47 protein-coding genes and 1 pseudogene are annotated in these 57,671 nt (G+C 60.4%); 21 read left to right on the top strand and 27 right to left on the bottom strand.

Annotated features, from left to right (window positions below; all coding sequences use genetic code 11):
• Positions 1-228: 228 nt before the first annotated feature.
• The 3 genes from alkB to QRN48_RS06760 all read right to left on the bottom strand — a co-directional run bounded on the left by alkB (position 229) and on the right by QRN48_RS06760 (position 1,509).
• Complete coding sequence (gene alkB / locus QRN48_RS06770; RefSeq protein ID WP_191943454.1) at positions 229-912, bottom strand: DNA oxidative demethylase AlkB; 684 nt, start codon at positions 910-912, stop codon at positions 229-231.
• A 23-nt stretch (positions 913-935) separates the two neighbouring features.
• Positions 936-1,115 carry a hypothetical protein gene (locus QRN48_RS06765; RefSeq protein ID WP_037010616.1) on the bottom strand — a complete coding sequence of 60 codons (180 nt, stop codon included), beginning with the start codon at positions 1,113-1,115 and terminating at the stop codon, positions 936-938.
• An 88-nt stretch (positions 1,116-1,203) separates the two neighbouring features.
• On the bottom strand, positions 1,204-1,509 hold the full coding sequence (locus QRN48_RS06760) for a DUF1883 domain-containing protein (protein ID WP_037010615.1): 306 nt from the start codon (positions 1,507-1,509) through the stop codon (positions 1,204-1,206).
• A 181-nt stretch (positions 1,510-1,690) separates the two neighbouring features.
• Between QRN48_RS06760 and QRN48_RS06755 the strand changes: the two genes are divergently transcribed.
• Positions 1,691-2,047 (top strand): hypothetical protein, encoded by a 357-nt coding sequence (locus tag QRN48_RS06755; protein ID WP_037010614.1) that lies wholly within the window; start codon positions 1,691-1,693, stop codon positions 2,045-2,047.
• 11 nt (positions 2,048-2,058) lie between these two features.
• Here the strand turns inward: QRN48_RS06755 and QRN48_RS06750 are convergent, their stop codons facing one another.
• Together QRN48_RS06750 and QRN48_RS06745 are read right to left on the bottom strand one after the other, a co-directional pair.
• Positions 2,059-2,340 (bottom strand): hypothetical protein, encoded by a 282-nt coding sequence (locus QRN48_RS06750; RefSeq protein ID WP_037013008.1) that lies wholly within the window; start codon positions 2,338-2,340, stop codon positions 2,059-2,061.
• Between the two features lie 175 nt (positions 2,341-2,515).
• The gene (locus QRN48_RS06745; RefSeq protein WP_285349607.1) at positions 2,516-2,701 is read right to left on the bottom strand and encodes a hypothetical protein; all 186 of its coding nucleotides are present in this window, start codon (positions 2,699-2,701) and stop codon (positions 2,516-2,518) included.
• A 379-nt stretch (positions 2,702-3,080) separates the two neighbouring features.
• On the opposite strand from QRN48_RS06745, the gene galU reads away from it, so the two are divergent.
• From galU to QRN48_RS06715, 6 genes and pseudogenes are all read left to right on the top strand, one after another.
• The gene (gene galU, locus QRN48_RS06740) at positions 3,081-3,923 is read left to right on the top strand and encodes a UTP--glucose-1-phosphate uridylyltransferase GalU (RefSeq protein WP_037010610.1); all 843 of its coding nucleotides are present in this window, start codon (positions 3,081-3,083) and stop codon (positions 3,921-3,923) included.
• Between the two features lie 135 nt (positions 3,924-4,058).
• Positions 4,059-5,414 (top strand): glutathione-disulfide reductase, encoded by a 1,356-nt coding sequence (gene gorA, locus QRN48_RS06735; protein ID WP_037010608.1) that lies wholly within the window; start codon positions 4,059-4,061, stop codon positions 5,412-5,414.
• Positions 5,415-5,564: 150 nt separating this feature from the next.
• Positions 5,565-7,223: pseudogene (locus tag QRN48_RS06730) on the top strand (hybrid sensor histidine kinase/response regulator); the annotation flags it as partial.
• 191 nt (positions 7,224-7,414) lie between these two features.
• Positions 7,415-7,978: an alkyl hydroperoxide reductase subunit C gene (gene ahpC, locus QRN48_RS06725; protein ID WP_037010606.1), complete on the top strand. Its 564-nt coding sequence runs from the start codon at positions 7,415-7,417 to the stop codon at positions 7,976-7,978.
• Between the two features lie 135 nt (positions 7,979-8,113).
• Entirely contained in the window at positions 8,114-9,676 is a 1,563-nt protein-coding gene (gene ahpF / locus QRN48_RS06720) for an alkyl hydroperoxide reductase subunit F (RefSeq protein ID WP_285349603.1), read from the top strand.
• A gap of 201 nt (positions 9,677-9,877) precedes the next feature.
• Entirely contained in the window at positions 9,878-10,183 is a 306-nt protein-coding gene (locus QRN48_RS06715; RefSeq protein ID WP_037010602.1) for a DUF1883 domain-containing protein, read from the top strand.
• Between the two features lie 70 nt (positions 10,184-10,253).
• Here the strand turns inward: QRN48_RS06715 and QRN48_RS06710 are convergent, their stop codons facing one another.
• On the bottom strand, positions 10,254-11,993 hold the full coding sequence (locus QRN48_RS06710) for a dipeptidase (RefSeq protein ID WP_285349600.1): 1,740 nt from the start codon (positions 11,991-11,993) through the stop codon (positions 10,254-10,256).
• Positions 11,994-12,372: 379 nt separating this feature from the next.
• Here QRN48_RS06710 and QRN48_RS06705 point away from each other — a divergent pair, with 379 nt between their 5' ends.
• On the top strand, positions 12,373-12,987 hold the full coding sequence (locus QRN48_RS06705) for a hypothetical protein (protein ID WP_191943448.1): 615 nt from the start codon (positions 12,373-12,375) through the stop codon (positions 12,985-12,987).
• 762 nt (positions 12,988-13,749) lie between these two features.
• Here QRN48_RS06705 and QRN48_RS06700 read toward each other — a convergent pair.
• The 8 genes from QRN48_RS06700 to QRN48_RS06665 form a co-directional block, all read right to left on the bottom strand.
• On the bottom strand, positions 13,750-14,685 hold the full coding sequence (locus tag QRN48_RS06700; RefSeq protein WP_285349599.1) for a carbohydrate kinase family protein: 936 nt from the start codon (positions 14,683-14,685) through the stop codon (positions 13,750-13,752).
• A gap of 33 nt (positions 14,686-14,718) precedes the next feature.
• Positions 14,719-16,200, bottom strand: coding sequence for a xylulokinase (xylB, locus tag QRN48_RS06695; RefSeq protein ID WP_285349597.1), 1,482 nt, complete (start codon positions 16,198-16,200; stop codon positions 14,719-14,721).
• Positions 16,201-16,221: 21 nt separating this feature from the next.
• Complete coding sequence (locus QRN48_RS06690) at positions 16,222-17,739, bottom strand: mannitol dehydrogenase family protein (protein ID WP_285349596.1); 1,518 nt, start codon at positions 17,737-17,739, stop codon at positions 16,222-16,224.
• Positions 17,740-17,773: 34 nt separating this feature from the next.
• Positions 17,774-18,877 (bottom strand): ABC transporter ATP-binding protein, encoded by a 1,104-nt coding sequence (locus QRN48_RS06685; protein WP_191943444.1) that lies wholly within the window; start codon positions 18,875-18,877, stop codon positions 17,774-17,776.
• 198 nt (positions 18,878-19,075) lie between these two features.
• Complete coding sequence (locus QRN48_RS06680) at positions 19,076-19,909, bottom strand: carbohydrate ABC transporter permease (protein WP_191943443.1); 834 nt, start codon at positions 19,907-19,909, stop codon at positions 19,076-19,078.
• Between the two features lie 10 nt (positions 19,910-19,919).
• Positions 19,920-20,852 (bottom strand): carbohydrate ABC transporter permease, encoded by a 933-nt coding sequence (locus tag QRN48_RS06675; RefSeq protein WP_037010586.1) that lies wholly within the window; start codon positions 20,850-20,852, stop codon positions 19,920-19,922.
• A 75-nt stretch (positions 20,853-20,927) separates the two neighbouring features.
• Positions 20,928-22,250: an ABC transporter substrate-binding protein gene (locus QRN48_RS06670; RefSeq protein WP_285349595.1), complete on the bottom strand. Its 1,323-nt coding sequence runs from the start codon at positions 22,248-22,250 to the stop codon at positions 20,928-20,930.
• Positions 22,251-22,492: 242 nt separating this feature from the next.
• Positions 22,493-23,398 (bottom strand): AraC family transcriptional regulator, encoded by a 906-nt coding sequence (locus QRN48_RS06665; RefSeq protein ID WP_285349593.1) that lies wholly within the window; start codon positions 23,396-23,398, stop codon positions 22,493-22,495.
• Positions 23,399-23,759: 361 nt separating this feature from the next.
• On the opposite strand from QRN48_RS06665, the gene QRN48_RS06660 reads away from it, so the two are divergent.
• From QRN48_RS06660 to cobF, 3 genes are all read left to right on the top strand, one after another.
• Positions 23,760-23,942 carry a type II toxin-antitoxin system HicA family toxin gene (locus QRN48_RS06660; protein WP_191943657.1) on the top strand — a complete coding sequence of 61 codons (183 nt, stop codon included), beginning with the start codon at positions 23,760-23,762 and terminating at the stop codon, positions 23,940-23,942.
• Positions 23,943-23,977: 35 nt separating this feature from the next.
• Positions 23,978-24,379, top strand: a complete 402-nt coding sequence (locus tag QRN48_RS06655; RefSeq protein ID WP_191943441.1) for a type II toxin-antitoxin system HicB family antitoxin — start codon at positions 23,978-23,980, stop codon at positions 24,377-24,379.
• A 64-nt stretch (positions 24,380-24,443) separates the two neighbouring features.
• The gene (cobF, locus tag QRN48_RS06650) at positions 24,444-25,205 is read left to right on the top strand and encodes a precorrin-6A synthase (deacetylating) (RefSeq protein ID WP_191943440.1); all 762 of its coding nucleotides are present in this window, start codon (positions 24,444-24,446) and stop codon (positions 25,203-25,205) included.
• A 17-nt stretch (positions 25,206-25,222) separates the two neighbouring features.
• On the opposite strand, the gene QRN48_RS06645 is transcribed toward cobF, so the two are convergent.
• Positions 25,223-26,509, bottom strand: coding sequence for a glycosyltransferase (locus QRN48_RS06645; RefSeq protein ID WP_285349591.1), 1,287 nt, complete (start codon positions 26,507-26,509; stop codon positions 25,223-25,225).
• Positions 26,510-26,516: 7 nt separating this feature from the next.
• Positions 26,517-26,879: a response regulator gene (locus QRN48_RS06640; RefSeq protein ID WP_285349590.1), complete on the bottom strand. Its 363-nt coding sequence runs from the start codon at positions 26,877-26,879 to the stop codon at positions 26,517-26,519.
• 269 nt (positions 26,880-27,148) lie between these two features.
• Here QRN48_RS06640 and QRN48_RS06635 point away from each other — a divergent pair, with 269 nt between their 5' ends.
• From QRN48_RS06635 to QRN48_RS06615, 5 genes are all read left to right on the top strand, one after another.
• Positions 27,149-30,661, top strand: a complete 3,513-nt coding sequence (locus QRN48_RS06635; RefSeq protein ID WP_285349588.1) for a response regulator — start codon at positions 27,149-27,151, stop codon at positions 30,659-30,661.
• A 47-nt stretch (positions 30,662-30,708) separates the two neighbouring features.
• Entirely contained in the window at positions 30,709-31,530 is an 822-nt protein-coding gene (locus tag QRN48_RS06630; protein ID WP_191943438.1) for a CheR family methyltransferase, read from the top strand.
• Complete coding sequence (locus QRN48_RS06625; protein WP_191943437.1) at positions 31,527-32,144, top strand: chemotaxis protein CheB; 618 nt, start codon at positions 31,527-31,529, stop codon at positions 32,142-32,144. The genes QRN48_RS06630 and QRN48_RS06625 overlap by 4 nt, the downstream gene beginning before the upstream one ends.
• Positions 32,138-33,319, top strand: a complete 1,182-nt coding sequence (locus QRN48_RS06620; protein WP_191943436.1) for a hybrid sensor histidine kinase/response regulator — start codon at positions 32,138-32,140, stop codon at positions 33,317-33,319. The genes QRN48_RS06625 and QRN48_RS06620 overlap by 7 nt, the downstream gene beginning before the upstream one ends.
• A gap of 1,050 nt (positions 33,320-34,369) precedes the next feature.
• The gene (locus tag QRN48_RS06615; protein ID WP_191943435.1) at positions 34,370-34,747 is read left to right on the top strand and encodes a response regulator; all 378 of its coding nucleotides are present in this window, start codon (positions 34,370-34,372) and stop codon (positions 34,745-34,747) included.
• 69 nt (positions 34,748-34,816) lie between these two features.
• Here QRN48_RS06615 and QRN48_RS06610 read toward each other — a convergent pair whose 3' ends face one another.
• On the bottom strand, positions 34,817-36,844 hold the full coding sequence (locus QRN48_RS06610) for a response regulator (RefSeq protein ID WP_285349584.1): 2,028 nt from the start codon (positions 36,842-36,844) through the stop codon (positions 34,817-34,819).
• Positions 36,841-38,325, bottom strand: a complete 1,485-nt coding sequence (locus QRN48_RS06605; RefSeq protein ID WP_244653590.1) for an ATPase domain-containing protein — start codon at positions 38,323-38,325, stop codon at positions 36,841-36,843. Before QRN48_RS06605 ends, QRN48_RS06610 begins: the two co-directional genes overlap by 4 nt.
• 288 nt (positions 38,326-38,613) lie before the next feature.
• Between QRN48_RS06605 and QRN48_RS06600 the strand changes: the two genes are divergently transcribed.
• Both QRN48_RS06600 and nudC read left to right on the top strand, forming a co-directional pair.
• Positions 38,614-39,426, top strand: a complete 813-nt coding sequence (locus tag QRN48_RS06600) for a crotonase/enoyl-CoA hydratase family protein (RefSeq protein ID WP_285349582.1) — start codon at positions 38,614-38,616, stop codon at positions 39,424-39,426.
• Between the two features lie 87 nt (positions 39,427-39,513).
• Positions 39,514-40,362 carry an NAD(+) diphosphatase gene (gene nudC / locus QRN48_RS06595; protein ID WP_285349580.1) on the top strand — a complete coding sequence of 283 codons (849 nt, stop codon included), beginning with the start codon at positions 39,514-39,516 and terminating at the stop codon, positions 40,360-40,362.
• Here nudC and QRN48_RS06590 read toward each other — a convergent pair.
• From QRN48_RS06590 to QRN48_RS06565, 6 genes are all read right to left on the bottom strand, one after another.
• Positions 40,324-41,097 carry a TSUP family transporter gene (locus tag QRN48_RS06590; RefSeq protein ID WP_285349578.1) on the bottom strand — a complete coding sequence of 258 codons (774 nt, stop codon included), beginning with the start codon at positions 41,095-41,097 and terminating at the stop codon, positions 40,324-40,326. The two genes, nudC and QRN48_RS06590, sit on opposite strands and share 39 nt — an antisense overlap.
• 531 nt (positions 41,098-41,628) lie before the next feature.
• Positions 41,629-42,768 (bottom strand): Gfo/Idh/MocA family protein, encoded by a 1,140-nt coding sequence (locus QRN48_RS06585; protein ID WP_285349576.1) that lies wholly within the window; start codon positions 42,766-42,768, stop codon positions 41,629-41,631.
• A 218-nt stretch (positions 42,769-42,986) separates the two neighbouring features.
• Positions 42,987-43,754: an SDR family oxidoreductase gene (locus QRN48_RS06580; protein ID WP_285349575.1), complete on the bottom strand. Its 768-nt coding sequence runs from the start codon at positions 43,752-43,754 to the stop codon at positions 42,987-42,989.
• A gap of 25 nt (positions 43,755-43,779) precedes the next feature.
• Positions 43,780-44,847, bottom strand: coding sequence for a phosphotransferase family protein (locus tag QRN48_RS06575; protein ID WP_191943426.1), 1,068 nt, complete (start codon positions 44,845-44,847; stop codon positions 43,780-43,782).
• Between the two features lie 204 nt (positions 44,848-45,051).
• Entirely contained in the window at positions 45,052-45,366 is a 315-nt protein-coding gene (locus QRN48_RS06570) for an SCP2 sterol-binding domain-containing protein (protein ID WP_037010553.1), read from the bottom strand.
• Positions 45,367-45,421: 55 nt separating this feature from the next.
• Positions 45,422-46,132: a histidine phosphatase family protein gene (locus QRN48_RS06565; protein ID WP_285349572.1), complete on the bottom strand. Its 711-nt coding sequence runs from the start codon at positions 46,130-46,132 to the stop codon at positions 45,422-45,424.
• Positions 46,133-46,363: 231 nt separating this feature from the next.
• On the opposite strand from QRN48_RS06565, the gene sohB reads away from it, so the two are divergent.
• The gene (gene sohB / locus QRN48_RS06560; RefSeq protein WP_191943424.1) at positions 46,364-47,386 is read left to right on the top strand and encodes a protease SohB; all 1,023 of its coding nucleotides are present in this window, start codon (positions 46,364-46,366) and stop codon (positions 47,384-47,386) included.
• A 585-nt stretch (positions 47,387-47,971) separates the two neighbouring features.
• On the opposite strand, the gene QRN48_RS06555 is transcribed toward sohB, so the two are convergent.
• From QRN48_RS06555 to metH, 3 genes are all read right to left on the bottom strand, one after another.
• Complete coding sequence (locus QRN48_RS06555; protein ID WP_037010549.1) at positions 47,972-48,466, bottom strand: DUF934 domain-containing protein; 495 nt, start codon at positions 48,464-48,466, stop codon at positions 47,972-47,974.
• A complete protein-coding gene (locus QRN48_RS06550) occupies positions 48,450-50,108 on the bottom strand; it encodes a nitrite/sulfite reductase (RefSeq protein WP_191943422.1) in 1,659 nt (552 codons plus the stop codon). Before QRN48_RS06550 ends, QRN48_RS06555 begins: the two co-directional genes overlap by 17 nt.
• A gap of 1,205 nt (positions 50,109-51,313) precedes the next feature.
• Positions 51,314-55,024 (bottom strand): methionine synthase, encoded by a 3,711-nt coding sequence (gene metH, locus QRN48_RS06545; RefSeq protein WP_285349570.1) that lies wholly within the window; start codon positions 55,022-55,024, stop codon positions 51,314-51,316.
• A 517-nt stretch (positions 55,025-55,541) separates the two neighbouring features.
• Here metH and QRN48_RS06540 point away from each other — a divergent pair.
• Together QRN48_RS06540 and nfuA are read left to right on the top strand one after the other, a co-directional pair.
• Positions 55,542-56,561: an acyltransferase family protein gene (locus tag QRN48_RS06540; RefSeq protein ID WP_191943420.1), complete on the top strand. Its 1,020-nt coding sequence runs from the start codon at positions 55,542-55,544 to the stop codon at positions 56,559-56,561.
• A 103-nt stretch (positions 56,562-56,664) separates the two neighbouring features.
• Complete coding sequence (gene nfuA, locus QRN48_RS06535) at positions 56,665-57,258, top strand: Fe-S biogenesis protein NfuA (RefSeq protein ID WP_037010533.1); 594 nt, start codon at positions 56,665-56,667, stop codon at positions 57,256-57,258.
• The last annotated feature ends 413 nt before the right edge of the window (positions 57,259-57,671 follow it).

The following is a 57,671-nucleotide window of genomic DNA, read 5'->3' as shown; positions in this document are numbered from 1 at the left end:
GGATGCCGCGAGAGCCGCCCCCCGCCATGGATGGCGGATGGCGGCGGGCCCACGGAGCAAGACCGGAGTGAAGGAACCCGACGAAGGAGGGCCAAACCGAGAGCAGGCACTTTTGGTTACTTTTGGTGCTGTTCAAAAGTAACTCGCCGAAGGCGAAACAGTCTGCCCCCAGGCAGACGCTTCTGGTCTTGATCTTGATCCTGACCCCGACCCCGCTGGAGACCCCAATCACCGCGCCTTGCGAAAAGTAAAATTGATCCGCTGTTCGCCCAGCAAAGAATGCTCCCCCTGCCGGACCGGCATCACCCCGTGAAAGCGCAAGCGGTCAACCCCGCCCCACACCACCACGTCGCCATGCAGCAACGGCACGCGCTGACTGGAATCGCTGCGCTGGTGCCCCCCGAACAGAAACATCGCCGGCAGCCCCAGTGAAACCGACACCACCGGCCACTCATAACCGTGCTCGTCCTTGTCCTGATGCAGGCTCATCTTCGCGCCAGGGATATACCGGTTGATCAGGCACGCATCCGGAATGAACCCCACAAACCCTGCTTCACGGGCGGCGGCCAGCGCAAGCTCCATAAACACCTCGGGCATCGCCGGCCAGGCCTCGCCAGTCTGAGGATTGATCCGCGTGTACTGATAGCCGCTGCGATCCGTGGTCCAGCCGAACTCACCGCAGCTGCTGAGTGCCACCGACATCGTATGCCCGCCCGGTGTCACCATGTGGCGAAAGGGCGCCTGAATCAGCACCGACTCAAGCGCCGGCAACAGCCGGTCAACCAACGGCAGGGCGAAGCCGCGAAGCACAAACGACGCCGGGCCAATCTGCTCAACAGCCGGTGGCTGCGGCGGCTCATCGGCGAACAGATCAAACGTCGCCGGGCTCGTGCCTTTGCGCTGTATCGCCATGGGCTCCTCCGCGTCGTGATGCACTAGAGCGCTTTGCTGACCTTTACGTCGCTGATGACATCGTCATCGCTGCCGTGCATCTTCTGCAAGGCCGCCAGCGCTTCCTCGGCCGAAGGCGACTGCAACAGGGCGAATTCAAAGCGACGTTCGCCATTGAGCTTGTAGCTGATTGCGTATTTGATGACGGGGGCAGGGGTGGTCACAATTGGCTCCTTGATAACGCTGGCCGGATGCTCGCGAAAAATACAAAGCTTTCACGCCAGCCGGTGTTCAATGATGGGGAGTGGCGGGTCAGCTCAGGCGCGAAGACGAACGGCGGACGATCTTGATGGAATGGGTGAAGGCGGTTTTGCGCCCACCGTGGCTGTCCAGCTTGCGTCCGGCCGTGTCGATGGTGATGTTCCAGAAGCCGGTGCTGGGCACCGCGATCTTCGCCGGGAAGCGGTCGAAGGCGCCGCCGTGGTAAGTGTGGCGGCCGCCGTTTTTGAAGCTGCGGAAGTTGGCATCACTCATCAGGCGGATGTTGCAGAGCTGGGAGCACTCGATGACGACCATGTCGTCTTCGTTGAGGTGCTCGCGCTGGTGGACGAATTTCATGGGTGTCTCCGGAGACAGGCATTCGCGAAAACCCGAAACGATAGCACGGCGAGCCTGAGCATTGATCATCCGCGCGGGTTTTTATTGTGCTGCGGTCAGCGTGGCAGTCACGCTAAAAATCGGGCGCGCGGGATTTAATCAGGGTCAGGCTTGTCGTAAGCACCTTTACTGGAGGGATTGTATGAAATTGGCGGTTGTTATTCTGGCGCTGGCGATGACCGGTTGCGCCACAGTCACAGACATCGAACACACCCCGGCGACGATGAGCGTGATGTCCGGCAAGTCGCCAAAGGATTACGCCGCGTGCTTCGTCGGACGCATCTCCGACAGCCGCAAGCCGCCACAGATCGAGCCGCACCATGAGGGGCTGCGCATCATCGTTCCGCAAAAACTGCTGAGCACCGACCCGGCCGCCATCGTCGACATCGAAACCCGCTCCAGCGGCAGCTCGATCAAACTGTTCGAGCGCATGTCGAACAACCCGCTGCGGCCGAAGGATGTACAGCATGCCGTGACGGCGTGCATCTCTGGTGAGTGACGGGTGTCGCGTTACTTGCAGACGACCAGCACGGTGCGGTTCTTGTAGTTGCCTACGTCTACGCCCAGGGTCTTGTCGTCTTCCTTGGGTTGCGGGGTACCGTTGGTGCTGACGATGTTGTAGCCGGTGCCCGCGCATGAGGCGTCGGCTTTTTCATAGCAGGCGGCCCACGACATCGCTTCGCCTGAACAGTCGATGCTCAGCGCTTCTTTGCCGTTTTTCAGATACGTGTTCTGCGCAGTCGCGCACCCGGTCAGGGCCAGTACAGCAATGACGGACAGGATTTTGATCATGGTGGAGAACTTCGCGATGAGGGGCGGTGTGGAAATTGCTCTGTTGAGACTGGGGCGCAGTGCCATCGTTCCGGCATCACCCGACATTTTTTTCACAAATCGCGCCCGGAAGCTGCGTCCGGCCTGCGCACCCGCCGACGGCCCCCTTCCATTGCAGAGGCGGCCGCATCAGCAGTCAGTCTTTCTTGTCAGCCTTGCGGCGCGGGGCCGGGGTGTCTTCAAACACCGCCGCAACCTCTACAGCGCTGCCCTCGCTGGGAAACGGGCCTGCAACCGCTTCGTTATCATGACCGACCAGCCACCACTGGCCGTCCTGCAGTTTTTTTATCAGGTAACCGTTAACGTTTTTGACTTCAGCCATTGACTTATCTCGATCAGTAATTTCAGGCGGCCATGATAAAGCCAAATGCCGTCGGTGAATCGCACAATTTCACACGTGCCGCAGCGAATCGGACTACGCTTGCCGAGTCATTGGACGGCCGTTGCAAGGCGCTGGATGCCCTTGTACGCAGGACAGGATGGAATTCACATAATCAGTGGGTGAAGCGTGGCACGTTCGCGGCGAATAATGCTTTTCACGTGAAGATTGACCTTCTGCACGCTCCAGCAGCGCTATGTGCGGAACTATCTGCGTCAGTGTTCCTCTACCTAGGCAGCGAACGGCCAGTAGCGGGCATTGTAAGGTTATCGCCGCCTCATTAGACTGCGCCGCAACACCCCCAGCCTCATCAAGGATTTATATGATCAAGAAATGCTTGTTCCCTGCAGCCGGTTACGGCACTCGCTTTTTGCCAGCGACCAAGGCCATGCCAAAAGAGATGCTGGCGGTTGTCAACAAGCCACTGATCCAGTACGGCGTGGAAGAAGCACTTGCTGCGGGTCTGAATCAGATTTCCATCGTCACCGGCCGCGGCAAGCGCGCGCTGGAAGATCACTTTGATATCAGCTACGAGCTGGAGCACCAGATCAAAGGCACCGACAAGGAAAAATACCTGGTTGGTATCCGTCGCCTGATCGACGAGTGCAGCTTTTCCTACACTCGCCAGACCGAGATGAAAGGCCTGGGCCACGCGATCCTGAGCGGTCGTCCGCTGATCGGCAACGAAGCATTCGCCGTGGTGTTGGCGGATGACTTGTGCGTAAACCTGGACGGTGACGGCGTCCTCGCGCAGATGGTCAAACTGCACCAGCAGTACAAGTGCTCCATCGTTGCGATCCAGGAAGTCGATCCGAACGAAACCAACAAGTATGGCGTGATCGCTGGCGAAGAGATCAAGCCGGGCCTGTTCCGCGTCACCGACATGGTTGAAAAGCCAAAGCCGGAAGACGCCCCGTCGAATCTGGCGATCATCGGTCGCTACATCCTGACGCCGGACATTTTCGATAAAATCGAAAACACCGAGCCAGGCAAAGGCGGCGAGATCCAGATCACCGACGCCCTGATGAAGCAAGCCGCCGAAGGCAACGTGCTGGCCTACAAATTCCAGGGCAAACGTTTCGATTGCGGTGGCGCTGAAGGCTACGTGGAAGCGACCAATTTCTGCTTCGAGCACTTCTACAAGACCGGCAAATCGACGCAGTAATCATCTGTACCGGCAGCCGCCTTTCAGCTGTACTGCCACACAAAGCCACCTTCGGGTGGCTTTTTCGTTTATGCCTTGCAGCCCTTGCCGAGCGCGCTCAAGCGGTTATGCTTACGCTTCGCTCAGGAGAACCACATGCGCTACGATTTTGACCTTTTTGTAATTGGCGCGGGCTCGGCCGGCGTACGGGCGGCGCGTTTCTCCGCCGGTTTCGGTGCGCGCGTGGCCGTCGCCGAGAGCCGTTATCTGGGGGGCACCTGCGTCAACGTGGGTTGTGTACCGAAGAAGCTGATGGTCTACGGCGCGCATTTTTCCGAAGAATTCGAACAAGCCAAAGGCTACGGCTGGAACAGCGGCGAGGCGCATTTTGACTGGCCCACGCTGATCGCCAACAAAAACCATGAAATCAACCGCCTCAATGGCGTGTACCGCAACCTGCTGGCCAACAGCGGCGTCACGCTGATGGAAGGCCACGCTCGCTTGCGCGGTCCTCATGAAGTCGAGATCAACGGTCAGGTGCATACCGCCGAACACATCATGATTGCCACCGGCGGCTGGCCGCAGATCCCTGAAATCCCGGGGCGCGAGCACGCCATCACCTCCAATGAAGTGTTCTTCCTCGAACAGATGCCCAAGCGCGTCGTCGTGGTCGGTGGCGGTTACATCGCGGTGGAGTTCGCGTCGATCTTCAACGGCCTGGGTGCGGAGGTGTCGCTGATGTACCGCGGCGAGCTGTTCCTGCGCGGGTTTGACGAGAGCGTACGCACTCATCTGCACGAAGAACTCGCCAAGCGCGAGATGGACATTCGCTTCAAGACTGAAATCAACTCCATCGAGAAGCTGGCCGACGGCACCTTGCAGCTCAGCCTGAACGACGGCACCACATTCAACACAGACTGTGTGTTCTACGCCACCGGGCGACGCCCGATGCTCGACAATCTGGGCATGGAGACGGTCAACGTCGAACTGGATGACAAAGGTTTCATCAAGGTCAACGAGGACTATCAGACCACCGAGCCGTCCATCATTGCCGTCGGCGACATCATTGGTCGCGTGCAGCTCACGCCCGTGGCGCTCGCCGAGGGCATGGCGGTTGCGCGGCGGCTGTTCAAGCCTGAACAGTTTCGCCCGGTGGATTACCGCCACATCCCGACCGCTGTCTTCAGCCTGCCCAACATCGGCACCGTGGGGCTTACTGAAAGCGAAGCGAAGAAGGACGGGCATGATGTGCAGGTGTTCGAGAGCCGTTTCCGGCCCATGAAGTTGTCGCTGACCCACAATCAGGAACGCACCCTGATGAAGCTGGTGGTCGATGCCAAGACCGATCGCGTGCTGGGTTGCCACATGGTCGGGCCGGACGCGGGGGAGATCATTCAGAGCCTGGCCATTGCCTTGAAAGCCGGCGCTACCAAACAGATTTTTGATGACACCATCGGCGTGCACCCAACAGCGGCGGAGGAATTTGTCACCATGCGCACGCCAACGCGCTAGGCTCAGGCTGCGCAATCGCACCAATCGCTACACATGAAGGGCCGGTGTCCATGGAGGGAGCCGGGCGGCAACAGATTTCAGGGACGGACCCATTCTTTGACCAGCACGAGTTTTTTGGCAGCCATGCCTTTGAATCCAGCAGGACCCGACGACCAGGCGTTTTCCAGAACCGAAACGCTTGAAGAAAGTGAGCGGCAATTTCGCACGCTGGCCGACAACATGAGTCAGCTCGCCTGGATCGCCGAACCCGCCGGGCAAATCTATTGGTACAACGAACGCTGGTACAGCTACACCGGCACCTCCCATGAGGCGATGATGGCCCTGGGTTGGCGGTCCTTGCATCACCCCGACCATCGCCAGCGGGTCGAGTCGCGGCTGCAGCGTTGCTTCGCCACCGGTTCGCTGTGGGAGGACACCTTCCCGTTGCGTGGCAAAGACGGGCAGTACCGCTGGTTTCTGTCCCGCGCGCTGCCGATTCGCGATGAGCGCGGCAACATCACCTATTGGCTCAGCACCAGCACCGATATTACCGCGCAGGTCAGCGCCGAAGACGCACTGCGTGAGCTCAACGAGAGCCTTGAACAGCGCGTGGCGGAGCGCACGCGAGAGCTTGCTCAGAGCAACGAGCGGCTGCAGATCGAGATCAGCGAGCGCGCTCAGGCCGAAGAAGCGTTGCGCCACGCGCAGAAGATGGACGCCATCGGCCAGTTGACCGGTGGAATCGCCCACGACTTCAACAACATGCTGACTGGCGTGCTCGGCGCGCTGGACCTGATTCAGCGGCGGGTCGCGGCGGGGCGTGTCTCTGAAATCGACCGCTACATCGAGGCCGCCATGAGTTCGGCCAATCGGGCCGCTTCGCTCACCCATCGCCTGCTTGCGTTCGCCCGCCGTCAGTCGCTCAACCAGCGCCCGGTGGACGTCAACCAGATGGTGATGTCGATGGAGGAGTTGTTACGCCGCACCATCGGCGAAAGCATCGAGCTGGAGGTTGATCTGCACACGACTTCCTGCCTGACCAACACCGATGAACACCAGCTGGAAAACGCTTTGCTCAACCTGGTCATCAACGCCCGTGACGCCATGCCCGATGGCGGCCGGTTGCTGATCCAGACCGAGCTGACCCATAACGCACTGCTTCAGGATGCGCTGGCGCCCGGTGATTATGTGCGCCTGCGTGTGCAGGACACCGGGCAGGGCATGTCCAGCGAGGTCATCGCGCGGGCGTTTGATCCATTCTTCACGACCAAGCCAATCGGGCAGGGCACCGGCCTGGGGTTGTCCATGGTGTACGGGTTTATCAACCAGACAGGAGGAAGGGTCAACATTACCAGCGAGGAGGGTCGGGGGACACGCATCGACTTGCTGTTGCCCGTTCATCATGATGCCGCCGAGTCGCCCGTGCCGGTAGACCGCAGAATCGAACCGCCCCGTGCCAGCCAGGGTGAACGGGTGCTGGTGGTGGAAGACGAGCCTGACGTGCGGATGCTGGTGGTGGATGTCCTCAAGGAGCTGGGGTATCGGGTTGAGGTGGCCTGCGACAGCCATGAGGCCCTGCCGGTGTTGCAGGGCGCCGAGCCCGTAGACTTGCTCGTGACGGACGTCGGCCTGCCGGGCTTGAACGGCCGCCAGCTTGCCGAGGTTGCGCGACAGCACCGCCCGCAGCTCAAGGTGCTGTTCATGACCGGCTATGCGCGTGAAGCCGAGGTGCGCGGCGACTTCCTGGATCCCGGTATGGATTTACTGACGAAGCCCTTCAGCATCGACGAGCTCGCCCAGCGGGTGCGTCAACTCATTGAATCCATTTGAAAGATTGCGGCACTATTGTCCCCGGACCAGAATGGCCGCCTTCGCGCGGTCTTCCATTCATAATGCGCTTTTATAGTGAAAACCAATCGTTGGCATGAGCTTTGGCAATGAGCCCTTGTCGATGATTGTGGGTAGTATCCTCCCCATCGAATTTGTAGCACCTCATTTCACAACCCTAAGGAGATTCACCGATGCCTATCATCAACAGCCAAGTAAAACCGTTCAAGGCTACTGCTTACAAGAACGGCAACTTCGTAGAAGTGTCGGACGCCGACCTGAAAGGCAAATGGTCTGTGGTGTTCTTCTACCCGGCTGACTTCACCTTCGTTTGCCCAACCGAGCTGGAAGACCTGGCCGACAACTACGCTGCATTCCAGCAGCTGGGCGTCGAAATCTACAGCGTCTCCACCGACACCCACTTTGCTCACGCTGCCTGGCACAACACCTCGCCAGCCATCGGCAAAATCCAGTACACCATGATCGGCGACCCAACGCTGACCATCTCCCGCAACTTCGACGTGCTGATCGAAGAAGCTGGCCTGGCTGACCGCGGTACTTTCGTGATCAACCCGGAAGGCGAGATCAAAATCGTCGAACTGAACGACGGTGGTGTTGGCCGTGACGCTACCGAGCTGCTGCGCAAAATCAAGGCTGCTCAATACGTCGCTGCCCACCCGGGCGAAGTTTGCCCAGCCAAGTGGAAAGAAGGCGAAGCCACCCTGGCACCGTCCCTGGACCTGGTTGGCAAGATCTAAGTCGTCATGACCGGATCGGGGGCGATGAGCCCATAAGCACGTAAACCGCATCGCCCCCAAAAAACGCCCGGGCGGTCATCGCTTGGGCGTTGTTATTTCCAGAACCTGCAAGTGTTAGATAAAGGAAGCCGAATCATGTTGGACGCCAATCTTAAAGCTCAGTTGAAATCTTACCTGGAGCGGATCACTCGCCCGATCGAGATCGTTGCGTCCCTCGATGACGGCGCGAAATCCCAGGAAATGCTGGCATTGCTCAACGATATCGTCAGCAGCTCCGACAAAATCACCCTCGACACCAATGGCAGCGATACACGCACGCCGTCCTTCGCCCTGAACAGCCCGGGACAGGACATCAAGCTGCGTTTTGCCGGCTTGCCAATGGGTCACGAATTCACCTCGCTGGTGCTGGCACTGCTGCAAGTCGGCGGCTACCCCTCCAAGGCCACCGAGGACACGATTGAACAAGCCCGCAGCCTGACCGGCGAGTTCAAGTTTGAAACGTACTTCTCGCTGACCTGCCAGAACTGCCCGGACGTGGTCCAGGCTCTGAACCTGCTGGCCGTGCTTAACCCGAACGTGCAGCACGTCGCGATTGAAGGCAGCCTGTTTCAGCAGGAAGTCACCGACCGCCAGATCATGTCGGTGCCCAGCATCTACCTTAATGGCGAGCTGTTCGGCCAGGGCCGCATGAACCTGGAAGAGATCCTGGCAAAGATCGACACCAGCGCCGGTGACCGTCAGGCCGAGAAGCTGAACGCCAAAGAAGCGTTTGAAGTGCTGGTGGTCGGTGGTGGCCCTGCCGGTTCCGCTGCGGCCATTTATGCAGCGCGGAAAGGTATCCGCACCGCCGTGGCGGCCGAGCGTTTCGGTGGTCAGGTGCTGGACACCATGGCGATCGAAAACTTCATCTCCGTGCAGCACACCGAAGGCCCGAAACTGGCCGTCGCCCTTGAAGAACACGTCAAGGAATACGAAGTTGACATCATCAACCTGCAGCGCGGCGAGCAGTTGATCCCTGGCCAGAACGGCGAACCGCATCAGGTGAAGTTTGCCAGCGGTGGTGTGCTCAAAGGCAAGACGGTCATTCTGGCCACCGGCGCACGCTGGCGTGAAATGAACGTCCCGGGCGAACAGCAGTATCGCAACAAGGGCGTGGCTTATTGCCCGCACTGCGACGGTCCGCTGTTCAAAGGCAAGCGTGTCGCGGTCATCGGCGGTGGTAACTCCGGCGTGGAAGCGGCCATCGACCTGGCCGGTATTGTTTCCCACGTAACGCTGCTGGAGTTCGACGCCAATCTGCGCGCCGACGCGGTGCTGCAGCGCAAGCTGCACAGCCTGCCCAACGTCACGGTGCTCACCAGCGCCCTGACCAGCGAAGTCACCGGCGACGGTCAGAAGGTTAACGGCCTGCGCTACAAGAACCGCCTCACCGGTGAGGAAATCACCGTTGAGCTGGAAGGGATATTCGTGCAGATCGGCCTGTTGCCGAACACTGAATGGCTCAAAGGCACCATCGAGCTGTCGCCACGCGGCGAGATCATCATCGATCAGCGCGGCGAGACGTCCATCCCCGGCATCTTCGCGGCGGGCGACGTGACCACCGTGCCGTTCAAGCAGATCGTGATCGCGGTCGGCGAGGGCGCCAAAGCTTCGCTTAGCGCGTTCGATCACCTGATCCGCAGCAGCGCCCCGGCTTGATGGTTTAACGAGTGGGACCGGCTTCAGCCGGGAAGGCGTCGGTAGCCCCATCATCGGACCGATGCCGGGAAACAAAAAACCTCATGAGCAATCATGAGGTTTTTTTTGATCCGTATTTGGCTTCGGCATGAGAACCGGCGTTGCCCTGCTCAAACGCCGTGATACTCTCGCGGCCGTTTTGATAACTGCTCTGGAAACGCCGTGAAATTTATCCATCAACGCGAACACCTCAACGAAGGCGACATCGTGGTGATCGAGTCCTCGAATCCCTGCAATATACGCCTGATGAGCGATGCCAACTTCCGCAGTTTCAAGAACGGTGGACGGCATACCTACCATGGCGGCGCGTTCGACCGCTTCCCTGCCAAGATCGTCGTGCCCAGCACCGGCTTCTGGAACATCACGCTGGACACGGTGACGCAACGGGCGATCAGCGTGACGCGCAAGCCCAATTTGAAACACTCCATCAAGATCGTCCGACGTTCGGGTTCGACGCTTCAGCACTGAAGTGCCGGGAAGGGGAACGGTCAGGGCGGCAGAGTCGGGCCCGTCATTGCAGCGGGCCCGGGGCAAGCGGTCAGAGCTTCGGCAGCTGACCGATACGGCCCATCATCTCCGTGACGATTTGCAGGTCCAGCAAGAACTGCTCCGTGGTCTTGAACTCGGCGTCCGTGTGCCCGGTGTATTTCACGTCTGGTTTGGCCAGACCGAATTGCACACCATTTGGCAGCTCATGGACCGACGTGGCGCCGGCTGATGTGCCGAATTTGTGTTCCATGCCCAGATTTTCGGTGGCCACGGCCAGCAATGCCTTGACCCACTCGCCTTCCGGGTTGCGGTACATCGGCTCGGCAATGGAATACGTGAACGCAGGGGCAATGTGGCTTTGCTGGCTCCACGCGGTGAGCTTCTGCTCAATCTGCGCTTTCAGGGCTTCGGGCGACTTGCCCCGCGGCACGCGCAGGTTGACCGCAAGCTTAAAGGCTTTGTCGTCCATGGCCACATAGGTCAGCGAAGCCGTCAGCGGACCCATGAATTCGTCGCTGAAGCCGACGCCCAGTTTGCTCCCCAGGTAATCCAGCCCCCAGTTTTCAGCGGCGTAGCGAGCGGCGTCGGTAATGGCGTTGCGCTTGAGCGCAACCTTGCCGTCCAGGCCGTTGATGAAATCGAGCATACGCGCCACCGGGTTGACCCCCGACTCAGGCTCCGAGGAGTGCGCCGAAACACCCGTGACCGTCAGCTTCACGTCCTTGCCCGCCACTTCAGCAGCCACTTGAAAATTTGCGCCGTTGCGTTGCGCGTACTCGGCTCCGGCTTTCTGCAGCTCGGCCGCAAGTTCGGCAGGGCGGTCGGTCACCAGCGTGGCGACGGACTTCGACGGAATCTGGTTGGTGGCCATGCCGCCGGTCATCGAGGTGATTTCCGCGCCGGTGCCCTCGGCGGATCGGCGTGGGAAACTGGCCATCACCGTTCCGTAACCCTTCTCGGCGATCACTACCGGGTAGCTACCGTCGAGCGCCAGGTTGTAGGCCGGCGTCGGGTTGCGTTCGAAATAATAGGGGATGGCGTCGCCGGAGGTTTCTTCGGTGGTGTCGATCAGCAGCTTGAAATGGCGCGCCAATGGCAGCTTCTCTTCCTTGATGACTTTCATGGCGTACAGCGCCACAACGATGCCGTTCTTGTCATCCTCGGTACCGCGGCCGTACATGCGGTCACCGATCAGAGTGACTTTGAACGGATCAAGCTTCGTGCCATCGGCCAGCACCCAGTTGTCCGGGGTGACCGGGACGACGTCGGCGTGGGCATGGATGCCGACCACTTCCGGGCCTGAGCCTTCAAGGGATATCTCGTAAACGCGGTTGTCGATGTTGCGAAAGCTGAGGTTGAACGACTGCGCGAGGGTTTTGATCTTCTCGGCCATCTTGATGAACGCAGGGTTGTCGTGCTGCGCTACGCCCTCGGTTTGCACCGTCGGAATCGCGACCAGCTCGCGCAAGGTGTCAGTGGCCGCGCTGCCATATTTGATCCGCGCGTACAGGCCCAGCAGGCGATGGATATCGTTCTGCTCGTCAGCTGACAGTTTTTTATTGGCGAGGAAGGCGCTGATGGCGGGTTCCACGCCAGCCGCTTTGATCACATCGGTGTTGCTGACGGTCTTGAGAAACTGACGGAAATCGGTGACCGATTTTTCCTGGAAGCTGCCGATCAGCGCGCTGCTCTGTTGCGCGCTGAGATTGGCGTTGGCTGCAGGCGCAAACGCCGAAACGCTGGCGAGCATCAGGGTAGTGGCGGCGAGATGCTTGAGTGAAAAATCCATACGTGGGGCATTCCTTGGCAATCGTGGTGAGGGAAATGTCTGATCGTTCGATCAGAAAACACCGCACGCTACCATCGCCGGAGAGGCAGGGGGAGCCCTTGGCAGGACATCTGTCGCCTCTAAAGGCGAAAGCGGCGCAGATACGAAAATCACCTGGGTATCGGCCGAGCCGACGTGTTCGTTGCGGCGACGCAGAGCGGCATGAATCTGCCGCACGCGGCAACCTCGCGTCGTTCCTTCGGCCCGGCTCCGGCCAAGATATGAGATCACAACACCGAGCTCACCCTGCCGGGCGGACGTTACCGGCGGTCATCCCGCACGTGGCATCGTTTTTGCTGATCTACCGGGACATCGGACAACTTGAATAAGGAGGTGGATGATGATCATCGGCAACAGTGCCATTCAGCACATGGTCTCGAAGGCCGTAACCCGTACGCATTTCGACCCGGCGGCCACGGACGCGTACACCAGCGCCATCGCCGGCGCCACCACACCTGTGGCGGCCATTGCGAGTAACGCGGACGGCGTCGACCAGGGCAGTGACAACAGCAAGCAGGGCTATAACGAGTCGTTCGCCAAAATGATGGTGAGCCTGAAAGCTGCGGCGGCCAACACGGCAGCGTCGCTGACAGATGACGACAAGGCGGCAGCCGCGGCGAAGTTCGTTTCCAGCTCGGACAAGCAAGTCGCTGCATCGGACAGCGTCAGCAAAACCGTCTCCGACACGCTGGCGGTGGGCGATGGGGCTGGGGGCACTGATAGCCTTGGCTCGGCCAAGGACCAGTTCCTGTCCTACATGAACCAGACCGATGCCGAGAAGGTGCGTCAGCAACTCACCGGCGTCAGCAAAGACGAATACGACGCCATGACACCGCAGGAACAAGCGGCGGTCGACAAGCAAGTGACCGAGCTGCAGAAACAAAAGATGGATCAGCAAGTGGCCGAGCAGGACGTGAAGACCAAAATCGCGATGGCCAAGGCTGAAATGGTCTGATTGGTCATTCACCCATCATGTTTGTTTACACGGCAATAGAAGAACGCTTGGCCGCCACCGGGGTGTACCAGCAGCTCTGATGCAGCTGGGCCATTGCGTTTCGCGGGCAAGCGCGCTCCTACAGACGGGCGTTGCGCTCAAATATGAATCGTTCCCACGCTCCGCGTGATAACGACAGTTGGCAAGCAGCGTCCTCCGGCCGCTAACAGCTTCCCGGCTAAAGCCGGTCCCACAAAGGCACCTCGACCAGCCCTTAGGACCTGCTACCGGCAAAAGCTACCCGGCTAAAGCCGGTCCCACAAAGACACCACAACCAGCCAGTAGGACCGGCTTCAGCCGGAAAATTCTGATCTGCTTGTGATCCGCTTCTGATCTGTTTTTGCTCCGCTTTTGATTTTCTACACAAAAAGATCAAACACCGCCAATCGCGACTTGGGTGCAGGCTGAACGCAGGTTTTGCGCAGTGGGCCGAGCCGCATGGATGCGGCGAGAGCGCCGTTGCGGACATGGATGTCCGTTCGGCGCGGGCCCACGGAGCAAGACCGGAGTGAAGGAACCCCGACGAAGGAGGGGCCCAACCAGGAGCAGGCACCCTTGGTTACTTGGGGGTGGTGCGACTTTCGACTGTTTACAAGTAACTCGCCGAAGGCGAAACCCGAGGCCGTTAGGCCGACGCCCTTGATCTTGATCTTGATCTTGATCTTGATCTTGATCTGGATTTCGATCTGGATTTCGATCCCCGCATTAGCGCTAAACGCTTAGCTAAACCACCTCAGCCCGATAGGGCAAATCCGGCCCCTCCCGCGTACACGTGACCGCCGCTGCCGCCACCGCAAACTCCAGCATCTTCGTCAGCGTCTCACGATCAACCCCGGCCAAATGCCCAGGCGCATCCAGACCCCGCTCCGTCAGAAACGTAATCAACGCCGCCTGAAACGTATCACCGGCGCCTACCGTATCCACCGTCTCGACCTTGCGCGCCGCCGCCGACCAACTCCCCAACTCCCGGGTGAATATCGTCGCGCCCTGGCGACCGCGGGTCATGATCACCCACTGGCAATTGTCCTTCAGCCAACCCTTTGCAACCGTTTCCGCGTCCTTCTCCGGATACAGCAACTCCAGATCCTCGTCACTGACCTTGATGATGTGCGCATGCTCGGTAAACTTCGCCACCTGACTGCGCCACAGATCGATGCTCGGCGCGGGATTAAGGCGAACGTTAGGGTCGAAAGTGATCAGGCGCTTGCTGCTCTCCCGGCGCACCAGCGCGAGCAGGGTATCGGCGACCGGTTGCACCACCAGCGAAAACGATCCCACATGCAGCCCGCGTACGCTGTCGTCCAGCGCCGGCAGGTGCTCGGCGGTCAGCATCCGGTCGGCGCAGCCCTCGCCGCGAAAGCTGTACTGCGGCGAGCCGTCCGCGCCCACCGCGACCATCGACAGGGTCGTCGGTGCGTCAACGTGGACGAGAAAATCATCGCGCACACCTTCGTGCGCCAGCACGTTCGCCAGTCGCTTGCCCAGATAGTCACTGGAAATCCCGGAGAAAAAGCCGGCGTCAATCCCCAGCCTGCGCAGCCCGACTGCTACGTTGAACGGCGAGCCGCCCGCGATGGCCTGATAACCCACCTTATTGCCTTGTCCGCTGTCAGGCTGACAGAAAAAGTCGAACAGTGCTTCGCCACAGACCAGATACATAGTTGCTCCATAAAGGCCGACAGGGCTTGTCCGTCAGAGGCCCTGCAATTGATTGCGATAGTGCTGATAAACCGCGTGGTACGCCGCTACGTTTTCAGGCAACGGCCGGGTTTCACTGGCCGGATCGAGGCTTACGCAGCGCGCGCAGAGTGCCTGCAGCGATAGGGCATCGCCGCTGGCGTGAGAATGACACCACGCCGCCTGAATCGCCGCGCCCAGCGCCGCCGCTTCGGCACCGGTGGTGCAGATCACCGGGGTGTCCATGATGTCGGCCACGATCTGCCGCCAGACAGCACTTTTGGCGCCGCCACCGATGAGGCGAATGTTATCGCTTTTGATGCCGCTGTCACGCAGCAGATCAAGGCCGTAACGCAGACCGAAGGTGGTGCCTTCGACCACCGCGCGGCACAGGTTGGCCTGGTTAAGATTGGTGCTGTCCAGACCCAGTATGCTGCCGGTGGCGTGGGGCAGGGCGGGCACGCGCTCGCCGTTGAGGAACGGCAGCATGAGCACACCCTGAGCGCCGATGGGGGAGGACGCAACGGCCGCATTGAACGCGCCGATGTCCAGCGCAAACAATTCGCGAATCGCGCTGGTGGCGTTGGTCAGGTTCATGGTGCAGATCAACGGCAGCCAGCCGCCCGAAGAGGAACAGAAGGTCGCCACCGAGGGCTGGCTGTTGACATTGCCTTCTTCGGCGAAGGCGTAGACCGTGCCCGACGAGCCCAGGCTCATGGTGATCGACCCCGGCGCGATATTGCCGGTGCCGATCGCGCCCATCATGTTGTCGCCACCGCCACTTGAAACGATGGCATCCGGGTTCAGGCCCAGCCGCTCGGCGATGGCAGGCAGGATTTTGCCGACCGGCTGATGCGCCTCGATCAGCTCCGGCAAAGCCTTGACCAATCGCCCGCTGGGGTCAATGTGCTGAAGAATCTCCAGGTCCCACTCGCGGGTGCGGACGTTGAAGTAACCGGTGCCCGACGCGTCGCCAAATTCGCTGCAGCTGCGCCCGGTCAGCCAGTAGTTGAGGTAATCGTGGGGCAGCAGAATCCGGTCGATGCGGGCGAACAGCTCGGGAAACCGTTCCTTGCTCCAGAGCAACTTGGAGACCGTGTAGCCCGGCGCGATGGCAATACCGAGGCGCTCCAGCGATCCCGCTTCACCGCCCAGATAGGCCAGCAGCTGATCGTTTTCCGGGGTCGATTCGGTGTCGCACCACAGCTTGGCCGGGCGCAGCACCTGGCCTGATTCGTCGAGCATGACCAGGCCATGTTGCTGCCCGGACACGCCGATGGCCTGGATGTCCTTCCCGGAAACCCCGGCCTGCTGCAATGCCGCTGCCGTCGCCTGCTCGAACGCATCGAGCCATTCCTGGACGTCCTGCTCACGGCGCCCGTTGGCGCCGCTGATCATGTGGTGGGCGCCCGAGCCTTCGCCCAGCACCTTGCCGCTGACCGCGTCCAGAACAATCGCCTTGGTGCCTTGAGTGCCGCAATCGATGCCGAGAAACATGTTCACCTCTTTAGGCTGAGCTCAGACGGTTTTCGCCAACAGGTTTTCCAGGGTTTTGCTGACGCCCAGTTGCTTCAGGCTGTTCAGGTTGTGCTCGAACGATGCCACGAACTCGGCAGACTGTGGAATCGCCGCGCCGAATATCTCTTCCACTTCCAGCAGGCGCTGGGTGACCAGCACGTCATCTGCCACCAGCGCCTTGCAAAAGTCGGCGCGTGGATCGACGACGGTGTAGGGCACGCCGTTCTCCCCGGTGAAGTCGCGGTTGCGGTTGCCCTGCAGGTACAACGCCCAGGCAGCGACCACCAGCGAAGCGCGGTCCATGTTGCCGCTGTCGAGGATCAGGCGGTTGATCGTCGGCACGGTGAATTTAGGGAATTTCGAAGAGCCGTCGGAGCACACGCGTTCAAGCTGGTCGGCAATCGCCTGGTTGGAGAAACGGTCAATCAGCGTCTGCTTGTACTCGGTCAGGTCGATGCCTGGCACAGGTGCCAGTTGCGGGGTAACGTCCAGGTCCATGTAGGTGCGAATGTAGTCCACGAACAGCGGGTCGTTCATGGTTTCGTGAACGAACCGATAGCCCTTCAGCGCGCCCAGGTAGGTCAGTGCCAAGTGGCTGCCGTTGAGCAGCTTGATCTTCATCTCCTCGTACGGCGTGACGTCGTCGGTAAACTGCACGCCGACCTTTTCCCAGGCCGGGCGGCCGTTGACGAATTTGTCTTCCAGCACCCATTGTACGAAGGGTTCGCAGACCACCGGCCAGGCATCGTCGATGCCTTTCTGGTCGTGCAGTTGCAAGCGGTGTGCGCTGCTGGTCATGGGCGTGATGCGGTCAACCATGGCGTTGGGGAAGCTGACGTTTTCGGCGATCCAGTCATGCAGCTCCGGGTCACGCAGCTTGGCGAATGCCAGCAGCGCCTTGCGGGTGACGGCGCCGTTGTGCGGCAGGTTATCGCAGGACATCAGGGTGAAGGCTGGCGTGCCTTCGGCGCGACGCCGGGTCAGTGCCGCGCACAGATAACCGAACACGGTTTTCGGGGTGGCGGGGTGTTGGAGGTCGTGCTGGATCTGCGGCAGATGGCTCATGAACTCGCCAGTGCTGTCGTCGATGCAGTAGCCGCCTTCGGTGATGGTCAGCGAAACAATGCGGATGTCTGCACCGGCGAGCTTGTCGATGAGTGCGATGTCACTGTCGGTGGACATGAGCATCTGGCTCATGGCGCCGATGACGCGGGTCTCGGTGTCAGGCGTGTCGCCCAGTTCGAACAGCGTGTAGAGAAAATCCTGGCCCTTCAGCGCCTCGAAGTTGCCGCGGTCTTCCTCGCGCAGGCTGACCCCGCAGATGGCCCACTCCAGCCCTTCGGCGGTGTTGTCGCGGGCGCCCAGGGACATCAGCGCGTCGGTGTAAAAGGCCTGATGCGCGCGGTGAAAGCCGCCGACGCCGATGTGCACAATGCCCTGGCGCCGCTCATCGAGTGAGTAGGCGGGGATGGCGATGCCGTCGCCCAGATTGCAAAGGTTTTGCTTGTTCAGTTTCATGACTGCGTTCCCGGATTCTGATGGAAGCAAGGGCTCAGGCGGCGGCCTGCAGCGCTCTGCGGATGACCTGCCCCTGAGCGTCGAACAGGTGGCAGTGCGCGCTGTTCAGGTGCAGTTTCAGTGTTTCGCCATACTGGCTGGCCAGGTCGCCGCGTATGCGCATGGTCAGCGCTTCGCCGGAGGTGGTGCGCACGTGGCAGTAGGTGTCGCTGCCCAGACGCTCGCTGACGTCGGCAATCACCGTCAGTTGGCAATCGCCTTCGTTGGCCAGTTCAAGGTGTTCGGGACGGATACCCAAAGTAACCGCATCGCCGACGCGCTGTTGCGCGTTGGTGAAGGGCAGCAGCACTTTCGTGCCGGCGTCGAGGGTGACTTCACAGGCCGACGCTTCGACGCGGCTTATGGTGCCCTTGAGAAAGCCCATCTTCGGCGTGCCGAGGAACCCTGCGACGAACAGGTTGGCCGGGTGGTGATAAAGCTCCAGCGGCGACCCGACTTGTTCGACGCGACCGCCGTTGAGCACGACCACCTTGTCGGCCAGGGTCATGGCTTCGACCTGATCGTGGGTGACGTAAATCATCGTCGCCTGCAACTCCTTGTGCAGGCGCGACAGTTCCAGTCGGGTCTGCACGCGCAAGGCAGCGTCAAGGTTGGACAGCGGTTCATCGAACAGGAAGATTTTCGGGTTGCGCACAATGGCGCGGCCGATCGCCACGCGCTGGCGTTGACCGCCCGACAGCTGCTTGGGCTTGCGTTCCAGCAATGGGCCGAGTTCGAGAATGCGCGCGGCTTCGTCGACCTTTTTCTTGACCTCATCCTTGGGCGTACCGGCGAGGTCCAGCGCAAAGGACAGGTTTTTGCCCACCGTCATGTGCGGGTACAAGGCGTAGGTCTGAAACACCATCGCCAGGTCTCGCTTGGCCGGGGTGACCTGGGTGATCTCGCGGCCATCGAGCTCGATACTGCCGCTGGTGACGTCTTCGAGGCCGGCGATCAGGCGCAGCAGGGTGGATTTGCCGCAGCCCGACGGGCCAACGAAAACCACGAACTCGCGGTCTTTCACGTCCAGGTCGATACCTTTGATGATCTGGTGGCCATCGAAGCCTTTTTGCAGATTTCTGATTGTCAGGTTAGCCATGATGGGCTCCAGTTTTATTCTTCATGAATTGCCAGCGGATCGAAGGGCTCGACGCTGCCCTGTAGGAGCGCGCTTGCCCGCGATTGCGGTCCGTCAAGCGATACATTCAGCGCTGACCCATCGCCATCGCGGGCAAGCGCGCTCCTACAAGGTCACGCCGGGGCCGATACCACGCAGAGCGTGGTAACCACCACTGAATTACTTCACGGCACCAAACGACAGGCCGCGCACAAGTTGTTTCTGGCTGATCCAGCCGAAAATAAGAATCGGCGCACAGGCCAGCGTGGACACCGCCGACAGCTTGGCCCAGAACAAACCTTCAGGGCTTGAGTAAGAGGCAATCAAGGCCGTCAGCGGTGCCGCATTGGACGACGTGAGGTTCAGCGACCAGAACGCCTCGTTCCAGCACAGGATCAGCGACAGCAGCGCCGTCGAGGCCAGACCGCCCTTGCAGATCGGAATCAGCACCTTGAAGATCTCCTGGCGAGTGGTCGCGCCATCCAGCCGTGAGGCTTCGAGAATCTCGCCCGGGATGTCCTTGAAGTAGGTGTAAATCATCCACACCACGATGGGCAGGTTGATCAGCGTGTAGATCACGATTAGCGCAATGCGCGAATCCAGCAGGCCAAAGGTCTTGGCCAGCAGGTAGATCGGCATCAGCACGCCCACCGGCGGCAACATCTTCGTGGAGAGCATCCACAGCAGCGTGCCCTTGGTGCGCTTGGTCTCGAAAAACGCCATGGAATAGGCCGCCGGCACGGCGATCAACAGGCACAGGATCGTCGCGCTGAAGGAAATCAGGATCGAGTTCCAGGCGAAGTGGAAGTAGTCGCTGCGTTCCTGGATGTGCAGGTAGTTTTCCAGCGTCGGCGTGAAGATGAACTGCGGCGGTGTGGCAAACGCGTCGAGCTCGGTCTTGAAGCTGGTCAGGACCATCCAGAAGATCGGAAAGAAGATCAGCGCGGCGATCAGCCACGACAAGGTGCCGAGCAGCGCACTTTGCAGGCGACGGGATTGTTTGAGCGTCATCATGGCCTTGCCCTCAAGACTTGTCGGTGAGGTTTTTGCCGATCATCCGTACCAGGATGATCGCGGCAATGTTGGCGATCACGACGGCAATCAAGCCGCCCGCCGATGCCATGCCCACGTCGAATTGCAGCAGCGCCTGGTTGTAGATCAGGTACGCCAGATTAGTGGACGCAAAACCCGGCCCGCCGTTGGTGGTGGTGAAGATTTCGGCGAACACCGAGAGCAGGAAGATGGTTTCGATCATCACCACCACGGCAATCGGACGCGCCAGGTGGGGCAGGGTCAGGTGCCAGAAAATCGCAATCGGGCCGGCGCCATCCAGGCGTGCCGCTTCTTTTTGCTCCTGATCCAGCGACTGCATGGCGGTCATCAGAATCAGAATGGCGAACGGCAGCCACTGCCACGACACGATGATGATGATCGACAGCATCGGGAAGTTCGCCAGCCAGTCGATGGGTTGGGCGCCGAACAGCTTCCAGACCCAGGCGAGGATGCCCGAGACCGGGTGGAAAATCAGGTTCTTCCAGATCAGCGCGCTGACCGTGGGCATGATGAAAAACGGCGAGATCAACAGCACGCGGACAATGCCACGGCCGAAGAACTCAGTGGCTTCCAGCAGTGCCGATATCAACACGCCCAGGATGACGCTGATGGCCAGCACGCTGCCCACCAGCAGCAGGGTATTCATGGCCCCTGGGAGAAAGCCCGCGTCGGTGACGAAAAACTCGAAGTTCTCCAGGCCGACAAATTCGTTTTCGCCGGGATTGAGCAGGTTGTAGCGAATCAGCGAAAAATAGATGGTCATGCCCAGTGGCACGATCATCCAGACCAGCAGCAACAGCACCGAGGGGCTGACCAGAAACCAGCCGGGCTTGGTGACGCTGCCTTTGGCGGCTGATTTATCGTCGGCCGCTGTAGTGCGCGGGGTGAGGGTTGAGGTGTTCATGTCGACTCCGAACCGGGCGAAAGCGTGAGCGTCGGCGGCGGGCTAGCAACGCCTGCCGCCTTGAAGCAGCGGGTGTCAGCCTTTTTTCGGGTAGCCCGCGCGCTTCATTTCACGTTCCGCCACGCTTTGTGCGCTGGTCAGCGCCTGGTCAACACTGGAAGTGCCTACCAGAGCCGCCGAGAATTGCTGGCCGACCGAGGTGCCAATCGACTGGAACTCGGGGATGGTCACCAACTGGATGCCCACGTACGGGACCGGCTTGAGGGTCGGCGCTTTGGGCGTGACCGCCTTGAGGGATTCCAGCGTGATGTCGGCAAACGGCGCGGCTTTTTTATAGGCGTCCGTATACGTCGACGCGCGGGTGCCCGGCGGTACGTTGGACACGCCATCCTGCTCGGCAACCAGTGAGGCGTACTCTTTGGACGTGGCCCATTCGGTGAAAGCGCGCGCGTCCTTGTCGTTCTTGGCACTGGTCGGGATCGCCAGTGCCCACGAGTACAGCCACGCCGAGCCTTTGTCTGTGACTTCGTGAGGCGCGTAGGTAAAGCCCACGCTGTCGGCCACTTTGCTCTGGGCCTTGTCGGTCACGAACGAACCGGCGACGCTGGCATCCACCCAGATGGCGCATTTGCCGCTGTTGAACAGTGCAAGGTTCTCGTTGAAGCCGTTGCTGGAGGCGCCCGGCGGGCCGTCTTTCTTCATGACATTGGTGTAGAAGGTCAGCGCGTTCTTCCATTCAGGCTGGTCGAACTGCGGTTTCCACTGCTCGTCGAACCAGCGGGCGCCGAACGAGTTGGCGACGGTGGTGATCAACGCCATGTTCTCGCCCCAGCCGGCCTTGCCGCGCAGGCAGATGCCGTACTGCTCCTTGGATTTATCGGTGAGTTTGTCGGCGAATTCTGAAATCTGCGTCCAGGTCGGACGCTCCGGCATGGTCAGCCCGGCCGCTTTAAAGAGGTCTTTGCGGTAGTAGGTGATCGAGCTTTCGGCGTAGAACGGCAGGGCGAACAGTTTTCCGTCTACCGACAAGCCGTCGCGCACGGAAGGGAACACGTCATCGAGGGCGTAGGACGCAGGCAGATTGTCCATCTCTTTGAGCCAGCCCTTGGCCCCCCAGAGTGAGGCTTCGTACATGCCGATGGTCAGCACGTCGAACTGGCCGCCTTTGGTGGCGATGTCGGTGGTCAGGCGCTGACGCAGGACGTTTTCTTCGAGCACGACCCATTTCAGCTTGATGTCCGGGTGCTGTTCTTCGAAGGTCTTGGACAGCCGCTGCATGCGGATCATGTCGCTGTTGTTGACCGTGGCGATGGTCACGTCGCCCGCTGTGGCGGTGTTGCACAGGGACAGGAGGGTCAGACAGGTACCGGCAACGAGAACTTGTGCAGAGGTCTTCATTTATCACTCCTCTTCAGCGCCCCGAGGGACGACAGAAGCTTGGTTATTGTTTTTGTTTCTTCCGGAGGCCAGGAAGAATGTCGCCTGATTACAGCCCTAAGCGCACGCGCTGACAAATCCTGCGGCGCACTGGAACTGATACTTTCTTGCACTTAGCTTTGAGAGGGCCACACGGGGGAACTGCGCCAGCGCACGACGCGGGGCAGTTCCAGCGTAGCTGAAGGGCGGGAATGGGCAACGAATCAGTACAGGTTTTGTTCGGTCAGGCGCTGCACGGCCAGGCGGCGATAGTGCGAAGGCGTCATGCCCTTGAGTCGCTGGAATCGGCGGTTGAAGTTGGAAATGTTATTGAAACCCGACTCGAAGCAAACGTCGGTCACGGGGCGGTCCCCGTCGGCGAGCAGTTCGCAGGACTTGCTGATGCGCAGCCGATTGACGAATTCGACGAAGCAGCGCCCGGTCGCCTGTTTGAACACGCGGGAAAAGTACGTCGGCTTCATGCCCAGGTACTCCGCCACTTCTTCCAGCGGCAGCTCCCGGGCGTAGTGGGCGAAGATGTAATCCACGGCCTTGTTGGTGCGCTCCACGGCGTGATCGTCGGAGAGCTGAGAGGCGGTGGTGCCAGAGAGCAGCTGGAAGTCGTCACTGGCGGCAAGCACTTCCAGCAGAATGAAGAAATGCCCCAGGCGGGTGATGCCTGAAGTGTCGGCGATCTTCTGCATCAGTCGGGTGGCCTGACGGATCGTGCGCTTGCAACGAAATTCGATGCCGTACTGGGCGCGTTCAAGCAGCGGCGCCAGGGTCTTGAGCTCGGCAAATACCTGATTGCCGCTGTCGAGCAGCTCCTCGGTGAAATTCACCAGCATGTCGCGCTTGGGCACGACTTCGTCCTCGTCGATCTGACTGATCCAGTTGTGTGGCAGATTCGGGCCGGTGAGAAACAGCGATTCGGGGTGGAAATTGCCAATGTAATCGCCGACAAACACTTTGCCCGAGCTGGCCACGATCAGGTGCAGCTCGTATTCCTTGTGGAAATGCCAGCGGACCAGCGGACAGGGAAATCCGTGTTCGCGGTAGATGATCGACAGACCGTTATGGTCGTCCATCAACTCGTAGGACGGGTCGGTGACTCTTGTTGTTTTGATCATGCGGGTGCCGGTCTGGAGAATGGCGTGTGGGGGTAATGTGCACTATTTGTCGGGCGGAATACAGACGCGGGGTTTACCAGAATGTAGCGGGGCGCGTGACTTCAGCAGGGCCGTCTTTAGCCGGGAAGAGGCAGTCTCAGGACCATCAAACCCCGCGGCGAGACGCTCGACGCCCTATCAGCTGAAGCCGGGCCCACTAAAACGCCTGCAGTGCGTCATTGGGATGTCTGCGTCAAGATCGCGACGCGCTGAAGGTTGTCTCGAGATGACGTTACATACCGTCACTTATGAACTTTCCCGCGCGGTGGCGCAAGAAACTGCGGTGTGTACTATCCACATCAGTCCACAAAGGGATAGGCTGATGCGCAGCAGGGAGATGATCAGGATGATTGAGGACGATGGGTGGTACCTGGTCGAGATCAAGGGGAGTCATCGCCAGTATAAGCACCCGATCAAAGCCGGGCGTGTCACGGTTCCTCATCCGAAAGATGACCTGCCCAAAGGCACCGTTCACAGCATATTGAAGCAGGCTGGCCTCAGGTAGACGGTGTGAGGCAGTAGGCTTGGGAGGACGAGGAAATGAAGTTACCTGTTGTATTACACAAGGATCCTGAGTCGGTGTACGGCGTGACTGTGCCGGATATTCCAGGATGCTTTTCCTCCGGCGCTACCTTTGGCCAGGCGCTGGATAACGTGAAGGAGGCGTTGGCGCTGCACTTCGAAGGGCTCGTCGCGGATGGTGACCCGTTGCCTACAGCCTCGGATATCGATGCCCACGTTCATAATCCTGACTTTAAGGGGGGCGTTTGGGCCGTGGTTGAATTCGACGTAACTCCCTATTTCGGCCGCTCGGTACGGTTCAACGCCACGCTGCCAGAGGTGCTGCTTGAACGCATCGACGCACGGGTCAGGAGCGATCAGCGCTACCGTTCACGCTCTGGATTTCTGGCAACGGCAGCCTTGCGCGAGCTTCATGAATAGCAGCGATCAACCTTGATTTGCGCATGGCGTCAATGCACTTTCACTTGGACGATCAACCACCACCATGAAAACAATCCTGATCATCGGCATCGGCGCGGGCAATCCCGAGCACATCACTGTTCAGGCGATCAAGGCGTTGAACCGCACCCAGGTGTTTTTCATTCTCGACAAGGGCTACGCCAACGATGATTTGCTCGCGCTGCGGCGGGACATTTGTACGCGCTACATCGAGGGGCACGACTACCGCCTTGTGCAGGTCAGCGACCCCAGACGCGACAGCGATTCGCCGTCCTACCGCAGCGGCATCGAGCATTGGCATGAGCAGCGCGCCGCGCTATTCGAGCAACTGATCAGTGACGAGCTGAAGCCAGGCCAGACCGGGGCGTTTCTGGTGTGGGGCGACCCGGCGCTGTACGACAGCACGCTGCGGATTCTCGATCACGTCCTCGCGCGGGGCGGTGCATCCTTCAAGTACGACGTGATCCCCGGCATCACCAGCGTGCAGGCGCTGGCGGCGGCGCACCGCATCGGCCTGAACCGTATCGGAGAGCCTGTCGACATCACCACAGGTCGGCAGATCGCGGCGCAGCAGGGCGGCGACATTCACAACAGCGTGGTGATGCTGGACGCACATTGCACCTTCGAACGTTTTGTCGATCAGGCGCTGCATATTTATTGGGGCGCGTACCTGGGCACCGCTGACGAAATCCTCATTTCAGGGCCGCTGCATGAGGTCAGCGCGCAGATCCGTGAGGCGCGGGAAACGACGCGTGCGCGAAAAGGCTGGATCATGGACACCTACATCTTGCGCCGCGCCGTGAGCTGACGCGGTGGGCTGCGATGTCAGCCGTTTCTATTCTTGGCTTCGATCCATTGGGACATGTATTGCGTGCTCTTGTGCTGGTGATGACGAAGCATGGCCCCGGTGAAGTTGGCCAGCCGGTGCGCTGCCAGCCCTTCACGCAGCGCAAGAATACGCGCTACCAGCGCCTGGCAATGCCGGGAGTGGTCATACCGCGCCAACAGCAGTTGCCGGCCATCGCGCTGCGCCTGTCCCCAGCGCTCGGCGTCTGTGTAAAAGCTGACGGCTGCGTCGGCCAGCGCTTGCGCCTCGCACGCCACCGCCCCGGGAAAGGCCAGCTCGCCGTGCATGGCCTCGGCGCCGATGGGCGTTGTCACCGTGGGCGTGCCGCAGAGCATGGCGTCGATAATCTTGCCCTTGATGCCCGCGCCGAAGCGCAGCGGCGCCAGCGAAACCCGCGCCGCGCTCATCACTTCCAGCGCATCTTCGGCCCAGTTCATGATGTGAAAGCCCTGCGCGGGTTTGTGCAGCGCGGCTGCCTTGGGCGGTGTGTACGCGCCGTAGACATGCACCTGCGCGGTGGGCAGCTGAGCGCGGATCAGCGGCCAGACGGTGTTCTTCAGCCACAGGACCGCATCCCAGTTCGGCGCGTGGCGAAAATTGCCGATGGTGATGAAATGCGCGCGGTCTTCGAAGGCGCCGTCGTACTCGGGCACATCGCGCACCAGCAAGGGCACCCAATGCAACTGGGCAGCCGGAACGGAAAAACAGTCGACCAGCAGCTCGATTTCAACATCGGAGACCATGAGGCTCAGGTCACTGCGGTGAATCGCGGCAACTTCGCGCAGCGCCAGGTCCGAGGCTGCCATCCGGCTGAAAAGCTGTTCGCGGGGCATGTTGAAACAGTCGGTCAGGTCAGCGTCGGGTTTGCCGCCCAGCCATTCCTTGACGGCTTGATGACGGGCATGCCGCAGGCTCTGCAGATCAGAGGTTTCCAGCACCCGGAGCGCATGCGGGCAGTGCTTTTCGACGCGCCAGCCGAACTGTTCTTCCATCAAAAACTGGTCGAACAGCACCACGTCAGGCTGCAACGCGCTGATGAATGTATCGAAGCTGTCGTGATTGAGGGCGATGGTGGCTTCGGCGATCCCCAGTGTGGCCAGATCAGCCTTGTGCTCACCTTCATTGGCGGCGCTGGCGAAGGTGACCTGCCAGCCTTGCTCGAGAAAACAGTCGATCAGCTGCATCACATGGCCACTGGCCGCAGACGAGCGTGGCTCGGGCCAGACGTAGCCAATGATCAGCACATGGATCGGGGGTTGCTGCACGGGGTACTCAGTTGCCAAGGATGCCGTTTACCTTGTCGCGCAGCTGATCGATGGAAAACGGCTTGCCGATATTGTGCATGCCCTCGGGTACATCGACAGTGTCCGCATAACCGCTGGCGAACAGCACCGGTATGTCGGCACGGATCTCACGCGCCTTCTGAGCCAGTTCGCGACCGTTCATGTCTGGCAGGCCGAGGTCGGTCATCATCAGGTCGATGGTCTGACTGCTGTTTTGCAGAAAGGTAATGGCCTCACCGGCGTCGGCTGCTTCAAGCACGCTGTAGTCAAGTTCCTCGAGGACGTCGACGATCAACATCCGGACGATGTTGTCATCTTCAACCACCAGAATCGTGCGGGGTGAATCGGACATGAAAGGTTCCTTTAATAGGCAGGGAGCACAGCGCAATGCGTGAGGTTCTAGCGCGTTTCGCCGGGGGCGCAATTGTGCCAACTTCCGCGCTGCAACAACACGATTCAATTGAGTGTAGTGGCTTTTGAGTTGCACTCAAACGTATAGTGCAGGCCCTGCTGCACCTCATCTAATGTCAGAAAATTCAACCTTCTATGTGTGAAGCTGGAGTTTTAGCCGAGCTTTACGGCAAACTCCGTCGTTTAGACGAATCCGCCTGAGCCCTTGCGATGATCCCCACCTCTGCAGTCGATGAGCAACGTTTCCGCAAACTGTTAAGCCGCAACGTCAGTTTACCCCTGGCTGTTGGCGTGCTCAGTGCCGCCTTCTTTGTCCTCCTGATTTCCTATCTGTTGTCGGCCATCCAGTGGGTCGAGCACACCGACCGGGTCATCAACAATCTCAACCGTTCCCTCAAGTTGTCGGTGGACATGGAAACCGGCATGCGCGGCTTTCTGCTGACCGGCGATGAGCGCTTTCTGGACCCCTATGAGGTCGCCAAGCCAGCCATCAGCACCGAGCTTCAGAACCTGGAGGAGCTGGTCGCCGACAACCCCACTCAGGTTGACCGCTTCAAGCGGCTGGCCGCCCTGCAGTTGTCGTGGAACGAGTTTGCGCAAGAGATGATTACCTTGCGGCGTACCGGGGGCGACTACCAGACGCCGATCCAGAACCGCCGCGGCAAGCGCCTCTCCGACGAGATGCGTGACCAGTATGAGCAGGCGGCCAACGTCGAGCATCAGCTGCGGCTGACCCGCAACACCGACGTCACCCATACGACGGTGGTGTCGGTCTCGCTGTACATCGCGTTCATCCTGATCGTCAGCGGTGTCCTTGCCTGGGTCGGGCGTCGCGACATGACCACGCTGTCTGAAACTTATGCCTCCAATCTGCGGGCGCAGCAGGCGGATGCCGAGCGCCTTTCCCACGTCGCCTGGCTGCGCAACGGCCAAAGCGAACTGGCCGAACAGGTGATTGGCCAGCTGACGCTCAACCTTCTGGGCCGCCACGTGCTGCAGTTCTTCGCCCAATACCTGGGCGCGGTGGTGGCGGCCGTGTACGTGCGTCAGGAGCACGGTGGTCTGGTGCGGGTGGCGTCGTACGGCTTCTCACGCGAACAGGAATTGCACGAACAGTCGATCTACAGCGGTGAAGGGATCGTCGGCAAGGCCGCCGAGCTGGACCAGATTATCCGGCTGGACGACGTGTCGCAGGACTATTTCAAGGTGTCTTCCGGCCTGGGTGAAGGTTCGCCACGCAGCGTCGTGGTAGTGCCGACCAGCAACGATGACAACGTCAACGGCGTGATCGAGCTCGGCTTCCTGCGGGAACTCACGGCGCGCGATCTGGAGTTCCTTGAACTGGTCGCCGAGAACGTCGGGACCTCCATCGAAGCCGCCCGTTATCGTCAGCGCTTGCAGGAAGTCCTCGCCGAAACCCAGCAGCTCAACGAAGAACTCCAGGTGCAGCAGGAAGAACTGCGCACCGCCAACGAAGAGCTTGAAGAGCAATCGCGGATTCTCAAGGAGTCCCAGGCGCACCTGGAAACCCAGCAGGCCGAGCTGGAGCAGACCAACGAGCAGTTGGCCGAGCAGGGCAAGGCGCTGGCGGATCAGCGCGACGCCCTGGACCGCAATAACGAAGAGTTGAACATCGCCCAGGTCGAACTCGAAGCCCGGGCAGAGGAACTGCAGCGCTCCAGCAAATACAAGTCCGAATTCCTTGCCAACATGTCCCATGAGCTGCGCACGCCGCTCAACAGCTCGTTGATCCTGGCCAAGCTGCTGGCGGAAAACCCGCAGGACAACCTAACCGCGGAGCAGGTGAAGTTTGCCGAGTCGATCTACTCGGCCGGCAATGACCTGCTGAACCTGATCAACGACATTCTGGATATCTCCAAGGTCGAGGCCGGCAAGCTCGACATGCGCCCGGAAAACAGCAGCGTCAGCCGACTGGTCGATGGCTTGCGCATGACCTTCGAGCCGCTGGCCGCCGACAAAAAACTGGAGTTCTCGGTGGAGGTCCAGGCGGGCACGCCGGTGTCGTTGTACACCGACCGCCAGCGCCTGGAGCAGATCCTCAAAAACCTGCTGTCCAATGCGATCAAGTTCACTGAAACCGGCGCGGTCAGCCTGACCGTTTCACGCCAGCCGGGCGAAGGTGTGGCCTTCACCGTGCGCGACTCCGGTATCGGGATTGCCGAAGAGCAGCAGGAAAGCATTTTTGAAGCCTTCCGTCAGGCCGACGGCACCACCAACCGCCGTTATGGCGGCACCGGTCTGGGGCTGTCGATCTCTCGTGACCTGGCACGCCTGTTGGGCGGCTCGATCACCGTGACCAGTGCGCCGGGGCAGGGCAGTATCTTCACCCTCGTGGTGCCTGAAGAATACGTCGAGCAGGAGCCGTCGCAATACGTCGACGCCCCGGTGGCGGCCGTTCAGCCTGCGCCACTGCCGGTCGCGCGCGTGGCGCCGCCTGCGCCGGCGGCCGCCATCGCTTCGCCGGCCGCCGAGGCTATCCCGCGCTTTGCCGACGACCGCGACAAGGCGCCGTTCAGCAAGCGCTGCATTCTGGTCATTGAGGATGAAGTGCGCTTTGCCCACATCCTTTACGATCTCGCGCACGAGCTCGGCTACAACTGCCTGGTGGCCCATGCCGCTGATGAAGGCTTCGACCTGGCCTCCTCGCTGGTCCCGGACGCGATCCTGCTCGACATGCGCCTGCCGGACCATTCCGGTCTCACGGTGCTGCAACGCCTGAAAGAATTGCCGAGCACCCGACACATTCCCGTGCATGTGATTTCCGTGGAAGACCGTCAGGAAGCCGCGCTGCAAATGGGCGCCATCGGTTATGCAGTCAAGCCGACCACGCGCGAAGAGCTCAAGGACGTGTTTGCCCGGCTCGAAGCCAAGCTTACCCAGAAGGTCAAGCGCATCCTGCTGGTCGAAGACGATGCGTTGCAGCGCGACAGCATCGCGCGCCTGATTGGCGACGACGACATCGAGATCACGGCGGTCGGCTTTGCCCAGGATGCGCTCGAATTGCTGCGAGACAACGCCTATGACTGCATGATCATCGACCTGAAACTGCCGGACATGCTCGGCAACGAGCTGCTCAAGCGCATGTCGATCGACGAAATCTGCGCGTTCCCGCCGGTCATCGTCTACACCGGGCGCAACCTGACCCGCGACGAGGAAGCCGAGCTGCTGAAGTACTCGCGCACCATCATCATCAAAGGGGCGCGCTCGCCGGAACGCTTGCTCGACGAGGTCACGCTGTTCCTGCACAAGGTCGAGTCGCAGCTGTCCAACGAGCGCCAGAAAATGCTCAAGACCGCGCGCAGTCGCGACCGCGTGTTTGAAGGGCGCAAAATTCTGGTCGTCGATGACGACGTGCGTAACATTTTTGCCTTGACCAGCGCGCTGGAACATAAAGGCGCGATCGTTGAAGTCGGGCGCAATGGTCTGGAAGCCATCGAAAAACTCAACAGCGTCGATGATATCGACCTGGTGTTGATGGACGTGATGATGCCGGAGATGGACGGCTACGAGGCCACGATCGAGATTCGCAAGAACCCGCGCTGGCGGAAATTGCCGATCATCGCGGTGACCGCCAAGGCCATGAAAGACGATCAGGATCGCTGCCTGCAGGCGGGCTCCAACGACTACCTCGCCAAACCGATCGATCTGGACCGGCTGTTCTCACTCATTCGCGTGTGGTTGCCAAAGATGGAACGTATCTGAGTGGATTGGATCAATTGACCACGCCCGCTCCCCAACCGGAATTGCCGATGCACCCCGAGAGAGACGCCGATATCGAGTTGCGCTTGCTGATCGAAGCGATCTACTTGAAGTACAGCTACGATTTCCGCGATTACTCAGGCGCGTCGGTCAAACGACGCGTCATCCACGCGCTGCGACAATTCGAACTCAAGACCATTTCCGCGCTGCAGGAACGGGTGCTGCATGACCCGTCGGCGTTCATGCAATTGCTGCAGTTTCTGACGATTCCGGTCAGCGAGATGTTTCGAGACCCGACGCACTTCTTGGCGATCCGCGAAGAAGTCGTGCCGCTGCTCAGGACCTACCCGTCGCTGAAAGTCTGGATCGCGGGCTGCAGCACCGGGGAAGAGGTCTATTCGATGGCGATTCTGCTGCGCGAGGAAGGTCTGCTTGAGCGCACGATCATTTACGCCACCGACATCAATCCGCATTCGCTGGAGAAGGCCAAGCAAGGCATTTTCTCCATGGAAAACATTCGCGGCTACAACGAAAACTACCTCAAGGCCGGCGGCAAGCGGCTGTTTTCGGAGTACTACACGGCGGCCTACGACTACGCGATCTTCGACAAGACGCTGCGTGAGAACGTGACCTTCGCCGACCACAGCCTGGCAACCGACAGCGTGTTCTCCGAGACGCAGTTGATTTCCTGCCGCAATGTGCTGATCTACTTCAACAAGAAGCTGCAGGACCGGGCGTTCGGGCTGTTTCACGAGTCGCTGTGCCATCGCGGCTTTCTGGTGCTGGGCAGCAAGGAAACCCTGGATTTCTCGGGCTACAAGAATCAGTTCGAGCCTCTGGTCAAACAAGAGCGGATCTACCGCAAATCATGAGAACGATTTTTCCCGACCCCTCGTCCGAACACCCGGCCTTGCCGGTGGTAGATGCCATTGTGGTCGGCGCATCGGCCGGCGGCGTCGAAGCCTTGCTGAAAATCTACCGCACGCTGCCCAGAGGCTTTCGCTTGCCCATCCTGACGGTGCTGCATGTGCCGGATCAGCGCCGGAGTCATTTGGCGGAGGTGTTTGCTCAAACCTTGAAGATCCCGGTCAAGGAAGCGGACGACAAGGAGACCATTGTCCCAGGCACGTTGTACTTCGCCGGGCCGAGCTATCACTTGTCGGTCGAGAACGATTTCAGCCTGTCGCTGAGTCAGGAAGAACGCGTGTTCCATTCGCGGCCGAGCATCGACGTGCTGTTCGAGTCGGCGGCCGACGCCTATGGCGAGCGCCTCGCCGGCGTGCTGCTGACCGGCGCCAACAATGACGGTGCGCGCGGCATTGCACGAATCAGGGAATACGGTGGTCTCACCGTGGTCCAGGACCCGGCCCAGGCGCTCGCGCGAACCATGCCCGACGCAGCGCTTGCCCTTCATACGCCGGATTTTTTATTGCCTTTGCCCGACATTGGGCTGTTGCTTGTCGAGCTGGAACGAATTGCATGTTGAGTGATATCAAAGCCAAGCTGCTGATTGTCGACGATCTGCCAGAAAACCTGCTGGCCCTCGAGGCGCTGATCAAGCGCGAGGACCGTCAGGTGTTCAAGGCGTTGTCCGCCGATGAAGCATTGTCGTTGCTGCTCGAACATGAGTTTGCGATGGCCATTCTTGACGTGCAGATGCCTGGCATGAACGGCTTCGAGCTTGCCGAGATGATGCGCGGCACCGAGAAAACCAAGAACATCCCCATCGTCTTCGTCAGTGCGGCAGGGCGCGAGCTCAACTACGCGTTCAAGGGTTATGAAAGCGGTGCGGTGGACTTCCTGCACAAGCCTCTCGACATTCATGCGGTCAAGAGCAAGGTCAACGTCTTCGTTGATCTGTACCGCCAGCGCAAGGCGCTCAAGCAACAGCTTGAAGAGCTCGAACGCAGCCGCGCGGAGCAGGAAGCGCTGATGCGCGAGTTGAAATCGACGCAGAGTGAGCTGGAACGCGCGATCCGCATGCGTGATGACTTCATGTCCATGGTCTCCCACGAGGTGCGCACGCCGCTCAACGGGCTGATTCTGGAAACCCAGCTGCGCAAGCTGCACTTGGCCAAGGACAACGCGTCGGCGTTCACCATGGAAAAGCTGCGGGCCATGGTTGACCGCGATGAGCGGCAAATCCAGAGCCTGATTCGCCTGATCGAGGACATGCTGGACGTGTCACGGATTCGCACCGGCAAGCTGTCTATCCGCACCAGTCCGTTTGACCTCTCTGAACTGGTGGTCAATCTGGTGGAAAGCTATTCCGCGCAGATCGCCGCCGCCGGCAGTGTGGTGACATTGCATGCGCCGGCGCCGGTGATCGGCGTGTGGGATGAGTTTCGCATCGAGCAAGTGGTGGCGAACTTGCTGACCAATGCGCTGCGCTATGGCGCGCGCAAGCCGATTGAGGTGCAGGTTTACGCTGAGGGCGGTGAGGCGCGGGTTGATGTGCGCGACCATGGCATTGGCATCAGTGCGGAAAACCAGAAGCGCATTTTTCAGCAGTTCGAGCGGGTCGCGGCAAGCCATGCGGTGGCCGGGCTTGGACTCGGGCTGTTTATTTCCGAGCAGATCATTACTGCCCACGGCGGGCGGATCAGCGTCGAGAGTGAAGAGGGGGCAGGGTCGCTGTTTCGCGTGTCGTTGCCGCTTTGATTGGCTGGAATGCTGGGATATCTGGATCAAGGGCGTCTGCCTAACGGCCTCGGGTTTCGCCTTCGGCGAGTTACTTGGAAAAGCACCCCAAGTAACCAAGGGTGCTTGCTCCCGGTTTGGCCCTTCCTTCGTCAGGGTTCCCTCACTCCGGTCTTGCTCCGTGGGCCCGCCGCCATCCGCCATCCATGGCGGGGGGCGGCTCTCGCGGCATCCATGCCGCTCGGCCCACTGCGCAAAACCTGCGTTCAGCCTGCACCCAAGTCGCGATTGGTGTCGTCTGAGCTTTTTGCGCATGAACATCAAGATCAAAAGCGCGTTTAGAGCAGATCGACAGCATAGAGCAGATCAACGGCTTCCCGGCTGAAGCCGGTCCTACAGTCGAGGTCGCTGCCGCTGTCTCCGATCAAGGTGTTTTCGTGATCGTTCCCACTGACTGCACATCGAGTGGGACCGGCTTTAGCCGGGAAGAGGGCAGTATTGGCGCTGACACTTTTATCGATCAAACACCCTCCCTGTAGGAGTGAGCTTGCTCGCGATGATCGTTCCCACGCTCCGCGTGGTAACGCAGCTCTGGACGCTCCGCGTCCTGAAGACGACGCGCCTTCAGGCCTCGTGAGGTGACGCAGAGCGTCACGCGATGCATGCCCACGCAGAGCGTGGACACGATCATGCCACTGACTGCACGCCCCGTGGGACCGGCTTCAGCCGGGAAGCTTTTGATTTGCTTTGAGCGCGCTCTTGATCTTCATACACAGATATTCCAAGCCACGAAATCGCGACGTGGGCGCAGGCTGAAAGCGGGCCCACGGAGCGGGACCGAAGTGAAGGAACCCTGACGAAGGAAGGACCCAACCAGGAGCATAAGCCTTGGGCTGCTTTTGAAACCAAAGGGGGCTAGATCAAGCAACTCGCCGAAGGCGTAACCGGGGGCCGTTAGGCCGACTTATCCCACCCCGGAATCCTCCCAATCAAATAACTCAGTAATCGGCGCAACCTCCAGCGCGGGCCATGGTCGTAATGGCAGCTATCTATAAGATCAAAGGCGTTCAAATGAGCTCTGATGCAGAAAATGTCGTACTCATCGTCGAAGACGAGCCGCTCATTCTGATGCTGCTGTCCGATTACCTGTCGGGCGAAGGCTATCGGGTGTTGCAGGCGGAGAACGGGGAGCAGGCATTCGAAATTCTTGCCACCAAGCCCCACCTCGATTTGATGATCACCGATTACCGCCTGCCGGGCGGGGTCTCCGGCGTCATGATTGCCGAGCCCGCCGTAAAACTGCGGCCGGAGCTCAAGGTTATTTTCATCAGCGGTTACCCGGCAGAGATCGTCGAGTCCGGCAGCCCCATTGCCAAGAAGGCCCCGATCCTTGCCAAGCCGTTCACCATGGACACGTTGCATTTGCAGATCCAGAGCCTGCTTAACTGATTTTGGCCAACAAAAAAACCGGCGTCTGCCGGTTTTTTTGTGCGCTGGGTTATTCACCCGCCCAACGTTTCAGCTCTCGATCATCTCCCGGACCTTCGCCGTCAGCTGATCGAATGCGAAGGGCTTGGTGATCATCTGCATGCCCTCCTCAAGGAAGCCCGAGCGCGCACTGGCATTCTCTGCGTAGCCAGTGATGAACAGCACTTTCAAGTCCTCGCGGAGCTGCCGGCCGATGTCCGCCAGCTGCCGGCCGTTCATGCCGGGCAGGCCTACGTCGCTGATCATCAGGTCGATACGCTGTGAGGACTCGAGGATCGGGATCGCCCCCACGGCATCGCCCGCTTCGACATAGGCATAACCCAACTCGCTCAATACCTGGCTGACCAGTGCTCGAACCGCCGGGTCATCTTCGACCAGCAGAATCGTCTCACCCTCACGCGCCTGCGCGGTGTCGGGGGTCGGCGCAGGATGATCGTCCTGGGCTTCGCCGAGGTAGCGCGGCAGGAACAACTGCACCGTGGTGCCATCGCCCACCTGGCTTTCGATGGACACATGGCCATGCGACTGCTTGGTGAAGCCGTAAATCATCGACAGACCCAGCCCGGTGCCCTGGCCAATGGGCTTGGTGGTGAAGAACGGGTCGAAGGCGCGGCTGATGACGTTCTCCGGCATGCCGCAGCCAGTGTCGCGGACGCTGAGCACCACGTAATCGCCAGGCAGCAGGTTTTCGTAGGCGTTGGTGTAGTCTCGCTCCAGTCGACGGTTGAAGGTCTCGATCATCAGCATGCCGCCATCGGGCATCGCGTCGCGCGCGTTGAGCACCAAATTGAGCAGGGCGCTCTCGAGCTGATTGGGGTCGGCTTCGGCGGTCCACAGTTCAGGGTCCAGGCACATGTCCAGGCGGATGCTCTCGTTGACGCTGCGGTTCAGCAGTTCGCCCATGGATTTGACCAGGTCATTCATCAGCACCGGCTTGGGGTCCAGCGATTGTCGACGCGAAAACGCCAGGAGACGGTGGGTCAGGGCGGCTGCGCGATTGGCCGAACTCACGCCCAGATCGATCAGGCCGTCGAGGTCGTCCAGACGTCCCCGGGATACGCGTCGCCTGAGCAATTCCAGGCTGCCGATGATGCCGGTCAGCATGTTGTTGAAGTCGTGGGCGATACCGCCGGTGAGCTGGCCCACCGCTTCCATCTTTTGCGACTGGCGAAGCACTTCTTCGTTGTGGCGCAGCTGGGAGGTGCGTTCCTCGACCTGCTGTTCCAGCGTTTCGTTGAGGCGGCGCAGCTGATGCTCGGCCAGCTTGCGCTCGGTGATGTCGGAGGTCACGCCGGAGAGCAGGCTGACCCGGCCGTTACGCGCTCTGATCGCCCGGGCACGGATGTCGACCCAATGCACCGAGCCATCCGGCCAGACGTTACGAAACTCGATGATGAAGTCGGCACCGGTGTCCAGCGTCTGCTGCAGGATGGACTGCATGCGCGGCTGGTCTTCGGGATGCACCGAGGCCAGCCAGTCGTGGTAAGTGAGCGGATCACGCTCATCGCGACCGAAGTGCGCGCGCGTGATAGCCGAGCACTCCAGCACAAGAAACTCGGTGTCCAGCTGCCACGAGCCCAAACGCCCGGCCTTCAACGCGTGCTGCAGACGCTGCTCGCTTTCGAGCAGATCTTCCAGACGCGTGCGGGCTTCATATTGTCGCCGGCGGCCTCGCACCGCGGTGCTGACCAGGCTCATGAGCGTCGCGGGATGGAATGGCCGCTCCAGAAACGTGACGTTACCGAGCATTTTGCCAAAGTGCGCCGAGGGGTTCTGTTTACCACCGTGATGAGTCAGCAGCACGATGGGAAAGTCCGACCAGGCAGGCTGGTTGGCCAACAGACTCAGCAACGGATTGACGTCCACACCCCGCAGGGCCTCGTCCGCAATAATGGCCAGCCCTGCGCCGGATATCAGCTCACTGCACAGCTGCGCCAGATCGTGGGTGATGATCGCCGGATAGCCGCCTTCCTGAAGCATGGTCAGGGCGATCTGGCTGTCCCGTCCGTGGGGGGCCAGAATGATGGCCCGCTCCGATAGTTGTCCGGGGATGCTCACTCGTTGGGGTCCAGAAGCAACGGATTATTCTCGCCGTGGTATTGAGGGACACCGCGCAGAACCCCCTGAAAGGCGTCCAGCGGCTCGCCGATGGTCATGCCGGACGCACTGATCCGGTATTCGCGAATGGTGGATTCGTGGGTGCCTGTGCGTTTCTTGATGATGGAGATAGCGCGGCGCACTTTGCCCAGCGCTTCGAAGTAGCGCAACAAAATGACCGTGTCAGCCAGGTAGGTGATGTCCACCGGCGTATTCATGTCACCGACCAGGCCATGTTGGGCAACGGTCATGAAGGTCGACGCGCCCTGGCGATTGAGGTAGAGCAACAGCTCATGGACGTGCAGGACCAGAGAATTTTCTTCTGGCATCGCAGCCTGATAGCCATTGAGGCTGTCGAGGACGACGGTCTGGATGTTCAGCTCATCGACACTGCGGCGCACCCGATGGGTGAACTCACCCGGCGACAGTTCTGCGGCGTCCACCTGTTCGATCACCAGATTGCCGGTTTGCACCAGCGCCTTGAGGTCGATACCAAGCTTCATCATGCGTTCGTGCAGCAGGCCGATCTCTTCATCGAATACGAACAGCGCAGCTTTCTCGCCGCGCTCGACGGCCGCCACGGCGAACATCAGCGCGATAAGTGACTTACCCGTGCCCGACGGGCCCAGAATCAGCGTGCTGGAGCCGCTGTCGAGACCGCCGCCAAGCAGGGAGTCAATTTCCTTGATGCCGCTGCTGAGCTGCTTGCTGACGTAGCCAGTGCGGTGCTCGGCGGCTACCAGGCGCGGAAACACCTGGATGCCATCGGGCATGATATTGAAGTCGTGGTAACCGCCGCGGTACTTCTGGCCACGGTATTTGACCACCCGCAGGCGTCTGCGCTCTGCGCCGTAAGCCGGGGTCTGCATCTCCAGGCGAATCACGCCATGGGCAACGCTATGAACGGTCTTGTCCAGTGATTCGGTGGTGAGGTCGTCCAGCAGGACGACCGTCGTGTCGTAGCGCGCGAAATAGTGCTTGATCGCGAGGATCTGCCGGCGGTAGCGCAACGAGCTCTGCGCCAGCAGGCGGATCTCCGACAGGCTGTCGATGATCACACGTGCGGGCTTGACCTTCTCGACGATCTCGAAAATCTGCTTGGTGGCTTCGCCCAGTTCAAGGTCCGATGAGTACAGCAGGCTCTGTTGGTGTGCAGCGTTCAGCAGGTCTTCAGGCGGGGTGAGCTCGAACACCGAAATGTGCTCGTCCAGCTCCCAGCCATGGGAACGGGCGCCATCGCGCAATTCCCGTTCGGTTTCAGAAAGCGTGATGTACAGACCCCGCTCGCCTGCCGCAGCCCCTGCCAGCAGGAACTGCAGTGCGACGGTGGTCTTGCCGGTGCCGGGTTCTCCCTCAAGAAGAAACACATGGCTGCGCGAAAGGCCACCCGCGAGGATGTCGTCCAGGCCCACGATACCGGTTGCCGCTTTTGATGTAGTCAAGAATCGCCCTCTTGCGACCTGAGAAAAGAGTGGGCGCCGAATCTGATCCGGCTGCCCTGACGCACACATCGTCGGTAGATTCCGTACGCGTGACGCCATCACAGTCTGGACAGTTGCCCGCCGTGACCGTTCAGTTTATTAACCCGTGATGCCTCGTCTTTACAGGCGAAACGGCAGGCCCACGGTCCGGCATATGGCGCAACAGTGGCCTGCGACGGCACATACTGACTTGCTATGATCCGCCGTCAAGGAATAAACCTCGCCTGGCCCATAAAAGGATCCAACGCCGTGTCTGACTACAGCGCTTTCAAGGTGGAACTGACCGACCATATTGCCCACGTCCAGATCAATCGCCCGGACAAGATCAACGCCATGAACGCTGCGTTCTGGTCCGAGATCATCGATATATTCGCCTGGGCCGAGGACACCGACGACGTCCGCGTGGTGGTGCTCAGTGGCGCGGGCAAGCACTTTTCCTCGGGCATCGACCTGTCCCTGCTGGCATCGGTTGCCAACGAGATGGGCAAGGACATTGGTCGAAACGCGCGTTTGCTGCGGCGCAAAATCCTGCAAATGCAGGAGTCGTTCAACGTCGTGGACCGCTGCAGCAAGCCCGTGCTGGCGGCCATTCAGGGTTATTGCATCGGCGGAGCGATGGACCTGATCAGCGCTTGCGACATGCGTTATGCCGCGGAGGATGCGCTGTTTTCCATTCGCGAAATCGACATGGGCATGGCCGCAGACGTCGGCACCCTTCAGCGCCTGCCGCGGCTGATCGGTGATGGCATGATGCGCGAAATGGCCTACACCGGGCGTAACGTGGGGGCGCAGGAGGCGCAGCGCATTGGTCTGGTCAACCGCACGTTTGCGGACCTGCCGCAGCTGCTCGAGGGTGTCATGGCGATTGCCCGGGACATCGCGGCGAAATCGCCGATCGCGATCAGTGGCAGCAAGCGCATGATCAGCTACATGCGCGACCACAGCGTGGCGGACGGGCTCGAATACGTTGCCACCTGGAACTCCGCCATGTTGCAATCGGCAGACCTGAAGCTGGCAATGGTCGCTCACCTGAGCAAACAGAAGCCGGTCTTCGACAATTGACTGACCCATTTGAAAGCGTTTTCGCTTGCGGCTTTCGGGCGTGATCCTCGCGCAGAAGTGGCAAACGGCGCGCACAGGAGTTGATGCATGACACGCCCGAGGCGTTGGACCACCGCCGTGCTTGACGTCCAGGCAGCCGGCGGCTGGGCCGTGGTTCAGAGTGACCAGGGGTTTTTGCAGGACAGCAACGGCGTGCTGTTTCCCCGTGAATGGCTCAAGCGCCAGGACCTGGATTTAGTGCATGAGCACGGTATCGGTCATTTTGACGGCGAGCCGGTCTACCTGCAGACGCTGCGGGATTCGCCCGCGCTGGAAGGCATGCAGTGGCAGACGCTGCGCCAGTTCATGCTGGCCGATGACGCCGACGTATTTCAGATGCTTGGCTACGCCGCGCAAATCAGTACCTGGGCGCGCGAACACCGTTTTTGCGGCAGATGCGGTCAGCCGACGCAGCAAGTACCGGGTGAGCGGGGAATGCACTGCGCGCACTGCGACCTGCGCGCTTATCCGCGCATCTCCCCGAGCATGATCGTGTTGATTAGCCGTGGCGATGAGGTGCTGCTGGCGCGCTCGCCGCGCTTCGTCACGGGGGTGTACAGCACGCTGGCCGGGTTCGCCGAACCGGGTGAGTCGGCCGAAGATTGCGTGCGCCGCGAGGTCATGGAAGAGGTGCAGGTGACGGTCAGGAACATCCAGTACAAGGGCAGCCAGTGCTGGCCGTTTCCGCACTCGATGATGCTGGGCTTTCATGCTGAATACGACAGTGGCGAGATCGTGCCCCAGGCGGACGAGATCGAGGACGCGCAGTGGTTCAGCATCCATGACCTGCCGCCGTTGCCGGCCAGTCGCTCGATTGCGCGCTACCTGATCGATTTGTATCTGGCGCAGCGCTCGGGCTCAGTTGAACCAGTGCTGCCAGGCCAGGCGGACGGTTAAGCCCAGCACCACGGTGATGAAGACAGGGCGGATGAATTTGGCGCCGCCCTTGATCGCGGTTTTCGCGCCGATAAAGGCACCGGCCATCACCGCCAGGCCCATGGTCAATCCGATCACCCAGTCCACCGAACCATTGAGCGCGAAGATCATCAGCGCAGCGGCGTTGCTGACGAAGTTCATGCTACGGGCGACGCCGCTGGCTTTGACCAGGTCAACCGGGTAAATCAGCAACGTGCTCACCGTCCAGAAGGCGCCAGTGCCGGGGCCGGCGACGCCGTCATAAAAGCCCAGCCCTAGGCCCTGAGGCAGCTGCCATTTGGTTTTGATCGGGGCGTTGCTGTCCAGTGGCGCCTTGGGTGTGCCGCCGAACAGCAGGTACAGGCCGCAGCCAAACACGATCACCGGTAGCATCTGGTTCAGTAATTCGGCCGGCAGGTAATGGGCGACCACTGCGCCGATCAGGGCGCCTGCTGCCGTGCCGACCAATGCGCGTTTCCACTGCGCCGGATGAAACAGCTTGCGCCGATAGAAGGTGAAGCTCGCGGTGGCAGAGCCAAAGGTCGAACTGAGCTTGTTGGTGCCCAATACGAGATGCGGCGGCAGGCCGGCGGTGAGCAGGGCAGGCGTGGTCAACAGGCCGCCTCCCCCGGCAATGGCATCAATGAAACCGGCGACAAAGGCCACGACAGCCAGCACCAGCAGGGTGAGAGGTTCAACGGTGAGTTCGAAAGGCATGGGGAGGGCGCTTATCGGGCAGATGGGCAGAAGGGCTGCCCGCAAGCGCAGCATTCTACTCGCATGGCGCTGACCGTTGCAGCAGCGCGAACCGTGAATTGTTGATCCCGCGCATGCCGGTGTGGACGGGCGTACGCGCTCTGACACGTGGGACCGGCTTTAGCCGGGAAGGGGCCGGTCTGAACGTCCTGGAGCGTCTGACATGGCGCGTTCGCCAGCAAGCCGGCTCCTACAGATCGTCACTCGCCCGCCATTTCGCGGTGCGATTGCTGCCTTCCCGGGTAAAGCCGGTCCCACATACGGCGGTTGCGGTGTGTCTGGGCGGGCTGAAGCTGGTTCTGCGCCCGCATGCGGTGTGTCTGGTTGTACGCGTACAGACTGTAGGAGCGCGCTTGCCCGCGAATGCGGTGTGTCAGCGACATTTCCGTCACCTGATCCAGCGCGTTCGCCAGCCAGCCGGCTCCGACAGATGTCCGCCTGTCACCAATGTTGCAGCGCGGCGCCTGACGCTTTCCCGGCTAAAGCCACTGTTCAAACATCCGTCATCGTTACCCAGCGCATCTCTTTCGCCGCGAGGCGAATGGCGGTGGCCAGGCGCTCGACTTCCATGGCTTCGGCGAAATCCGTTCCGTTGCCGCCATTCCCTTGCAGCGCCTGAATCAGTTCATGGACTTCCAGCGCTTTAAGTTCGTTGTACCCCAGTTGATGCCCGGGTGCCGGGCAAAACGCGGCATAACCCGGTTGCTGCGGGCCGGCGAGGATGCGCTGAAACCCGTCCCGTCCCGGCGCGCCGGCGCGATACAGCCTGAGTTCGTTCAACCGTTCCTGATCGAACGACAGGGTGCCCAGCGTGCCGCTGATTTCGAAGCTCAGGTGATTCTTGTAACCGTGTTTGAGCCAACTACTGCCGAAGGTGCCGCGCGCGCCGTTGGCGAAGCGCAGCAATGCGTAGGTCTGGTCATCGATGCTAATCGCCCGCTGTTCGTTGCTGCCACGTGCGGCCGGGCGCTGCGGGTGCACGGTTTGCGAGTCGGCGCACACCGCTTCGACCTCACCCAGCAGATGACGCGCCATGGCCAGCAAATGGCTGCCGAGGTCTGCCAGCGCGCCGCCGGCGTGGGCTTCCTCGCATCGCCAGGACCACGGCGACAGTGCATCGCCCATGAAGTCCTCGCTGAATTCGCCCTGGAAGCTAACGATGCGCCCCAGCTCGCCCGCCTCGATCATTTGCCTGGCCAGCCCGATCATCGGGTTGTGCTGGTAGTTATAACCCACGCGGGTCACGACCCCGGCCTTCCGCGCGGCGGCGTGCATCTGCCGCGCCTGCCCCAGGCTCACCGCCAGCGGCTTTTCGCAGTACACCGCTTTGCCGGCTTCAAGGGCCGCCATCGCCATCGGGAAATGCAGCAGGTTGGGCGTAGTGATCGCGACAAGATCGACGGCAGGGTCGCTGATCAATTGCTGCCAGTCGGCATGACTGCGCTCAAAGCCCCAACGCGAGGCGCAGTCTTGTGCCCGCGCGGCGTCGGCGTCTGCCAGCGCTGCCAGCTTGAGGTTGATCGGCAGCTCAAACGTGGTGCGTGCGTTGTGGAAGGCCAGGGCATGCGCCCGGCCCATGAAGCCTGTGCCGATCAGGCCGACGCCCAGATCTGGAAGGGAATTCCCGCGCATGACAGCGTGTCCTTGTAGACGTGTTGTTGTGCGGAAAATGTAGGCGTTGGCGATGGCTGATGGAATCTTTATTCCATCAGAAGCACCTCAGTTTCACCTCACGCGCAGATCCTGCATGAGCGCGCCGTCCACGATTGCGGTGGGTCAGGCCAGCGAACGACAGGACATACACCGAGGTCGCGGACAAGCACTAGCCCAATGGAACCCGCTTCACGGCCTCAGGACAGAAAACCGCCATCCACATTCAATGCCACGCCGGTGGTGTAGCTCGAAGCATCGCTGGCCAGGTACAGCACCGTGCCCGCCATCTCGCTGGGAGCTGCAACGCGTTTCAGCGGAATCTGCGCCAGCGCTGTGTTGAGGATCTTCTCGTTGCTCACCAGCGCCGAGGCAAATTTGGTATCGGTCAGGCCAGGGAGCAGGGCGTTGCACCGAATGCCGAACTGAGCGCATTCCTTGGCGAAGACTTTGGTCATGTTGATGACGGCTGCCTTGGTCACCGAGTAGATGCCCTGAAAGACCCCCGGCGATACCCCGTTGATCGATGCTACGTTGATGATGCTGCCGCCGCCGTGCTCGCGCATCAGCTTGCCGGCTTCGACCGACATGAAGAAGTAGCCCCGGATGTTCACATCGACGGTTTTCTGGAACGCGCCAAGGTCGGTGTCCAGCACATTGCAGAACTGCGGGTTGGTCGCGGCATTGTTCACCAGAATATCCAGCCGACCGAATTGCTCGCGGATCTGTGCAAACACCGCCGTGATCTGCTCCATTTCACCGATGTGACAGGCGATGGCCGTGGCTTGGCCACCGTCGGCAATAATGGCCTCGGCCACGTGCTGGCAGCCTTCGATCTTGCGGCTGGAGACGATGACATGGGCGCCCTGTTGTGCCAGTAGCCTGGCGATCGCCTCGCCGATACCGCGGCTGGCGCCGGAAACGAAAGCGATCTTGCCATCGAGGTCGAACAATTGTGTTTTAGGCATTCCGAGTTTCCTTGTCGTGACGCAATCAAAGGGCAGAACGGCCGATCACCTGCAGGGCCATGCGCTCCAGCAGCGTGTTCATGTGGATGAACTGCGCGAAGCGCTTGTCCTGGGTCTGGCCGTGGAAAAAGCGGTAGTAGATCTGCTGAACGATGCCGGCGAGGCGAAACAGGCCGTAGGTGTAATAAAAGTCGAAGTTGTCGATGCGGATGCCCGCGCGCTCGGCGTAGTACGCCACAAATTGCTCTCGGGTGAGCATGCCCGGCGCATGGCTGGGCTGGCGTCGCATCAATTGCACCGGCGCCGGGTCGTCCGCCTGAATCCAGTACGCCAGGCTGTTGCCCAGGTCCATCAGCGGGTCGCCCAGGGTGGTCAGTTCCCAATCCAGCACGCCGATAATCCGCATCGGGTTATCCGGGTCGAGAATCACGTTGTCGAAGCGGTAATCGTTATGGACCAGGCTGGCAACGGGGTGGTCTGCGGGCTTCTTGTCGTCGAGCCAGCGGGCGACTTTCTCCCAGCTCGGCGCATCGTCGGTGCGCGCTTTTTCGTAGCGTTCGGTCCAGCCGCGAATCTGCCGCTCGACATACCCCTGAGGTTTACCCAGATCGCCCAGCCCACAGGCGCGGTAATCGACCTGGTGAAGCTCAACCAGCCGTTCGATAAAGCTCTTGCACAGGGCCTCGGTCTTGGCGGCATCCAGGTTCAGCTCGGCCGGTAACTCAGAGCGCAGGATGATGCCCTTGACCCGTTCCATCACATAAAACTCGGCACCGATGACCGCCTCGTCGGTGCAATGCACGTAGGCCTTGGGGCAATAGGGAAAGGCGTCGCGCAATTGATTCAGGATGCGGAATTCGCGGCCCATGTCATGAGCGCTTTTTGCCTTGTGACCGAAAGGCGGGCGGCGCAGCACAAATTCCTGCTCGGGGTACTTCAGCAGGTACGTCAGGTTAGACGCGCCACCGGGGAACTGACTGATCTGCACGCTGCCGCGCAGACCGGAGATATGGGACTTCAGGTAGGGATCGATGCGTGCGGCGTCCAGCTCTTCGCCTGATCGAACCTCGGTGGACTGGTCGGTGAGCGGCATGCTTATCCCTGCAGGTTATTTTGGTTGGCCAGGATCATTGGCTAATCTAATGCGTCCCCCGCGCGGCGAACAAGGGCTATTGGCCTGCGTGTTAGCGGGGAATCATCAGCCTTGATTCGGTGCGTTGACGGCAACCCGCGCCAATGCGCGGACGAAAAAAAACCGAAGCCGGGCAGCTTCGGTTTTTTGCACAGCCAGGCTTGCTCAGGAAGGGAACAGCTCGCTCAGTTTCATCGCAAGCATCATGTCGCCTTCAGCGCGCAACTTGCCGCCCATGAAAGCCTGCATGCCGTCGGTCTCGCCGCTGACGATGCCTTCCAGGGTTTCACCGTCCATCACCAGCGTTACTTGTGCGTCCGGGTTCTCGCCTTCCTGCAGCTCGCAGGTGCCGTCCTTGACGATCAGCGAGAAGTTCTTGGTGTCGTCGATGCGGAACCCGAACACCAAGTCCAGGCCTGCAGCGGCGGATGGGTTGAACTTGGCTTTCATTGCTTGGACGGCGTTTTCTACGGAGCTCATGGTGTGATCCTTTTATAGGTGATTGCAGGCACTTTGCGGGTGCGATTGGCCGGGCTCAGCGGTAGGTGATGAGCTCCGGCGCCTTCATCAGTTGCAAGTGTGCGTAACTGTTGAAGGAAGCCAGCGACACCTCGCGGCCTCGAAACTTCAGTTGATTGAGCGAGGTGTTGACGATGTGCCAGTTGAGCTCGAAGGCCTGGGTGGCGGGCATTCTGGTGATCAGGTGGAGCAGGGCGGTGATGGTGCCGCCCGAGGTGAACACAGCAATCCGGTCATCAGGACCGGCGCTGTCGAGAATGCTGCTCAGGCCTGCTTGCACCTCTTCGACAAAGGACTCCCAGCTTTGCAGCGCGGCGGCATCGTGTCCGCCGCCCAGCCAGCGGGCGATGATCGCCGCAAACAGGCGCTGAAATTCGGCGCGGTTATTCCCGGCGTCACGCATGATATCCAGCGCCTGGGGCTCATCTTCGAGCATCGCGGGGAGCAGCGCGCGGATCACGCCCTCGGCGTTGAACTCGTTGAAGGCGATGTCGGTTTCAAGCTCGGGCGTGGCAAGGCCGGCTGCGTTGAGTTGGGCAATGACCGTCTCCGCCGTGTGGCGCTGGCGAAAGAGCGCGCCGCTGATGCACCGGTCGAAGGTCAGACCGAGTTGCGCAAGGTGCGCGCCGAGAATCTCCGACTGGCGAAAACCGGTGGGCGACAGAACGTCGTAATCGTCTGCACCAAACGAGGCCTGACCATGTCGTATCAGATAGATGCTGCCCACGACTGCGTCATCCTGGCACGTTGAAAGTGCTGCGAGGTTATGAGCAGCGCGCGGGGTCTGTCAATAAAAAAACATACGCTTGTTTGAATTCGCGCTCACCCCTCCGATCCGGACTTTTCGGTTCTGAGAGGGGCGCTGATCGTGTCACTGGCCCGGCGCCCGACGCGCCGGTATGCTGAGCCCCATTCGCGATCCTCTGCCGAGGATCTGCTGTACCGGTAAGGAGTTTTTGTGGAGTTCATTTTCGATTACGCCAGCTTCCTGGCAAAGACCGTCACCATCGTGATTGCCATCATTGTAGTGCTGGTGATGATTGCCTCGATGCGCGGCCGCGGCCGTCGCAGTGCGGGCGGTCAACTGCATGTGACCAAGCTCAACGACTTCTACAAAGGTCTGCGCGACCGTCTCGAAGGCTCGCTGCTGGACAAGGCCCGCCTTAAGGCGCTGCGCAAGGCTCAGGCCAAGGATCTGAAGAAAGACAAGAAATCCACCGAAACCAGGCAGCGAGTGTACGTGCTGGACTTCGACGGTGACATCAAGGCGTCCGCCACTGAAAACATGCGCAACGAGATCACCGCGCTCCTGACCCTGGCGACACCCAAGGATGAAGTTGTCCTGCGTCTGGAAAGCGGCGGCGGCATGGTGCACAGCTACGGCCTGGCGTCATCGCAATTGGCGCGGATTCGTCAGGCGGGCATCCCGCTGACCATCTGTATCGACAAGGTTGCGGCCAGCGGCGGCTACATGATGGCGTGCATCGGTAATCGCATCATCAGTGCGCCGTTCGCGGTGCTGGGGTCTATCGGCGTGGTTGCTCAGCTGCCCAACGTCAACCGCCTGTTGAAAAAGCACGACATAGACTTTGAGGTGCTGACCGCCGGCGAGTACAAGCGCACGCTCACGGTGTTTGGCGAAAACACCGAGAAGGGCCGCGAGAAGTTCCAGGAAGACTTGGACATCACCCATGAGCTGTTCAAGAACTTCGTTGCCAGTTATCGCCCGCAGTTGCAAATCGACGAAGTCGCCACTGGCGAAGTCTGGCTGGGCCTGGCCGCCAAGGACAAGCAGCTGGTGGATGAACTCAAGACCAGCGATGAATACCTGTCTGAAAAAGCCAAAACGTCCGACGTGTTCCACCTGCATTACGCCGAGCGCCGAAGCCTGCAGCAGCGCGTCGGTCTCGCGGCAACCGCCTCGGTGGACCGGCTGGTGACGGGCTGGTGGGCAAAGCTGACGCAACAGCGATTCTGGTGATTGCCGGGCAGCCAGGCTGCCTGTCCGTAGATTAGAAGTGTCTGGCGGAACCCGATCTGTGGCTGTCTGGCTACAGACCAGAAGTCGCTGGCGGAACCCGATCTGTGGCTGTCTGGCTGCTGATCGGAAGTCGCTGGCGGAGCCCGATCTGTGGCTGTCTGGCTGCAGATCGGAAGTCGCTGGCGGAACCCGATCTGTGGCTGTCTGGCTACAGACCAGAAGTCGCTGGCGGAGCCCGATCTGTGGCTGTCTGGCTGCAGATCGGAAGTCGCTGGCGGAACCCGATCTGTAGCTGTCTGGCTACAGACCAGAAGTCGCTGGCGGAACCCGATCTGTAGGAGCCGGCTTGCTGGCGAACCGATTTTTGATTCACCTTCGTACCGCACGATCCATCGCATTCGCCAGCAAGCCGGCTCCTACGGACGCGGGAGTGCCAAGGCTTACAGCTTCATAGCCACGCGGCCCGAGCGCGAATATGTTTGACCAGACAGCATCAAAAAAGCCCCGACTTCGCAGGAAGCCGGGGCTTTTTGTTATCTGTTCAGCGATACCTCAACGATAACTTAGCGATACCTCTGCGATACCTCAGCGACGTCGAAACAGCGGCAGCGGCTCGTCGGTCGCCGCCTGATAGGTCACGGAGAAGTCCTTCAGGCCTTCCAGTGCTTCGTACGGGTCTTTGTCAGGGCGAATGGCAAAGGCGTCGAAGCCACAGCGGCGCAGGTAGAACAGCTGATCGCGCAACACGTCACCGATAGCGCGTAGCTCGCCCTTGTAGCCGTAGCGATCACGCAACAAGCGCGCGTTTGAATAGCTGCGCCCGTCGGTGAACGCCGGGAAGTTCAAGGCGATGACCTGGAACTGACTGGCGTCGTCACCAATCTCCTCGGCCTCTTCGTCGCTGTCCAGCCATACACCCAAGCCGCCGTCGCGGGCCTTGAGCGCATGGGCGTGCTCGCGCCACAGGCTCAGCGGCACGATCAGGTCGTCGCAGTTGGAGAGGCTGTCAAAGGTCGTGTCCTTGGGCAGCAAGTGCCAGGTTTCGTCGATGACCTCGTTGTTCTTAATGATTCGCTGCATAGACGCGCTCCTTGAAAGGGTCGATGCCGATGCGCTGATAGGTGTCGATGAAGCGCTCGTCTTCGTTGCGTTTCTCGACATAAACGTTGATCAGCTTCTCGATAACGTCCGGCATGGCGTCCTGTGCGAAGGACGGACCCAGGATTTTGCCCAGGCTGGCGTCGCGACTGGCGCTGCCGCCCAGCGACACCTGATAGAACTCTTCGCCTTTCTTGTCCACGCCCAGAATGCCGATATGGCCAACATGGTGGTGGCCACAGGCGTTCATGCAGCCGGAAATATTCAGGTCCAGCTCACCAATGTCGAAGAGGTAATCCAGGTCATCAAACCGACGCTGGATCGACTCGGCAATCGGAATCGACTTGGCATTGGCCAACGAGCAGAAGTCGCCGCCGGGGCAGCAGATGATGTCCGTCAGCAAACCGATGTTCGGCGTTGCAAAGCCTTGCTCGCGCAACTCGCCCCACATCGTGAACAGTTGGCTCTGCTCGACGTCGGCGAGAATCACGTTCTGTTCATGGGAGGTGCGCAGCTGCCCGAAGCTATAGCGGTCGGCCAGGTCGGCGATGCCGTCCAGCTGCTTGTCGGTCAGGTCACCGGGCGCGACGCCGGTGGGTTTCAGCGAAAGGGTCACTGCCGCGTAGCCCGGCTTTTTGTGCGCCAGGACGTTACGCGAACGCCAGCGGGCGAAACCGGGGTGTTGCTGATCCAGCTGAGCGAGCTCGGCGCTGTAATCGGTCAGGGCCTTGTAGTCCGGATCGACGAAGTGCTTGGCGACGCGATGCACTTCGGCTTCGGTCAACGTCGTCTGGCCGCCGCGCAGGTGGGCCATTTCGGCCTCGACCTTCTCGGCGAAGACTTCAGGCGTCAGCGCCTTGACCAGAATCTTGATGCGCGCCTTGTACTTGTTGTCACGACGGCCGTAGCGGTTGTAGACCCGCAGGATGGCGTCGAGGTAGCTCAACAGGTCCTGCCACGGCAGAAACTCGTTGATGAACGCACCGACCACCGGCGTACGCCCGAGACCACCACCGACCAGCACGCGGAAGCCCAGCTCGCCGGCGGCATTCTTCACCGGCTCCAGACCGATGTCATGGACCTCGATCGCGGCGCGGTCGGAGGTCGAGCCGTTGATCGCGATTTTGAATTTGCGCGGCAGGTAGGCGAATTCAGGGTGGAATGTCGTCCACTGGCGGACGATTTCACACCAGGGGCGCGGGTCTACCAGCTCATCGGCGGCCACGCCGGCGAACTGGTCCGTGGTGACGTTGCGCAGGCAGTTGCCGCTGGTCTGGATGGCGTGCATCTGCACGGTGGCCAGCTCGGCGAGAATGTCGGGAATGTCTTCAAGCGCCGGCCAGTTGAACTGCACGTTCTGGCGGGTGCTGATGTGTGCGTAGCCTTTGTCGTAGTCGCGGGCAATCTTGGCCAGCATGCGGGCCTGACGCGAGGTGAGCTGGCCGTAGGGCACAGCCACGCGCAACATCGGGGCGAAGCGTTGGATGTAGAGGCCGTTTTGCAGGCGAAGCGGGCGGAACTCTTCTTCGCTGAGCTCGCCGGCCAGATAGCGGCGGGTCTGGTCGCGGAACTGCTTGACGCGGTCCTCGACGATCCGCTGATCGTACTCGTCGTATACGTACATGGTGGTCCTGTTCTCAGGCGGTTCACTGCTGCTGGGCAAGCGCGAAAGGCGATGCGTTGTCGTCTGCTTTCAGGCTACCGAGCAAATCTGCGCGCACGGCCGCGCACCCCTTGCGGAGCCGGGGGAGGTTATCAGTTTGCGGATATGCGCAAAAGTGAAGTTTGGGTATATGCACAGAACCAAAAGCACTAAGCAGCACGTCGGCTGGCCATAACCTCACTTGTGATAAGGGCATGGCTGAACTTAACTCTCCACATGGCCAGCGACAGTCGCCACGGCCGCGCACATTTTTTGCGATCTCCCACAAGACAGATAAAAGGCGATGCAATGCGAAATCACCCCAAAGTCACGAAGTCAGAAAGCCATGTCGATGCCTGGGCCATCATATTTATCGTGGTGCTGGTGGTCGGTGCCGCGGCGTTCTGGATGACTCACCAGTAGCCGTTTTTACAGGTTCACCGTAGCTGCGAAAGTCGCCGCGCATTGCGCGTTGGCGCCGGATGAGCGGTTGTTCGAGCATTGCGTGATGTCTGCGAATTGACCGGGTTCAGGAGCACCTGTAGGAGCGCGCTTGCCCGCGAAGGGGGAGTACATCCGACACGTTTTCATCGCCTGGACAATTTTTCGCGGGCAAGCGCGCTCCTACAGAGACCTCGATTCAACCGACGTTTTGCGGCACCCAGCCGATGCCGTCGCAGCAACGCGAACCAGGCGAATCAGGCGAATGAGCGCCATGGGTACCCGCAGAATGAATCGCCAGCAAGCGCGGCGCCGGGCTTGATGGATGAACCGTCTGTCCGACCATTTGTAGGAGCGCGCTTGCCCGCGAAGGGGGAGTACATCCGACACGTTTTCATCGCCTGGACGATTTTTCGCGGGCAAGCGCGCTCCTACAGGGACCTCGTTTCAACCGACGTTTTGCGGCATCCAGCCGATGCCGTCGCAGCAACGCGAACCAGGCGAATCGCGACTCAGGCGAATGTGCGGCATGAGTACCCGCAGAATGAATCGCCGGCAAGGGCGGCGCGGGGCTTGATGGATGAACCGTCTGTCCGAGCATTTGTAGGAGCGCGCTTGCCCGCGAACTGGCCAGTACATCCGACACATTTTTTGTCGTCTGTATCGGTTATTCGCGGGCAAGCGCGCTCTTAAGGGATGTGTATTGGCTCATTGTTCAACCCCAGCCAAACGACCGGCGTTCGGCCTTACTCGTCATACCCCAGATTTGGCGCCAGCCAGCGTTCGGTCACGCGCAGGTCTTGCTGTTTGCGCGCGGTGTAGCTTTCGACCTGATCCTTGTCGACTTTACCGACGGCGAAGTACTGCGCCTGCGGATGGGCGAAATACCAGCCGCTGACGGCCGCCGCCGGGAACATTGCGTAATGCTCGGTGAGGAACACGCCGCTGACGCCGGGCTTGCCTTCGCCCTGGGTCGGATCCAGCAGGTCGAACAGCACACCTTTTTCGGTGTGGTCCGGGCAGGCCGGATAGCCTGGGGCAGGGCGGATGCCGGTGTATTGCTCCTTGATCAGCTCGTCGTTGCCCAATTGCTCATCGTGGGCGTAGCCCCAGTACTCCTTGCGCACCTGCTGGTGCAGCCATTCGGCACAGGCTTCGGCCAGCCGGTCGGCGAGGGCCTTGACCATGATGGCGTTGTAATCGTCGCCCTTGTCCTGATACGCCTTCGAGACTTCCTCGGCGCCAATGCCTGCGGTGGTGATGAAGCCACCCACGTAATCGGTCACGCCGCTGCCCGCAGGCGCAACGAAGTCGGCCAGTGAGAAGTTCGGCTTGCCGTCGGTCTTGATGATCTGCTGACGCAGGTGATGCAGTTTGGCCAACGGCGCGCCGTTGTCGTCGAACAGCTGAATGTCGTCGTGATCGACCTGGTTGGCGGGCCAGAAGCCGAATACCGCGCGGCTGCGGATCAGTTTCTCGTCGATCAGCTTGTGCAGCATCTCCTGCGCGTCCTTGAACAGTGAAGTGGCGGCTTCGCCCACGACTTCATCGGTGAGGATGCGCGGGTATTTGCCGGCCAGGTCCCAGGAAATAAAGAACGGCGTCCAGTCGATGTAATCCACCAGCACGTTGAGGTCGATGTCTTCCAGCACTTTTACGCCAGTAAACGTCGGCTTCACCGGCGCGTAAGTGGTCCAGTCGAACTGCGGTTTTTTTGCGATGGCCGCGCCGTAGCTCAAGCGCTCGGTGCGGGCGCTGCGGGCCGAGGTGCGCTCGCGTACCTCGACGTACTCGGCGCGGGTCTTTTCGATGAAACCGGCTTTCAGTTCCCTGGACAGCAACTGCGTGGCCACCCCCACGGCGCGGGACGCATCGGTGACGTAGATCACCGCGTCATTGCTGTACTTGGGCTCGATCTTCACCGCGGTGTGGGCCTTGGACGTGGTGGCGCCACCGATCATCAACGGCAAGTGAAAATCCTGACGTTGCATCTCGCGGGCCACGTGAACCATTTCGTCCAGCGACGGCGTGATCAAGCCGGACAGCCCGATGATGTCGCACTTTTGCTCGCGGGCGACTTGCAGAATCTTCTCTGCCGGCACCATCACGCCCAAGTCAACGATGTCGTAGCCGTTGCAGCCCAGCACCACGCCAACGATGTTCTTGCCGATGTCGTGGACGTCGCCCTTGACCGTGGCCATGAGGATCTTGCCCTTGGCTTCCGGCTTGTCGCCTTTTTCCGCTTCGATGAACGGAATCAAATGCGCCACGGCCTGTTTCATCACACGGGCCGATTTAACCACTTGCGGCAGGAACATCTTGCCCGAGCCGAACAGGTCGCCGACCACGTTCATCCCCGCCATCAGCGGGCCTTCAATGACTTCGATCGGACGCTTGAACGATTGGCGCGACAGTTCGGTGTCTTCGACGATGTGGGTGGTGATGCCCTTGACCAGTGCGTGCTTGAGGCGCTCATTGACCTCCCAGCCGCGCCATTCTTCGGTTTCCGCTTCCTTGACCGAGCCGTCGCCCTTGTACTTGTCGGCGATGGCCAGCAGCGCGTCGGTGCCGTCCGGGTTGCGGTTGAGCACCACGTCTTCTACCGCTTCGCGCAGTTCCGCCGGTATCTGGTCGTAGATCTCCAACTGGCCCGCGTTGACGATGCCCATGGTCAGGCCGTTGCGGATCGCGTGCAGCAGGAACACCGAGTGAATCGCCTCACGCACCGGGTTGTTGCCGCGGAAAGAGAACGACACGTTGGACACGCCGCCCGAGGTCAGCGCATACGGCAGCTCGTCGCGGATGTAGGCGCAGGCATTGATGAAGTCGACGGCGTAGTTGTTGTGCTCTTCGATGCCGGTGGCGATGGCGAAGATGTTCGGGTCGAAGATGATGTCTTCCGGCGGGAAGCCGACTTCATTGACCAGGATGTCGTAGGAGCGCTTGCAGATTTCCTTCTTGCGCGCTTCGGTGTCGGCCTGGCCGGCTTCGTCGAACGCCATGACCACCACGGCTGCGCCATAGCGCTTGCACAGTCTGGCGTGGTGAATGAACTGCTCGACGCCTTCTTTCATGCTGATCGAGTTGACGATGCCCTTGCCCTGGATGCACTTGAGGCCGGCTTCGATGACTTCCCACTTCGAGGAGTCGATCATGATCGGCACGCGGGAGATGTCAGGCTCACCGGCGATCAGGTTGAGGAAGGTCACCATGGCCTTCTTCGAATCCAGCATGCCCTCGTCCATGTTGATGTCGATCACCTGGGCGCCGGCTTCGACCTGCTGCAGGGCGACTTCCAGGGCCTCGGTGTAATTGTCTTCACGGATCAGGCGGGCGAAGCGGGCGGAACCGGTAATGTTGGTGCGCTCGCCGACGTTGACGAACAGCGAGCTGCGATCAATGGTGAACGGCTCCAGGCCGGACAAACGGCAGGCCTTGGGAATGTCCGGGATCGGGCGCGGCGCATAGGGTGCAACGGCGTTGGCGATGGCCTTGATGTGCGCCGGCGTGGTGCCGCAGCAACCCCCCACGATGTTTAAAAAGCCGCTCTGAGCGAACTCTTCCACCACCTTCGCCATCTCGGCCGGGGCTTCGTCGTATTCACCGAACTCGTTTGGCAGGCCGGCGTTAGGGTGGGCGGAAACATGGGTTTCAGCTTTATTGGACAGCTCTTCCAGATAGGGGCGCAGTTCGCTGGCGCCCAGCGCGCAGTTGAGGCCCACGGAAATCGGCTTGGCGTGGCGCACCGAGTTCCAGAATGCTTCGGTGGTCTGGCCCGACAGGGTGCGGCCCGAAGCGTCGGTGATGGTGCCGGAAATCATGATCGGCAGCTCGAAGCCCAGCTCGTCGAAAACGCCCTGAACGGCAAAGATCGCCGCTTTCGCGTTGAGGGTGTCGAAAATGGTTTCGATGAGGATCATGTCCGCACCGCCTTCGATCAGGCCCTTGGTGGCTTCGGTGTAGTTCTCCACCAGTTCATCGAACGTGACGTTGCGGTAGCCAGGGTTGTTGACGTCCGGCGACAGCGAGCAGGTGCGGCTGGTCGGACCGAGCACGCCGGCGACAAAACGCGGCTTGTCGGGGGTTTCCAGGGTCTTGGCATCGGCCACCTGACGCGCTAGTCGCGCGCCTTCGACGTTCAGTTCGTACACCAGCGCTTCCATGCCGTAGTCGGCCTGGGACACTTGGGTGGCGTTGAAGGTGTTGGTTTCGAGGATGTCGGCGCCGGCGTCCAGGTATTCCTTCTCGATCGCACCGATGACGTCCGGTCGGGTCAGGATCAGCAGGTCGTTGTTGCCCTTGACGTCGCTGGGCCAGTCGGCGAAGCGCTTGCCACGGTAATCTTCTTCCTCCAGCCGATAGCTCTGGATCATCGTGCCCATGCCGCCGTCGAGAATCAGGATCCGCTGTTGAAGAGCCTGCTGAAGTGCTTGAAGACGCGCGTTGCGATCTGACATGGACGTTACCCGGATGAAGAAGTACGAAAATAAGTGGCGCTGAAAAGTGCGAAATAATAGCAAACCTGTACGGATTTAAATCACTTCGAGATTTACATGAATTCTGCTCATGTTGCTGGTCGACTCCCAGCCGGCAACTGCCAACTGCCAACTGCCAACTGCTAATTGCCCATTGCCGTTTGCCGATCAACGCACTAGCCGCCGTCCCACGTCCCGTAGGAGCCGGCTTGCTGGCGAACCCCCGTTCCAGCCACCCTTCACGCAACCTGCCCGGCCTTTTTCGCCAGCAAGCCGGCTCCTACGTATTCGGGAGAAACCAGCGTGCCCCACACCGCCGCAGAGGCTGATCGAAACGCTAAAAACCCTTATAAAACATGGCGCGCAGCCATTATGCAGCCCGTCAGTGCTGCCGAACCTTTTTGCAACTTTCGAAGTCGGACGTGATGAGTCGCTCTTCGAGCCAGCCCTGCTTGAGTGCCCGGCCGAAGGTCAATCCAGACGAAGCAAGAGGTTGCAGATGTTGATTTCGGTTCAAGCCCTGCGGGCACTCGCCGCATGGGCCGTTGTGTGTCACCACTTCATGCAGATTTTTTTCGACTTCCATCCGAGTGGGCCTGTCGGCCGCTTTTTCACTGAGAAAGGCGCCGTGGGCGTCGACATCTTTTTCGTCATCAGCGGTCTGGTCATCTACCTGTCAACGGTCGACCGGGACATTCCGGCCGGTCGATTCATGCTCAACCGCGTCATCCGCATCGTTCCGGCCTATTGGCTTTACACGCTGGTGATGGGCCTGCTGGTTGTGGTGGCCCAACCATTGCTGCCGCACCAGGTGGTCGACTGGCAAAGCTTCATCCTGTCGCTGCTGTTTATTCCGTCGGAAAATCCGGGCGGTTATGGCCTCTATCCCACCCTCAATGTCGGGTGGACGCTTAACTATGAAATGCTCTTCTACGTGCTGTTCTCGCTGGTCTTCCTGTTTCAGCAACGACTGCGACCACTGATTCTTGGCGCGGCGCTGTTCGCCATCACCGATGTGTTGGGCCGCTCAGGACTGGTCAGCCGGTTCTACGCCAATGACATCGTGTATGAGTTCCTGCTCGGCATCTTCGTGGGCATCGTCTACCGCCGCGGATGGATCGGCGAGCGGCTGTGGCTGCCATTGCTGGCGATCGGCGCTGCGTTGTTCGTCATTGATAACCTGCAACCGGCGCCGCGCATCATTAACTGGGGGCTGCCGAGCGCGGTAATCGTTGTGGCATGTATTTCTCTCGAACCCTATCTGCGCAACTACCGCCTGCTCAAAGTCATGGGCGATTGTTCCTACTCGGTGTACCTGCTTCACGTGCTGGTGCTGTATGCCGGCTGGCTGGCAAGCGAACGCTATGGTCTGAACCCGTATGGAGTTTTCGCGGTGTGTGTGCCGGTCATCGCGCTGGGTGCATGGCTGAGCTATGAATGGATCGAGAAGGGCTTGTATCGACGCATGAAGGGCTGGCTCGACGAGAGGCGGGCGAACCGGGACGCAGCGTTGTCCTGATCGATGCGGCTGGTGTCAGGGCCTTTACCCGACTAAAACACTAGGGCTTTGTCAGGCGCAGTTGATTGGCGTAAACTGCGCCCCACGTCTGCGAGGAATTTTCATGACCGCTATTACGATTACTGATGCCGCCCACGATTACCTGGCCGATCTGCTTGAAAAGCAGAACACCCCGGGCATCGGCATCCGCGTGTTTATTACCCAGCCTGGCACCCAATACGCTGAAACCTGCATTGCCTATTGCAAGCCGGGTGAAGAAAAACCTGAAGACACGGCCATCGGCCTGAAGAGCTTTACCGCGTGGATCGACGCGTTCAGTGAAGCGTTTCTGGACGACGCGGTTGTCGACTACGCCACTGATCGCATGGGCGGCCAGCTGACCATCAAGGCGCCAAACGCCAAAGTCCCGATGGTCAATGCCGACAGCCCGATCAACGAGCGCATCAATTACTATCTGCAAACCGAGATCAATCCGGGTCTGGCCAGCCATGGCGGGCAGGTCACCCTGATCGAAGTGGTGGAAGAAGACGACGCCAATGTCGCGATTCTTCAATTCGGTGGCGGTTGCCAGGGCTGCGGCCAGGCCGACGTGACGCTTAAGGAAGGCATCGAGCGCACCCTGCTGGAACGCATACCCGAGTTGACCGGCGTACGCGACGTGACTGACCACACGCAGAAAGAAAACGCGTATTACTGAGCAAGAGCGTGTTGCAAGCCAAGCCCCGACTGGTTCGGGGCTTTTTTGTGGGCGGAAGGTAGCTCCTACAGGGGATTTACGGCGTTCGCATGAGTTGTGGTGGACGCCAAATTCGCAGTAGCCGGCTTGCTGGCGAAAGCGGTGTGTCAGGCAAGCAGGGTGCTGGCTGTAACGGCGCCTTCGCGGGCAAGCGCGCTCCTACAGGGGATTTACGGCGTTCGTATAATTTGTGGTGGACGCCAAATTCGTAGGAGCCGGCTTGCTGGCGAAAGCGGTGTGTCAGGCAAGCAGGGTGCTGGCTGTGACGGCGCCTTCGCGGGCAAGCGCGCTCGTACAGGGGATTTACGGCGTTCGTATGATTTGTGGTGGACGCCAAATTCGTAGGAGCCGGCTTGCTGGCGAAAGCGGTGTGT

The organism is Pseudomonas sp. ME-P-057 (genome assembly GCF_030208975.1).
In the GTDB taxonomy this organism is placed as follows: domain Bacteria; phylum Pseudomonadota; class Gammaproteobacteria; order Pseudomonadales; family Pseudomonadaceae; genus Aquipseudomonas; species Aquipseudomonas lutea.
Note: the sequence above shows the minus strand (reverse complement) of the source record. Positions and strands in the feature narration are given on the sequence as shown.

Bases quoted from the DNA above. Each gene is read 5' to 3' on its own strand.
- alkB (WP_191943454.1), bottom strand. From the start codon at position 912: ATGGCGATACAGCGCAAAGGCACGAGCCCGGCGACGTTTGATCTGTTC.
- QRN48_RS06760 (WP_037010615.1), bottom strand. From the start codon at position 1,509: ATGAAATTCGTCCACCAGCGCGAGCACCTCAACGAAGACGACATGGTC.
- QRN48_RS06755 (WP_037010614.1), top strand. From the start codon at position 1,691: ATGAAATTGGCGGTTGTTATTCTGGCGCTGGCGATGACCGGTTGCGCC.
- QRN48_RS06750 (WP_037013008.1), bottom strand. From the start codon at position 2,340: ATGATCAAAATCCTGTCCGTCATTGCTGTACTGGCCCTGACCGGGTGC.
- QRN48_RS06745 (WP_285349607.1), bottom strand. From the start codon at position 2,701: ATGGCTGAAGTCAAAAACGTTAACGGTTACCTGATAAAAAAACTGCAG.
- galU (WP_037010610.1), top strand. From the start codon at position 3,081: ATGATCAAGAAATGCTTGTTCCCTGCAGCCGGTTACGGCACTCGCTTT.
- gorA (WP_037010608.1), top strand. From the start codon at position 4,059: ATGCGCTACGATTTTGACCTTTTTGTAATTGGCGCGGGCTCGGCCGGC.
- ahpC (WP_037010606.1), top strand. From the start codon at position 7,415: ATGCCTATCATCAACAGCCAAGTAAAACCGTTCAAGGCTACTGCTTAC.
- ahpF (WP_285349603.1), top strand. From the start codon at position 8,114: ATGTTGGACGCCAATCTTAAAGCTCAGTTGAAATCTTACCTGGAGCGG.
- QRN48_RS06710 (WP_285349600.1), bottom strand. From the start codon at position 11,993: ATGGATTTTTCACTCAAGCATCTCGCCGCCACTACCCTGATGCTCGCC.
- QRN48_RS06705 (WP_191943448.1), top strand. From the start codon at position 12,373: ATGATCATCGGCAACAGTGCCATTCAGCACATGGTCTCGAAGGCCGTA.
- QRN48_RS06700 (WP_285349599.1), bottom strand. From the start codon at position 14,685: ATGTATCTGGTCTGTGGCGAAGCACTGTTCGACTTTTTCTGTCAGCCT.
- xylB (WP_285349597.1), bottom strand. From the start codon at position 16,200: ATGTTTCTCGGCATCGATTGCGGCACTCAAGGCACCAAGGCGATTGTT.
- QRN48_RS06690 (WP_285349596.1), bottom strand. From the start codon at position 17,739: ATGAAACTGAACAAGCAAAACCTTTGCAATCTGGGCGACGGCATCGCC.
- QRN48_RS06685 (WP_191943444.1), bottom strand. From the start codon at position 18,877: ATGGCTAACCTGACAATCAGAAATCTGCAAAAAGGCTTCGATGGCCAC.
- QRN48_RS06680 (WP_191943443.1), bottom strand. From the start codon at position 19,909: ATGATGACGCTCAAACAATCCCGTCGCCTGCAAAGTGCGCTGCTCGGC.
- QRN48_RS06675 (WP_037010586.1), bottom strand. From the start codon at position 20,852: ATGAACACCTCAACCCTCACCCCGCGCACTACAGCGGCCGACGATAAA.
- QRN48_RS06670 (WP_285349595.1), bottom strand. From the start codon at position 22,250: ATGAAGACCTCTGCACAAGTTCTCGTTGCCGGTACCTGTCTGACCCTC.
- QRN48_RS06665 (WP_285349593.1), bottom strand. From the start codon at position 23,398: ATGATCAAAACAACAAGAGTCACCGACCCGTCCTACGAGTTGATGGAC.
- QRN48_RS06660 (WP_191943657.1), top strand. From the start codon at position 23,760: ATGCGCAGCAGGGAGATGATCAGGATGATTGAGGACGATGGGTGGTAC.
- QRN48_RS06655 (WP_191943441.1), top strand. From the start codon at position 23,978: ATGAAGTTACCTGTTGTATTACACAAGGATCCTGAGTCGGTGTACGGC.
- cobF (WP_191943440.1), top strand. From the start codon at position 24,444: ATGAAAACAATCCTGATCATCGGCATCGGCGCGGGCAATCCCGAGCAC.
- QRN48_RS06640 (WP_285349590.1), bottom strand. From the start codon at position 26,879: ATGTCCGATTCACCCCGCACGATTCTGGTGGTTGAAGATGACAACATC.
- QRN48_RS06635 (WP_285349588.1), top strand. From the start codon at position 27,149: ATGATCCCCACCTCTGCAGTCGATGAGCAACGTTTCCGCAAACTGTTA.
- QRN48_RS06630 (WP_191943438.1), top strand. From the start codon at position 30,709: ATGCACCCCGAGAGAGACGCCGATATCGAGTTGCGCTTGCTGATCGAA.
- QRN48_RS06625 (WP_191943437.1), top strand. From the start codon at position 31,527: ATGAGAACGATTTTTCCCGACCCCTCGTCCGAACACCCGGCCTTGCCG.
- QRN48_RS06620 (WP_191943436.1), top strand. From the start codon at position 32,138: ATGTTGAGTGATATCAAAGCCAAGCTGCTGATTGTCGACGATCTGCCA.
- QRN48_RS06615 (WP_191943435.1), top strand. From the start codon at position 34,370: ATGAGCTCTGATGCAGAAAATGTCGTACTCATCGTCGAAGACGAGCCG.
- nudC (WP_285349580.1), top strand. From the start codon at position 39,514: ATGACACGCCCGAGGCGTTGGACCACCGCCGTGCTTGACGTCCAGGCA.
- QRN48_RS06590 (WP_285349578.1), bottom strand. From the start codon at position 41,097: ATGCCTTTCGAACTCACCGTTGAACCTCTCACCCTGCTGGTGCTGGCT.
- QRN48_RS06585 (WP_285349576.1), bottom strand. From the start codon at position 42,768: ATGCGCGGGAATTCCCTTCCAGATCTGGGCGTCGGCCTGATCGGCACA.
- QRN48_RS06580 (WP_285349575.1), bottom strand. From the start codon at position 43,754: ATGCCTAAAACACAATTGTTCGACCTCGATGGCAAGATCGCTTTCGTT.
- QRN48_RS06575 (WP_191943426.1), bottom strand. From the start codon at position 44,847: ATGCCGCTCACCGACCAGTCCACCGAGGTTCGATCAGGCGAAGAGCTG.
- QRN48_RS06570 (WP_037010553.1), bottom strand. From the start codon at position 45,366: ATGAGCTCCGTAGAAAACGCCGTCCAAGCAATGAAAGCCAAGTTCAAC.
- QRN48_RS06555 (WP_037010549.1), bottom strand. From the start codon at position 48,466: ATGCAGCGAATCATTAAGAACAACGAGGTCATCGACGAAACCTGGCAC.
- QRN48_RS06550 (WP_191943422.1), bottom strand. From the start codon at position 50,108: ATGTACGTATACGACGAGTACGATCAGCGGATCGTCGAGGACCGCGTC.
- metH (WP_285349570.1), bottom strand. From the start codon at position 55,024: ATGTCAGATCGCAACGCGCGTCTTCAAGCACTTCAGCAGGCTCTTCAA.
- QRN48_RS06540 (WP_191943420.1), top strand. From the start codon at position 55,542: ATGTTGATTTCGGTTCAAGCCCTGCGGGCACTCGCCGCATGGGCCGTT.
- nfuA (WP_037010533.1), top strand. From the start codon at position 56,665: ATGACCGCTATTACGATTACTGATGCCGCCCACGATTACCTGGCCGAT.